Below are 57,671 nucleotides of genomic sequence, written 5' to 3' on the forward strand. Positions count from 1 at the left end.
GAGGGCAAGTCACTTGGCATGGTCCTGGTCAAATGGTGATTTATTTTATGTTTGACTTGAATCGCTTGAAATGGAATGTCCGCACACTCGTGACTTATGCAGAAAATCTCATGATAGATTTACTCAAGAAATATCAAGTTGAAGCATATGCCAAACCTGATGCGCCAGGGGTATATGTCAATGAACGTAAAATTGGTTCTTTAGGTTTTAAAATCCGTAGAGGTCGTAGCTATCACGGTTTAGCTTTAAATATTGACTGTAATTTAGAGGGTTTCCACACCATCAACCCTTGTGGATATTCAGGTTTAGAAATGGTACGGGTTTGTGATTTAGTCCAAAATTATCCAGATTACAACCAATTGTCTCAAGATGTGGTTGAGTATTTTCAACAAAGCAATTACTTTAGTGAGATTGAGGTCATTGACAAAAACTCAAATGACGATCAAGTCACATGCAAATAAATCACTTTCTTTTTCTCTAAAAACAAATTAGAGTAATTACTCTAAAACAAAATACAACTGCATAAAGGGACAAGCGAGTGATTTCAAGTAAATCTATCAAACCCGCTTTAGAACAAGCCTACGTCAAACTCATGATGGATGTGATTGGCAGAGGTTTAGTGATGGCGAGTCAAGTTGATGATGAAATTAAACATGAAGTATCTGTACTCCCTGTTGGTTTTACATTATCGATGAAAGTTTTTCCAAATGGCGCTTCATTTATTGCCAAGGTGAATCAAAAGCAACAGCTTGAATTGGTCAAGTCATTAGACCATAAACCTGATCTTTCAATTATTTTTAAGCATGTTCATCACGCATTCTTGGTCTTTTCATTCCAAGAAAGTACTGCACAAGCTTTTGCCAATGATCGCATGATTGCAGATGGTGACGTGTCTTATGCGATTCGTTTAGTGCGTTGCCTAAACAAAATGGAAGCATTGATCTTACCAAAACTCGTCGCGGAACTTGCAGTAAAGGAATACCCTTCAGAGTTAACCTTAAAAGAAAAATTAGCTGGTGCTGCGAATATTTATCTCAAAGTTGCCCAATCATATTTAAAAGGGAGTGCTTAACCCATGGCTAAACCATATTACGAATTTTTCTGTCCTGTAAAAGTGATTGCTGGTCATGCTGCACTCGAACATATTCCATTTGAACTGGCAACATTAGGCGCTAAACGCCCGATGATCATTACTGACAAAGGTGTTCGCGCCAATCAGCTTTTAGCACCAATTGAAGCCGCATTTGAATCCACTGACATTGAAATTGGCGTAATCTTTGATGACGTTCCGCCAGACTCTAGCCTAGAAACTGTGCGTGCAGCGGCTCAAGCTTATCGCGAAAATAATTGTGATGCGATCATTGCAGTTGGTGGTGGTTCAGTCATTGACACGTCTAAGACAGCCAATATTCTGGTATCTGAAGGCGGTGATGATTTACTAAAATACTCAGGTGCGCATAACCTGCCTCGCCCACTTAAACCTTTTTTTGTGATTCCGACGACATCTGGTACGGGTTCAGAGGTAACATTGGCAGCTGTTGTCTCAGATAACCAAAAAAATGTAAAACTGGCTTTTGCCTCAAACTACTTAATGCCGCATGCTGCCATTCTTGATCCGAGAATGACACAAACTTTACCACCGCATTTGACAGCAATGACGGCAATGGATGCAATGACACATGCGATTGAAGCATATACATGTATTGCCGCCAATCCGATTTCTGATGCTTATGCCACTGCAGCAATCAAAAAAATCAGCAAGAGCTTATTTGATGTGCTCGACAATCCAAGTGATGCCAATGGACGCCTAGAACTTGCACAAGCATCTACGATGGCTGGAATCGCATTTTCGAATTCTATGGTCGGGATTGTTCACTCATTGGGTCATGCTCTAGGTGCAGTCGCACACTTACCACATGGTTTATGTATGAACTTGTTCCTTCCTTATGTATTGGAATACAACAAGGACGTAAATGGCAATAAAATTGCAGATTTATTATTGCCACTTGCTGGTGCAGATATTTATGCACAAACACCTGCCAATCAACGTGCTGATAAAGCAATTGAAATGTTAATGACTATGCGTGATCACATTAACAGTCTGACTAAATTGCCACGTACGCTCAGTGAAACAGGTAAAGTCACGCAAGCTCAGTTCGATGAAATCGCTGAAAAAGCTTTAAATGACGGATCAATTATTTTCAATCCGAAAGAAGCAACATTTAAAGATTTAAAATCTATCTTAGAAAAAGCTTGGTAATTGTTTAAAATTAAGACAATATACGCTTATGAACTGGCCTGATGTTTTTCTAAACATCGGGCTTTTATCTTGTAGAATGGTCAGTCAGCTATTTTTTAATCAAGATGGCATGTTTTCTGCTAAAAAAGCAAACAAAGTTACTGACAAAGGCGACCTTTTTAGAGTAGATTGGCGCACTTTTGTTTTATTCTTAGGGGGGATCGTTCGTCTCAAACGATCCTTATTCAATATGACTGATCCTTGATCAACGATTAAGAGGATAACGCCGTTGACAGATATCACTGGGACCCAATCCACAGCCAAATTGAAAAAAAATCTTGTGTTGTGGCATATTATCATTATTGGTCTAGCGTATATTCAGCCACTTACCTTATTTGATACCTTTGGTTTAGTATCAGACGGAAGTCACGGACATGTTCCAACTTCATATATTTTTGCGCTTGTTGCCATTCTTTTAACCTCTATCAGCTATGGTCATATGATTAAGCGTTATCCTTCATCAGGTTCTGCTTATACTTATGCGCAAAAATCAATCCATCCCAACGTCGGTTTTATGGTCGGCTGGTCATCTTGGTTAGATTATTTATTATCACCACTAGTCAATATTATTCTGGCGGATATCTACCTAAGGGCTTTATTCCCAGACGTCAATAACTGGATATGGGTTATTGCGTTGACTGCTATTATGACAGTGATTAACTTATTTGGTTCACGTTTTGTTGCACGATTTAATAGCACCATCGTCGTTGTTCAACTGGGTATCATCTTCTATTTTGTCTATGAGGTTTATATTTTACTGACTCAAGGCGTTTATGCAGATGGCACATTAAATCCTGACAAAGCAGAATTATGGTCACTTGCTCCTTTTTGGAGTGAAATGACAACCATTGGTGCATTAATTGGTGGTGCAACGATTCTGTGTTTCTCATTCACTGGTTTTGATGCACTTTCATCACTAGCTGAAGAAACTAAAGATGCTGAAAAAACATTGCCAAAAGCAATTTTTTCAACTGCTTTAATTGCAGGGATCATCTTTATTGTAAGCACTTACTTTATTCAGTTATTTTTCCCAAGTAATGCAACGCTTTATTTCAATCCACTGGATGAGTCTCAGCCTGTAATGTTGGAAGCGCTTGGTAATGCAACGCTTCTCACCGCGATTACGGGAATTGCGTTTAAAAAGCTGGTGCTTTATTTTGCGGTGATTGCGGTACTTGCATCAGGGATTTCAGCGCATGCGGGTGTATCACGTTTGATGTATGTCATGGGACGTGATGGCGTGATCAACAAAAAAGTATTTGGTCATATCAGCCCGAAACTACATACACCGACTTATAATATTTTGATTGTTGGTGTTGTTGCACTCTCTGCTGGTTTCCTAGACCTTGAGCATATCGTTAACTTAATTAGTTTTGGTGCTTTGACTGCATTTAGCTTTGTGAATTTTTCCGTGATTTCACGCTACGCACTACGTGATGGCAGAACGAAATCTCTAAAAGAAATCATCAACTATGTGGTTATTCCTTCACTTGGTTTTGCCAGCGTATTTTTAATGTGGCTAGAAATTGATGAAATGGCATTAAAGCTTGGTTTAGCATGGGCTGTACTCGGTGTTGCTTATTTAGCCTATAAAACACGCGGTTTCCGCTATCCAGCTCCACAACATAATGAACATGAATAATCTATGATTTGAAAAGTTCTAAAACAACAAAGGCGCTGAATGCGCCTTTGTTGTTTTCATAGATTCAAGCAATGCTTTTAAAGCATGGATCATGAATTATGCAATAAATTTGTCAGTGATGGCTTGAATACGTTTTGCATAGGCTTTTGCTGTTTCCAAATCGCCACTTGGAATTTCCTCAACACTGGCATCAGATGGCGATTGAACCAATAAGCCCACAGAACCACCTAAATTATTCACATCCTGACGTGTTGCATCTTTGGTATTTGCTGGCAACAAACCTAAGCTCACCCATATACCGCCATGTTGAGATGCAAGTGTTTGCAATGAAATCAAGGTCACTTGCTTATCACCATTTAAACTTGCGCTGTTGGTAAAGCCACCGAAGATCTTGTCAGTCCAAGCACGTGTAAACCAACGCTTTGAAGATGCATCAGCAAACTTTTTAAATTGCCACGGCGCATTTGCCATATAAGTGGGTGCACCAAATACAATTGCATCAGCAGCATCTAAAGTGTCCCAATCTTGATCTTGGATGTTTCCTTCTTGATCAATTTCAATCAATGTTGCATCAATTTCAGCCGCGAAAGTTTCTGCAATCACTTTAGTATGACCATAACCTGAATAATAAACGACAGCAATTTTTGACATGTTAAGTCCTCGTATATACGTCACTTTTGAATTAAAAATCTAATATTTGATATAACTGGGTAATGTTGCGGTTAAACCTTTTTTGAGTGCTTGCGTGGATGCTCCCACCAACACTTCAAATGCATTGTTTTCAATTCCCTCAAATACCTGTTGTGCAACAGTTGATGGAGAAATTTTAGGAATATCGAGTGTTTGGGTTAAGTCTGTATCAATGAATCCCACATGTACGCCCATCACATGCACATTAAACTTAGATAACCATTGACGTGTTGAATTGGTAAATGACCAAGCTGCAGCTTTAGAAATTGCATAACTAGCCAAAAGTGTGCTTGGCTCCCAAGACACATCAGAAAGAATATTGACGATATAACTTTCAGATTTGTTTTCTAAAATGGGAGAAAAATACTGCGTTGTATTGACCACACCATATAAATTGGTCTCTAAAATAGTTTGAGTTGTTGCCACTATATTGGCTTCAACAGGGCTTTGATTAAGACGAGCAATACCTGCATTATTCACCAAAATATTCACGTCACCACATTGCGCTACTGCATTTTGAATAGAAATAGGATCTGTTACATCCACAACAACTGGAATAATGCCCTGTTCATTAAAATCAGCAATATTACGTATTCCTGCATATACCTTTTGAGCACCACGTCGTACCGCTTCTTGTGCCAATGCCAAACCTAAACCACGATTTGCACCTGTTATAAAAATGACTGCATCTGAAATTTTCATTGCAACAATATCCATTCATACCCTATGGTCAGTCAAAAACAACTGCCTTAGTCATCCGTTGTTTCAACTCGATAAATTTATGATATACTTTTGAAATCTAGTATCAATTAGTTACTACTTGGTAACTGGTCAATTTTTTGTTCTAAAATGCCTATAGAGAGGTTAATTTTATGACTAATGCATTCAATTTTAATATTTTTCATCCTGATTGCCCGGCACGATCTTTTTTTGAAAAATTTGCAGATAAATGGATTTTATTAATCATTTATCAACTCGATCAGCACTCACAGCACTTCAATGAACTCAAAAAAAACTTGATGGGCATCTCTCCCAAAGTGCTTTCTCAGAAATTAAAAATTCTTGAAAGAGATGGCTTTATTTCTCGTACTATTCATGAAAATAATGTTATTCGAGTTGAATATGCTTTAACAACACTGGGACATGAATTTGCCCAAACCGCACTATCATTTAAAATCTGGGCTGAAGGAAATATGCAACATGTGATACGTGCGCAGAGGCAATTTGATTTAGTTCAAGCAAAAACTGAGCCAGCGATAATATAAGTCACTTGTATTGCAAAAACAGACATGATGCACTTAAATATCACCAATATATCCCTAAGCTGCATCATCGCGGGAACATAGGACCTAAATATAATTCCAAAATTACAGACTGAAAGGAATAACAACAATGAAGATTATATTTTTCTCTATCTTGATCACGATGAGCAATCTCACTTTTGCATCTTATGAAAACTCATGTGATCTTATTGTTAAACTTTTAGAAAATACTTCAACGCGTACACTTTACATCAATAGAGATGGACTTGGTGAAATAGAGGAAACATCAATGCATATCAAAGGTGTTGTCAAAAAAGCGCAAGCAGCTGGGCGTGCGGATCAAGGCTGCCAACACTATATTGGTCAAGTTATAGAAGAGAATTTAACAAATTATCCAAATCGCTCAGAACTTAAAAAGGGAGAGAAAATTAAACTGAATATCTTAATCACAGATTACAAAGGAATGTCTAAATCTGAAACTATCACTTATTTAGAGCCTAAAAAGTAGCTGAAATTAGCCTCGTGTTAAAGCCTTAATCAAGAAACTTAATGGATTACGCATACGAAAAAGAGCAATCAAGACTAGAGTCAAAACCGCCTAATTTTCATACAAGTGATTTGGATGATTCATTTATTTTGTACTTTTGAATCATAGATGGTCTTGCGATCGTGAGGCGACATGGATGTCGCCATGTTGAGCGGGGGTATGAGGATGTACCCCTCGCTCAACGAAAGATTTTTGTCACTTTTCATCTCTGAAAAGTGAGACATCGCCTACGCAAAACAATTTAAACTTTAGAAGTAAAGCGTGGCAGTGCAAGCTTTAGATCATCAAACAATCTATTGATCGCTTTCATTTTATTGATCAAGAGAAATGAAACGCTATTGATGGTTGCGCTTGCGGAGCTCCGCTCCTCATCCTAAAATTTGATGAAAACGCAGCCAGCCCCATAAAAATTTATTATTTTTCAATGAGTTGAAGATTTAAATACATCAAGCTCAGGTTAAATATTCGAATTAGGGACTAAAAAGGCAAATCCCAATCGGATGAAATCGTTTATTCAAGTCAGATTTCCTTGATCTGACCAAAAAAGCAATCATAAATGAATATGAATAAAAACCCATCGGCTCGATGGGTAAAATATTTATTTCAGCTCTTTAAAATCTTGCTGACGCCATGCTTCATAAAGAATCACCGCAGTTGCATTAGATAAATTTAAACTGCGTGAATTCGGTGCCATAGGTAAACGAATCCAATGTTGCTGAGGAAACATCAATCTGACATCTTCAGGTAAACCACGTGTTTCTGGTCCCATTAGCAAAGCAACAGGACGATTTAAATCCGAGGTATGTGGTGTCTCAGTGCCTTTGGTCGTCAAAGGATAAATCGCATCAAGGTCAATCCCTTGATCCTTTAAATGTACCAAACATTCTGCAAAGTTTTCCCAAACTTTCATATGTGCCCATTCATGATAATCCAAACCAGCACGACGCAACTTCTTATCATCTAGCTCAAAACCCAAAGGTTTGACAAGATGTAATTGTGCACCAGTATTGGCACATAAACGAATGATATTCCCTGTATTTGCAGGAATTTCAGGTTCGTATAAAACAACATGAATCACGGGAGATCTCTACTTTTCAAAATCCAACCTAAATACTTAAAAAAGAGAATAACTCTTTCATCAACAAAAGATTAGAAAGATTTTATTGCCACTGTAACTGTTCACGCAAACTCACCACCTCACCAATAATGGTTAAGGTAGGTGCTTGTATATGATTTTCTTCAACTTTTGATGCAATGTCGGCCAAAGTTCCCACCACGACTTTTTGATCAGGTGTCGTACCTTTAGAAATTAAAGCCACTGGCATATTTGGACGTTGACCATGTGCAATCAAATTTTCACAAATTTTTTCCAATCCAACCAAGCCCATATATAAAACCAGTGTTTGATTTTCATAGACCAACTCACGCCATGGTAACTCAGGTGAACCTTCTTTGAGATGCCCTGTCAAAAACCGCACACTCTGTGCATAATCTCGGTGTGTCAGTGGAATTCCTGCATAAGCAGAACACCCCGATGCTGCTGTTACACCAGGTACGACCTGAAAGGCTATATTTGCAGCGAAAAGCTCTTGGATTTCTTCACCACCACGCCCAAAAATAAATGGATCACCACCTTTCAAACGGCATACACGCTTACCTTCAGCAGCATATTTGACCAGCAAAGCGTTGATTCCATCTTGAGGTACTGAATGATTTGATCGTGCTTTACCGACATATATCTTTTCAGCATCACGGCGACATAACTCTAATATGGGCGGTGAAACCAAGCGGTCGTAAATAATCACATCTGCTTGTTGCATGAGTCTCAATGCTTTTAATGTTAAAAGCTCAGGATCACCTGGTCCTGCTCCGACCAAATACACTTCACCTTTTGGCTTTTGCCATTTACCCAAGGCTTGCTCAATCAGGCGATCTGCCTCGATCAAGTTGTCATTAAACACCTGCTCTTTTAAAGGGCTGGCATATAAGTCTTCCCAAAAAATACGACGCTCATCTGGATTGATGATCTGTTCTTTCACTGCTTTACGCCATTTTCCAGAAAAATCAGCAAGCTTCCCCATCCCATGTGGAATAGCAGCTTCAAGTTGAGTGCGAATTTGTCTAGAAAGAACCGGAGAAGCACCATTGGTCGCAATTGAAATAACCAACGGTGAACGATCAATAATGGCAGGCACCATAAAACGACAATGCGGAGGATCATCTACACTATTGACCAATATATTGAGATCTTCACAATGCTCAAAAACAGCTTGGTTTACAGCTTTATCATTGGTTGCCGCAATCACCAAGCGATAATGACTTAGGCTGAGTTGTACATTAAATTTTTCTGGATGATATTGCCCATGCGTCGAATGTACGAGCGCTAAAAGCTCTGCTTCTATGTCAGGGGCAATCACATAAATAACTGCACCCGATTTAGCCAATAATACCGCTTTGCGGTAGGCAATATGCCCACCACCAACAATCAGACAAGGTTGCCCTTGCAATTTTAATGAAATTGGGAAAATTTCCACACTGTTCCTCAAAAGTTCAAATCTGATTGTACTAAGCAATATTTATGCACATAACTCACACATTGATCAGCAAATCATTGCTTAATCGATGAATGTTGCACCAGCCATGTACGGACGTAATACTTCTGGTACTTCGATAGAGCCATCCGCACGTTGATAATTTTCCATCACCGCCAACAAGGTACGACCCACAGCCAAACCAGAACCATTCAAGGTATGCACCAGTTCAGTTTTCTTTTGGTCTGCACGATAACGAGCCATCATACGACGTGCTTGGAAGTCCCACATATTTGAACAAGAAGAGATCTCACGGTAAGTGTTTTGACTTGGTACCCAAACTTCTAAGTCATAAGTTTTACATGCCCCAAAGCCCATATCTCCGCCACATAAAACGATTTTACGATACGGTAAGCCCAATGCTTGTAAAATACCTTCGGCATGTCCAGTCAACGCTTCCAAAGCATCCATTGAGTCTTCAGGCTTAACGATTTGAACCATTTCAACTTTGTCAAATTGGTGCTGACGAATCAAACCACGAGTATCACGACCATATGAACCTGCTTCACTACGGAAACATGGTGTATGTGCTGCATACTTCAGAGGTAAACGATCAGCATCAATAATTTCATTACGAACAAAGTTGGTTACAGGAACCTCAGCCGTCGGAATCAAATAGTATTCTTTCTCACCTTGTAATTTGAATAAGTCTTCTTCAAATTTAGGTAATTGCCCTGTTCCACGCAATGAATCAGCATTAACAAGATAAGGGACATAAGCTTCTGTATAACCATTTTTAAGCGTATGAGTATCCAACATGAATTGGGTTAACGCACGTTGTAAACGCGCCAAAGGACCTTTGAGCACACTAAAACGTGTACCTGTCAGTTTTGTCGCAGTTTCAAACTCTAAGCCGCCCATCATTTCGCCAAGATCAGTATGATCTTTAATCTCGAAATCAAATTGACGTGGCGTTCCCCATTTCAGGATTTCGACATTATCACTTTCATCTTTACCTTCTGGTACAGACTCATGTGGTAAATTTGGAATAGACATCAATTTTGCTTCAAGCTCAGCCTGAAGTTCATTTAATTCTACTTCAGCTGCTTTGATTTCATCACCAATCGCACCCATACGTGCCATGATTTCAGAAGCATCCCCGCCGGATTTTTTGATTTGACCAACTTGTTTCGCACCCGAATTACGTTCCGCTTGTAAGTTTTCAGTTCTAGACTGAATTTCTTTACGGCGAGCTTCTAGTGATGCCCATTCTTCAACATTCAGTTGCACACCACGTTTTGCCAAGGCTAAATTAACTGCCTCGATATTATTTCGGATTAATTTTGGGTCGATCATAGTCAATCTAAAGTTAAGAAAAAAACTGGCTATAGTGTAAGCTCTTCACTGCAAAAAATACAGTGACAGAGCGTGTTAGCATTGTGAATTGTATGATTTTACAACATATTTATGATGTTGCTGGTTTATCTGTCTCTGCTTCAACCTGAGGTAAACTTGGTAAGTATTCGGGTTTAATCAAATCTTTCGCCGTTTGATATGGTAGTTTTAACTCTGGCATGCCTTCTGCATAAGAGGTTAATTCATACAATGGATAAACAAAGACAATTCCATTTACACCGTAATAATAATTATCGCTCAATTGCAACTTATCACGCGTAATATCTTTTTGAATCAACCAATTAGAGTTAGCATCATAAAGTTGCTCTGCAACTTTGGCTTCGACATTCGGTTTTAAAATATCGGTAAGTGCCAAGCGCTTTTGTGTGCTTAAATCAAAGGTCACATATTCATTATGATACATTCCATGCGCAGCTCCTGCTGCATAGGTATAGGTTTGAATCACAAAAGTGGCTAAATTATTTTGTTGAGAGATAAAACGAACATAAATTGAATTTTGATTGAGCCCTTTTGGAGATGTCTGCGCTTCGCTTTCGGCTGAAGCATGACCTTGGTCTTTCTCAAACGCGCCAGGTACATCTTTTTTAATTCGATTTAGAAAATACTCATCAATCCAAGGTACATTGCTTTTTACAGTCTGCAAATCGTATTGAGTACAGCCCTCTTCATCACAGAACTGCTTTTTAATACCATCAACACGTTGAACTTTTGCTTGGATCAATGGAATTTGCGTCGATTTTGCAGTGCTTGTCCCAGTTTGCTCTGCCTGAGGTGCAGGCTTTTCTTGACAACCTGTAGCGATCAGTACGACTGAAAATAGTGCTGATACAACCAATCCTGTTTTTAAATTCACTTGCGTTACCATGTCATAAAGCATAATTAGAGATTTCTTTTATCATAAAACTAGAAATTTCAAATTAATATTCATAATTGTTAATGACCCATATTTTACTCGAAAAATCGCTTTATTTTTTTGATCTCAATCCAACTTAGATAAAAGTCATATATTTCTAAGGTCTCACTTTACAAGGGGCATCACAGCTTATTTAACGTGAATTCTATGCAATTAAATCTTCAACTCATTGAAATATAATAAATCTATGTGGTTTTTTCTGGATTTTCATCCGATTTTGGATCAGCCTGCGGTTCGCCATACTTGTTTTGGCATGAGGAGCGAAGCTCCGTAAGCGCAACCATCAATATAGTTTCATTGCTCTGATCAATAAAATGAAGGCGATCAATAGATTGTTTGATGATCTAAAGCTTGCACTGCCACGCTTTAGTACTAAAGTTTAAATTCTTTTGCGTAGGCGATGCCTAACTTTTCAGAGATGAAAAGTGACAAAAATCTTTCGTTGAGCGAGGGGTACATCCTTTACCCCCGCTCAACATGGCGACATCCATGTCGCCTCACGATAGCAAGACCATCAATGATTCAAAAAGTACAAAATAAATGAATCATCCAAGTCACTTGTATGAATAATCAGGCGGTTTGACTGTATCATCTTTCATCAAGGATTTTTATCGTACTCAGCTTATTTATTTTGACTTTGTTCACGCATGAATAAATAAAAAAGCAACCCAGAGGTTGCTTTTTATTGCAAAAAAAATTGCTTATTGATCAATAATATCTGTACCCTTAGGAGGCACAAAATTAAAAGTTGAAGCAGGAATTGCAGCATTCACATTGACGTTGTTAAAACGTACAGTAGTGGTTTGCCCCAATGAATCTTGTAAGATCATCAGTGTCGGTGCATTTTTAGCCCCAAAACTAATCGTTAAGCTTTGGAAAGCCCCATCTTTTTGCTTCGGATAAAGCGTGTAATAGGTTTTACCTGCATCTGGCTGAGTGATTCGATACGCTTTTTGAATCTGCTGGGTATTTCCACTTAATAACAATGCAGGCGTATTTGCCACTTGCTCATCTAAGCTCTGTCTAACGGCTTGTTGTAGATCAGGATCATAAATCCATACAGTACGTCCAGCAGTCACGATCGTCTGTTTTGCAGGCGTTGTTGTTTCCCAATAGAACTTTCCTGGGCGCTCGACTTTCATCACCCCTTTAAAGGTCTGGTTCATATGCTGGGCAGTTAAGCCTTTTTTCTGTACAGCTTTACCCGCTTGTGTTGCTTTGGTGGTTTGTTCAAAATTAGCAGTAAAGCTTTTTACGCCACTGAGCTGTTTGACAAGGTTTGCTGTCGCTTGTTGCTCCGACGCAGCAGTCGCTGCAAAAACTGTTGTGCTCATGACTGGCGCAAGCAGAGCTGCACCTACGGCTACTGCACCCATCGTTTTACGAAGCATATTCATATGTTCACCTTTACTATGTCTGCATATAAAACTGCATGCAGGATGTTATTTAGATGACCTATCTTAAACTAAATCATGTCAGTAATAATTGAGAAAATAAGAAGTTTTGTATTGTTATTAGTGCAATATGTAGAAAACCATTCATCATGATGAAGAATAAATTTAATTTTAAGCAACAATTGAACATAAAAAAGCCCGCAATTAAGCGGGCTTTTTCGAACCATTAAAGCTTACACTTCAACAGATACATAGCGACGGCCAAATTGACCTTTCACTTCAAATTTGATTACGCCGTCAGCAGTAGCAAATAAAGTATGGTCACGACCCATACCTACGTTTGCACCAGCGTGGAATTCTGTACCACGTTGACGAACGATAATGTTACCAGCAGTCACAGCTTGACCACCGTACATTTTAACACCTAACATTTTAGGGTTCGAATCACGACCGTTTTTAGTCGAACCACCGGCTTTTTTAGTTGCCATGTCTCTATACTCCTAGTGATTAACCTGCGATCGCAGTAATTTTCAACTCGGTAAACCATTGACGGTGACCTTGTTGCTTACGGTAGTGCTTACGACGACGCATTTTAATAATACGGATTTTGTCATGACGACCGTGACCAACCACTTCTGCAGTTACTTTTGCGCCAGCTACAACTGGAGCACCGATTTGAATGCTTTCGCCATTCACAACCATTAATACATCATCAAATGTAATCGTTGCGCCTGTTTCAGCTTTCAACAATTCAACTTTAAGGGTTTCACCCTCAACAACACGGTGCTGTTTACCACCGCTTTGGATTACTGCGTACATAACGTACTCCAACTTGCCCGTGTCGTCGTGCCGATAAAGGAATATATCGATCTTAAAACGAACGCCACTGGGGGTTATACAAGGGCAAAGATTTTAAGTGATAATGAATTAAACAACAAGTCATTTTCATGAAATATTAACATTGCCTACAAATTAATCGCAATAATCACTTTTTTTTAAGGTTTAACCCTTGAATATGTGAATTTTTTTATTAAATTGAAATAGATTTTTAAAACAAATCCGCTACTATGTAGCTCAAAACAACAACGTGCAGAATATTTAATGTTTTATGTTTTTTTGGACAATTAAAGAACAAATCATTAAGATTCAGGCACGATGTCTGCTTCCAAAAGCAACATTCAGACATATTCATTGTTACACTAACGACTTATAACGCATTTGCATGAGGCTCCCACCCGATGACCATCGACTTTAAGCAAGATATTCTCGCTCCTGTTGCAACAGACTTTGCTGCGATGGACAAGTTTATTAATGAAGGGATTACCTCAAAAGTTGCTTTGGTGATGGCGGTCAGTAAGCATGTGGTTGAAGCTGGCGGAAAACGTATGCGCCCCATTATGTGTTTACTTGCAGCAAAAGCTTGCGGTGCAACAGACACGCAAATGGAGCCCTACCGTAAACTGGCTGCCATTATTGAAATGTTGCACACGGCAACATTGGTTCACGATGATGTCGTTGATGAGTCAGGTTTGCGTCGTGGTCGTCCAACTGCAAACGCAACATGGAATAACCAAACGGCAGTTTTAGTAGGTGACTTCCTGATTTCACGTGCATTTGACTTGCTGGTTGATCTGGACAATATGGTGTTGTTAAAAGATTTTTCGACAGGAACCTGTGAAATTGCTGAAGGTGAAGTTTTACAACTTCAGGCACAACATCAACCTGAAACCACAGAACAAACATATTTAGATATTATTCACGGTAAAACTTCACGTTTATTTGAATTAGCAACAGAAGGCGCTGCTATTCTTGCTGGTCAACCTCAATATCGTGAGCCACTCCGTCTTTTTGCTGGACATTTTGGCAATGCCTTCCAAATCATCGATGATATTTTAGACTATACCTCTGACGCTGAAACATTAGGTAAAAATATTGGTGATGATTTGATGGAAGGAAAACCAACTTTACCTTTAATCTCTGCTTTAGCGAATACACAAGGCGAAGAACACGAAATTATTCGTAAGAGTATTGCAACTGGCGGGACAGCAGATTTAGAACGTGTGATTCAAATCGTTCAAACTTCTGGTGCTTTAGATTATTGTAGTCGCCGTGCAAATGAAGAAACACAAGCTGCGATCCAAGCACTGAGTCATTTACCTGAATCTAAATACCGTCAAGCATTGTATAACTTGGCGCAACTTGCCTTACATCGCATTCAATAGAATTTAACAAGGCCTATGCATATACATTTTAATGATCTTTTTCTCCTTATGCAGGAACAACTTGATGATCCCAAAGTTGTTCCAAATCCTGATATTTTAATCGAGCTAGTCAAACGGATCAGGCCCAATGACACACGTAACCTAGAAGAAATTGAAAATAAATACAATTCATTAATTCAATCTCTACTCATTACGCCTAATGCATCTTCTGCATTTCAAGGTTACTTACTCAAGCTAGTCAATCATTACAAACAAGCCGGGCTATATGCAGACAGCGGCATATTATCCTTAGATGGTTTCTGGAATCAGCTTGGACAACGTATTGGTGCTCACTTTCTTCCTTTATTACCTGATGAAACAGAACTAAAAGATTTAGTCGGTAAGGTTTTTTATCAACGCAGTGATAAATATTGGCTTGAAAATATTGATTCAGCGCATTGGAAACAGTTATTTCAACTTCTCAATCAAGGGCATCGTTATAGCAATGATAAACTTGGTATTAAACGCGATATTATTAAAGCGATTACCGTACTCTCCTACCGTATTAGTGGTATTGGTTTATATCCAGAGTTTATCAATGCTTATCCTGAATTACAGGAATATGAATCTCCATTTTTAGTCCAAAACCGTGAAATCGTTGAGTTTATAGAAGCTTATAAAAAACAACACCGCGATCAGGATCAATATGCTGTCACTGTTCCACCAGATGCAGATCAAGCCTTGGTAATGATTGAACAGTGTCGTGATGTGGTGTTCAAGGTTCGTCGAGCAATTAAGCGAATTGGTGTTAGTCTAAGTTTGACCTATTTATTGTCACTGCTTGAACAATGTTTGGATCGTATAGAACTATTATTGAATCTGTTGGTAGAAGATGATCAGATTCGTTATGCATTGTGTGGAGAACTACTGACTGACTTGGTTGATGCGCATTATAGTGAAACGAGTGTTCGTGATTTACTCAAAACCAATAGTGAATTGATTGCTCTACAAGTTACAGAAAATGCCAGCAAAACAGGTGAACATTACGTAAGTACTGATAAAAAAGGCTTCTTGGGTATGTATCAAGCAGCAGCAGGTGCTGGTGTGATCATTGCCACAATGGCAACCCTTAAAATCCTCTCTGCACGTTTAGTGCTCGCACCTTTTATGCATGCTTTTCTGTATAGCATGAATTATTCACTGGGTTTTATTCTGATTCATGTTTTACACTTTACGGTTGCCACCAAACAACCAGCAATGACTGCTGCAGCACTTGCCTCGACAGTACAGCATCAAAAAGGATCAAAAACGGCACAAATTGCAGAACTTGCAGGTCTGATTATTAATATTATTCGCACTCAGTTTATTGCGATTTTAGGCAATATTTCGATTGCAATACCAACAGCTGCACTCATCACCTATTTATGGCAATTGGCAATGGATGAACCTTTGCTCACACATGCCAAAGCCACGACTTTACTGCATAGCTTGAATCCGTTTACCTCACTTGCCATTCCACATGCAGCAATTGCCGGTGTTTGTTTGTTTTTATCAGGATTAATTGCTGGATATTTCGACAATATGTCGGTTTATCGCAAGGTCGGACCACGCCTGAAAGCTCACACCAAATGGAAGAAATTTTTAGGACAGGAACGACTCAATAAATTTGCGAATTATGTTGAACGCAATTTGGGTGCACTGGCAGGTAATTTCCTCTTTGGTATCATGCTTGGAAGCATGGGAACCATTGGTTTTATCTTAGGTTTACCTTTAGATATTCGCCATATTGCTTTTGCATCTGCAAACTTTATTCAAGGTTTAATGACGATTAATGGCTCTCCAGATATCGGTTTGATTATCGTTTCTTTTCTGGGTGTATTATGTATCGGTTTAACCAACTTATTTGTAAGTTTTACTTTAACAATTATCGTTGCACTCCGAGCAAGGCAAGTGCGCTTTTCCCAATGGAAACCTTTGGCAAAACTGATATTTACCCATTTTTCAACGCGCCCAATTGATTTTTTCTGGCCACCAAAACAACCGTTACAGCTTGAAGACGAAGCAACACCACAAAACAAACTAAATCACTAAACTTTTTGTTATTTTTTGTGCAAAATGTCAAATATTTTACAAAAAGAAATTAGTATAAATTACCTAATTTTACTCACTTGAAAAAAAGTGTACTGGCGAGTACACTTCAGTGCATTAAATAAACTTAACGTACATGTTTTTATACTCTAGGTCATTTTATGCCTTATGTATTGCTCCTTATTGGCTGTATAAGTTTACTTATTGGGAGTATTGGTTTAACCATAAACCAAGTGCAACTATTTGATTTATCAAGTGTTGTATGGATGAGTTCACACCGTTTAGATTTTTTAAATGGTATTGCGCTTAGCCTATCCTATCTAGGCGGCTTACCGTCAATGATCGTGATTGCAGGGCTATGTAATGTATATTTCATACGCCTAAAACAGTATGCAAACATACTGATGATCAGTATTGGGTTACTTGGTGCTTCAGCGATTGGTTGGATAATTAAATATCTAGTCAATCGCCCACGACCTGATGAAATCTACCAGATGGTGCAAACCTATGGTGCTTCATTTCCCAGTGCTCACAGTATTTATGCTGCTATTGTATATTGTTCGATTATGTTTATATTTCAAAAGCATCACCACGTTAAATGGATTGGCTTGGGAGGCTTTTTATGGTTTCTAAGCATGGGGGTCTCTAGAATTTATCTGGGAGCACATTTCCCAACTGATGTACTCACTGGATGGGGTATAGGTTTCATATGGGCTGCTATTTTATGGTTCATATTGACACCAGAAACGTTAAGTCAGAACAAATTATTTTTAGATAAGAATCTAAACGAGGTGGAATAATGATGTCGGCAAAGCTTTGGGCTCCTGCCCTTACTGCTTGTGCTCTCGCAACAAGTATTGCACTTGTAGGTTGCAGCAAAGATCCTAAATCAGCACAAGAAGCTGGTGGTGCTGCCCAAAAAATGCCGCCGACTGAAGTTGGTGTCATTGTTGCTCAACCACAAAGCGTTGAACAAACTGTAGAACTTTCTGGTCGTACTTCAGCATATCAAATATCTGAAGTTCGTCCGCAAACAAGTGGTGTAATTTTAAAACGTTTGTTTACAGAAGGTAGTTTTGTTCGTGAAGGTCAACCTCTTTACGAGATTGATTCGAGAGTTAACCGTGCAAACTTAGACAATGCAAAAGCAGCTTTAGTACGTCAGCAAGCGAATTTAAATTCATTACAAGTGAAAGCAAATCGTTATCGCCAACTTGTTGGCATTAACGCAGTGTCTAAACAAGAATATGATGACTTACTTGCTCAAATAAAACTTGCTGAAGCAGATATTGCTGCTTCAAATGCGACTGTTAAAAATGCACAAATTGATCTAGGCTATTCAACTGTTCGTTCGCCTATTTCTGGTCAATCAGGTCGTTCATCTGTTACTGCTGGTGCTTTAGTCACAGCCAATCAGGCGAATGCTTTAGTGACAATTCAACAACTTGATCCAATTTACGTAGACATCAGCCAATCAAGTGCTGAGTTGTTACGTCTACGTCAACAGTTGAGTCAAGGTAGCATTGATCGCAGTAACAACACAAAAGTACGCTTAAAACTTGAAGATGGTAGTTACTACCCTGTCGAAGGAAATCTGGCATTTTCTGACGCAAGTGTAAACCCAGAAACAGGTTCGGTGACCCTACGTGCTGTGTTCTCAAATCCGAATCACTTGTTATTGCCAGGTATGTTTGCCAACGCGCAAATCGTACAGGGTGTGATTCCAAATGCTTACTTGGTTCCGCAAGCTGCGATTACACGTACGCCAACAGGTCAAGCCATTGCAATGATTGTCAATGCAAAAGGTGCTGTTGAAAGTCGTCCAATCACAACTGCAGGTGTTCATGGCAAAGATTGGATCGTCACTCAAGGTTTAAATACAGGTGATAAAGTCATTGTTGATGGTATCGCGAAAGTTAAACCTGAACAGGAAGTGGTTGCTAAACCTTATCAACCACAAGCTGAAGCTCAACCTGGACAAGCTGCGCCTAAACCAGCAACAGCTGCTCAACCTGCGGCTCAGCAAGAAAAAAACAGTGAACAAAAATCTACTTCACATGCTTAAGGGGTAGACTGAATGGCTCAATTCTTTATTCATCGTCCGATTTTTGCATGGGTAATTGCATTAGTCATTATGTTAGCGGGTGTACTCACGCTGACAAAAATGCCCATTGCACAATATCCGACGATTGCACCACCGACTGTCACCATTTCTGCGACATATCCAGGTGCATCTGCTGAAACTGTTGAGAATACAGTTACACAGATTATCGAACAACAAATGAATGGCTTGGATGGCTTACGTTACATCTCATCTAACAGTGCGGGTAACGGTCAGGCGTCAATCCAATTAAACTTTGAACAAGGTGTCGATCCAGATATCGCCCAAGTTCAAGTACAAAACAAATTACAGTCAGCAACTGCGCTTTTGCCTGAAGATGTACAACGTCAAGGTGTGAAAGTGACCAAGTCTGGCGCAAGTTTCTTACAGGTACTTGCATTCTATTCTACACAAGACAGCCTTTCTGCAAATGACATTAAGGACTATGTAAACTCAAACATTTCAGAACCATTAAGCCGTGTGGCGGGTGTGGGTGAAGTGCAAGTGTTTGGTGGTTCATATGCGATGCGTATTTGGCTTGATCCTGCAAAATTAACCAGTTTAGGGCTTACACCGAGTGATGTTGCAGCAGCAATTCGTGCACAAAACTCACAGGTTGCTGTAGGTCAATTAGGTGGTGCGCCATCTGTTGATGGGCAAGTGCTGAACGCAACGGTTAATGCGCAAAGCATGTTGACCACACCTGAACAGTTTAAAAACATCTTCTTGAAAAATACCAGTGACGGTGCTCAAGTACGTTTAGGTGATGTTGCTCGTGTTGAATTAGGTGCGGACAACTATCAGTTTGACTCGAAGTACAATGGTAAACCTGCTGGCGGTGTTGCAATTAAACTTGCGACGGGTGCCAATGCATTAGATACAGCGAAAGCAGTTGAAGCGCGTTTGGTTGATTTACGTAAGAACTACCCTGCTGGCATGAAAGATGAATTGGCATTTGATACAACGCCATTTATTCAACTGTCGATTGAAAGTGTGGTTCATACCTTAATCGAAGCGGTTATTCTTGTATTCTTTGTCATGTTCTTGTTCTTACAGAACTGGCGTGCAACGATTATTCCAACAATGGCTGTTCCAGTGGTTGTGTTGGGTACCTTTGCTATCATCAATCTATTTGGATTCTCAATCAATACACTGACCATGTTTGCGATGGTTCTGGCGATTGGTCTCTTGGTAGATGATGCCATCGTTGTGGTCGAAAACGTTGAACGGGTCATGCAGGAAGATCATCTAGATCCAGTCACTGCCACAGAACTTTCAATGAAACAGATTTCTGGTGCATTGGTAGGTATTACCTCAGTATTGACTGCTGTATTCGTTCCAATGGCATTCTTTGGGGGTACAACAGGTGTAATTTATCGACAATTCTCGATCACGCTCGTGACTGCGATGGTGCTTTCATTAATTGTTGCTTTAACATTTACGCCTGCACTGTGTGCGACTATTTTGAAACAGCATGATCCAAACAAAGAACAAAGCAATAACATCTTTGCACGTTTCTTCCGTTGGTTTAACAATGCTTTTGATCGTACTGCGGAAAAATACCAAAATGGTGTAAACCGCATGACTCACCATAAAATATTCTCAGGAATTATTTATGCTGTTGTCGTTGGTGTATTGGTCACTGTATTTATCAAAATGCCGTCTTCATTCTTACCTGAAGAAGATCAGGGTATTGTAATGACCTTGGTACAATTACCACCAAATGCAACCTTGGATCGTACTGGTAAAACCATTGATACCATGACCAACTATTTCTTAAATAAAGAAAAAGATTCGGTTAAATCTGTATTTAGTGTGGCTGGTTTCTCCTTCACTGGGGTCGGTCAAAATGCGGGGCTTGCTTTCATTCGTTTGAAAGATTGGGAAGAACGTACAACACCTGAACAACAGATTGGTGCAGTCATTCAACGTGGTATGGCACTCAACATGATCATCAAAGATGCATCATATGTTATGCCACTGCAATTGCCTGCAATGCCTGAATTAGGTGTAACTGCTGGTTTTAACTTGCAGTTAAAAGATCCAGGTGGTCAAGGTCATGACAAACTGATTGCTGCTCGTAATGCGATCTTAGGCATGGCGTCACAAGACAAACGTCTTGTCGGTGTACGACCAAATGGTCAAGAAGATACGCCTCAGTATCAAATCACAATCGACCAAGCGCAAGCAGGTGCGATGGGTGTAAGCATTGCTGATATCAACTCAACCATGAGCATGGCTTGGGGTGGTTCTTATATCAATGACTTCGTTGACCGTGGTCGTGTGAAGAAAGTTTATGTCCAAGGTGATGCGAATGCTCGTATGATGCCTGAGGACTTAAACAAATGGTATGTACGTAATAGCAAAGGTGAAATGGTTCCATTCTCTGCCTTTGCAACAGGCAAATGGACTTATGGTTCACCTCGTCTAGAACGTTACAATGGTGTTGCTTCAGTCAACATTCAAGGTACGCCTGCCCCTGGCGTCAGCTCTGGTGATGCGATGGCAGCAATGGAAGAAATCATTGCCAAATTACCATCTATGGGCTTGTCAGGTTATGACTATGAATGGACAGGTTTATCATTAGAAGAACGTGAGTCTGGCGCTCAAGCACCATTCTTGTATGCGCTTTCATTATTGATTGTATTCTTGTGTCTTGCAGCACTCTATGAAAGCTGGTCGATTCCATTCTCAGTATTACTTGTGGTTCCATTAGGTGTATTGGGTGCGGTGTTATTGACATATTTCGGTATGATCATTAAAGGTGATCCAAATCTTTCCAATAACATTTACTTCCAAGTGGCACTCATTGCCGTCATCGGTTTGTCTGCGAAGAATGCGATTTTGATTGTAGAATTTGCGAAAGAGTTGCAAGAAAAAGGCGAAGAGCTGTTTGAAGCTACCTTGCATGCTGCAAAAATGCGTTTACGTCCAATCATTATGACAACTTTGGCGTTTGGTTTCGGTGTACTCCCTCTTGCTCTGTCAACAGGTGCAGGCGCTGGTAGCCAACACTCAGTCGGATATGGTGTATTGGGTGGTGTGATTAGTTCAACACTTTTAGGTATCTTCTTTATTCCTGTATTCTTCGTATGGATTCGTAGTATCTTTAAGTACAAACCTAAAAATCAAAATATTCAGGAGCATAAATCGTGATGCAAAACGTATGGTCTATTTCAGGTCGTAGCATTGCGGTATCTGCACTTGCGCTTGCTTTGACAGCTTGTCAAAGCATGCGTGGCCCAGAACCGGTAGCTCAAGCGAACATACCTACGAGTTATATTGATAATGGCACGGGTACGTCCATTGCTTCACAAGGCTATAAAGAGTTTTTTGCAGATCAACGCTTGCTTCAAGTGCTCGATCTTGCTTTAGCCAACAACCGTGATTTACGTACAGCAACATTGAATATTCAACGTGCACAACAAGCTTATCAAATCACTGAAAACAATCAGTTACCTACGATTGGTGCAAGTGGCGGTGTTTTACGTCAAGACCAAGGCATGGGTGCTCAGACACGTTATAACGTTGGTCTAGGTGTAACCTCTTATGAGTTGGACTTTTGGGGGCGTGTAAAAAGTTTAAAAGACAATGCACTAGATACTTATCTATCGACTGCAAGTGCACGTGATGCAACGCAAATCAGCTTAATAGGTCAAGTCGCACAGGCTTGGTTAAATTATTCTTTTGCGACAGCACAACTTAAACTGGCTGACCAAACACTCAAAGCTCAACTCGATTCTTATAACCTCAACAAAAAACGTTTTGATGTGGGTATTGACAGTGAAGTTCCTGTTCGTCAGGCACAGATCTCCGTTGAAACTGCTCGAAATGATGTTGCGAACTATAAGACACAAATTGCTCAAGCTCAAAACTTGTTGAACTTACTTGTTGGACAAACAGTTCCTGATAATTTGTTGCCTAAACAACGTGTAACACGTATTACCACAAATTCAGCATTTGCTGCTGGCTTGCCAAGTGACTTGTTGAACAACCGTCCTGATGTTAAAGCAGCAGAATATAAACTTTCAGCTGCGGGTGCGAATATTGGTGCTGCTAAAGCACGTTTATTCCCAACCATTAGCTTGACGGGTTCCGCGGGTTATGCGTCGACAGATTTAAGTGATTTGTTTAAATCTGGCTCATTCGTATGGTCTTTAGGTCCTAGCCTTGATATTCCACTATGGGATTGGGGTACTCGTAAAGCGAACATTAAAATTTCAGAAACAGATCAACAAATTGCGTTGTCTGATTATGAAAAATCTGTTCAATCTGCTTTCCGTGAAGTGAATGATGCTTTAGCGACACGTCAAAATATTGGTGATCGTCTATCTGCACAGAAACGTTTAGTTGATGCGACCAATACGACCTATAAACTTTCAAATGCCCGTTTCCGTGCCGGTATTGACAGTTTCTTATCGGTATTAGATGCGCAACGTACTTCATATTCTGCTGAACAAGGTTTGTTACTTTTAGAACAAGCCAATTTAAACAATCAAATTGAAGTGTATAAAACCTTAGGTGGTGGTCTGAAAGCCAATACTTCAGATCAAATTGCACAGCCTGCTTCTTCGTCTGAATTGAAATATCATCCAAACGATAAAAAGTAAGTAAAATCAAATTGATCATAAAAGCTCACTTCGGTGGGCTTTTTTTATTGCATTTTGGAGCAGAATTTTCTATGTTGGAAACAAATCATCATTATTGAATATTGAAAAACAATGAAATTAAGCAATTTGGAAACTGTTCCTGCCCACAATATTAAGCAACAACTTGATGTGGTTTACGGAAGTACTGTTCGAAGCAAGCATGTCGGTCGTGATTTGATGGCTGGTTTAAAGAATATTGTGGGCGGTGAATTGAAAGGCTATACCGAATTATTAGAAGAATCGCGCCAAGAAGCCATGAATCGAATGATTGAAAAAGCACAAGCTTTGGGTGCCAATGCTATTGTGGGGATTCGTTTTTCCACCTCAAATATTGCACAAGGGGCATCAGAACTTTTTGTTTATGGTACAGCAGTAATTGTTGAGCCAAAGCAAACACAACTTCCCGACCCATTTTCAAATTAGGCAACGTAAATGGATGGTTTAATTTTTAAAATCGGATTAACACTGGTTCTATTTTTTATTGGATGGGGCTTCGGGCGATTCATTGAACAAAAGCATCTAAAGGAATTGGCGGAAAAAGAACAACGCCTTGCGCATATTCGTATTGATACCAATAAGTTTCAGACTTCTGAACGCCAAGGGCAATTGATCAGTAGTAATGTGGTCATTTCTCATGATTACTTTAAATACATCATTGCACAAATTCAGAATTTTTTTGGCGGACGTTTAACCACTTATGAAACTGTAGTTGATCGTGCACGGCGCGAAGCAATTGTACGTTTAAAACAACAAGCTGAGAATGTAGGATCAACCCATATTATGGGCTTACGTTTAAGTACAACCGAACTCGGCATGCAAGGCGGCATGGTTGAAGTGTTTGCTTATGGTACGGCAACGAAATAATTGTATGTGTTTAAACATCGATCATTCGTTTTGTTCTGTACAAAAATGAATGATCTTGATTTACTTCAGCCAGCCAGATCATGATAATCTCAGGATTGATTCAACTGTTATATCCTAGATTTGGTCGTAAAAAACTACAACTTTTTAATAATGCACATCGGCTTGGCTTAATGAAAAATTTAGCACTGCAACTTAGCATAGGATTGATCACCATGCTTCCATTGAGCATAAAAGCAGAATTAATTGTACTTGCCTCACCACAAAGCCATGATAAATATTATTCAAAAGTCATCGATGACATTTTTGATTTTCATGTCGATTATGCGAAAAAAATTATTCAACATGGTGACAATGTTGTTATTTTAACCGATCAACAACTTTATCCAGATTATGTCAAAGCTTTGGGAAAACAGCATGTTGCTATAGCGCCAATGCAAGATATTTGGATGCGTGATTTTAGTAGTGCTAATCCCAATCAATCTATTCTTTTTCGTTATACAGCAGCAGGACAAGGTGGAGGCAAAAAAGCTCAAGCCATTTCCGATGATGTTCAAGCAGACTTTAAAGCATATAGTCAAAAAGCAGGACTGCAATTTATCCAAACTCCATTACTGAACGATGGCGGTAATTGGGTTGAAGATGGTTATGGGAATGTGGTGATCAGCACTAAATTTTTATCTGATAATCATTTATCTGAAACTGCTGCACGGCAAAAACTAATTCAACTGACGGGTGCAAAACATATTGCATTTATTGAAGCAGATGAACAAGGTGGCTTAGAACATGCAGATGGAGTAGTCAGCTTTATCGAAAAAGAAACAGTTGTCATCAACTCATATCCAGAAGATCTTGACTATTCGAAACAACTCAAAGCAGATTTGCAACGAGGTATTCCCAATATCAAGATTCATGAGATTGTGACGCCTTATGATGGCAGCCAAATTTACGATGAAAAATTTGGTTCCGCTTGTGGCTTATATACCAATATGCTGGTAACTCCTGAACGGATTTATTTTCCACAATTTGGGATCAAACAGGATGCTGTTGCACTGCAACAGATTCGCCGACTGACCAAACGAACCGTTATTCCTGTTCAATCCGCTCAAGTCTGCAAAATGGGTGGTGGTGTTCGGTGTATGTCATGGCAGTTGAGAGGGAAAAATGCGGAATTGATGTCTAAATTTTTAATCAAAGCACCTTAACGCTTAACCAAGACTACAGACCATAAACCAAGATCTACCTTGTTGTTAATATTGATATTCATCTTTATAACTTTGAGGAATTTGATATTGATTGCCATCAAATTTTAATGTGAAACGTTGTTGGTTGAATTGATGATTCACCTCTTGGCATTCCTCAGCGACTATTTGCATCTGATAACGTTTAATTTTGCTATTGACCAGAATATCGGTATATTTTTTGGTTTGATTTTTCTGCATCACTAGCGTAGAAGTACGCTCTTCTGCATCCGCATTACAATCCATATCTGTTTCTGCACGATCTCGGGTGACAATCAAACTGTCCAAAATTTGCTTTTTATTTTTCAGATCATATAAATTTAAAAGTTGCATGGAAAATGGATTGGGCTGTGAATGCCCTGAATAATTCAATCTCAATCCCAATGCACGATTTGATTCAGTGACTTTATAATTTGCTGTATCCAACTCAATTGAATCCAAACTAATTGCATCAGAAACCATAGGTTCAGTAACACGATAATGATCTATAACCTTTAAGTTTTCAGGCTTAAACTTGATTAAATCCAAATAATATTCACCTTCTTCTGGACGATCTTTAACAGAAATCCACTGAGCATAAGCCATGATCATCGTTGAATCATCAACAGGGTCAGATTTACAGTGAATCAATGACTGTTCAGCCTTCGTAATTTTGGCTTGTTTCAAGACCTTGTTGACCACTTGATGATCATCACACAGACCAGCATAAGCAGCGCCACTTAAAACAAAAGATAAGCCACTTATTTTAAATATAATTTTTATAATTTTTTGCATGCGTATCTCATATAACATAAGTGTATGGACAGATATTTATAGATAGATCAATTGCTACTAGATGTATTTAAATAAAGTAGCTTCAATTACTTCACTTTCATCTTGCGGATCATCTTATACAAAGTTGTAGGAGACAAACGTGATACCCACACCCCCAACTTTTCTTTAGCTCCACCGACTACAATATACTCTTGACCATTTAAAAGCGCTGAAACAGTTTGCTTTGCAAAATCATCAGCTTCCAAGCCATTTTCAATTGCTTCATCTTGATGTGCTTGTGGCTTACCTGCCCCATTTAAAGCATTAAATGAAACGTTGGTTTTCACAAAACCAGGGAAAATCACCGAAACTTTTACCCCATCCTGCGCCACTTCAGCCCGTAGACTGTTTGCCCACATATGAATAGCCGCCTTTGCCGCGGAGTATGTTGCACGATATTGTGTTCCTAACAACCCAGCAACACTTGAGATATAAGCAATTCGTCCTGATTTTTGAGCAATAAATGTAGGTAATACCAGTTTAGTCAAAAAAACTTGTGAAAAATAATCAATTTCCATGATTGCACGTTCGGTCTGCATACTGGTTTCTGCAATCAATGCTCTTTGACTTAAACCGGCATTATTGATCAACAAATCTATACGCCCTTTTTGATCAAGGACCTGTTCATAGGCATGACGAACTTGTGCTTCATCAGTAATATCCATTGCTACGGAAAGATGATGATCAGGGTGAAGCAAACTCACACGAACTTTTTCCAGCTCTTCCAAACGTCTTGCACTTAAGATCACCTGCGCACCCTGCAATGCACATTCCGCAGCTAAAGCTTTACCAATACCTGATGATGCACCCGTAATCCAAACCACCTTTCCATCTAAACTTTCCATGTAAATACGCTCTTGAATAGGACAAATAAATATTAGACCACGAGGCAGGTCAAATCAATCAGACATCTTTATTTAGACTTTAAGCCTCAACTAAAAACTTACTAAAATGTTTCGCATAATGTTGAGCTTTTTCAGGGTGACTTGGATTATATTCCTCACCCACTTTTTCTAAGCGCTTATACCCCGTACTGGTGATCATATTGATTACTCCATTTAAAGTCTTATCAACGACAAAATTAAATTTTAACAATGTCTTAGGATCACGGATAAACTCAGATACGCCCAGATCAATAATTTTAACTAAATTTTTTAAGGTTGCTGGTAAAGCATGCGTGTCACCAGCAATCACTTTCTGGATGTTACTGCTCGCTTCTTCTCCAAGATGGCGATCTAATTGGTAATACATCACCACCTCACTTGCCTCTGAATCCTCAAATTTTTTAAGAATATGATTTGCTACTGGTTTTAAACGATCATTACTAAAAAAGGAAATCGACCAAGGCATATATTTTTTAAAAGCTCCTTCGATTTGAGAAAAAATTTGTTCAGCCTCTTTCAGCTTTTTTTGACCAGTTGCATCTAATGTTGGGTTATTACGCTGTTCTTCGAGTAAAGCTCCAAAAACTTGATCTAATACTTGGCAAGACATCTCCGTAAACACATTGCCCAATTGTTTTGCCAAATCCCGCTTTTCCCCATTATTTAAACTTTGAGTAATACTTTTCAACTCTTGATAAGTGTGTTGTTTGATTAATAAATCAATTTTATATTGCATTGCACTATGCCCTGTTGTTGTTTTATCCGACTAGACTTGATCTTAACAAAACCATATAAATGTTGCATTGTCTTTAAATACTCTCATCAACATCGCAACTCGATAAAATAATGTCAATAAATCAATAATCTAAAAAAACTATTTGTAAATGTGACCAAGTTAAAATCTTTTATTTTCCAACATTTGTCATATTTTTTAGCAAAAAATTCAATCAAAACTAAGATTATTCATATTTAATTTATTCAACGTAAATACTCCACAACAGGATTCAACATTCCTGAAGAATATTTGCTACAATGAATGCAATTTTTTACTTACTTTTGATCTGTTTTTACTATGACTGATTCAGCGCAAAACATTGCTACGACCTACGATCCTACCGAGATCGAGAAAAAATGGTACAAGACTTGGGAAGAGAAAGGTTATTTCCAACCTTCTCGTAAAGGCGACTCATTCTGCATCATGATTCCGCCACCGAACGTCACAGGTAGCTTGCACATGGGTCATGGTTTTAACAATGCCATCATGGATGCTTTGACACGTTATAACCGTATGTCTGGTAAAAATACCCTTTGGCAACCAGGTACCGACCATGCAGGTATTGCGACGCAGATGGTGGTTGAACGTCAATTGGCTGCCCAAGACATCAGCCGTCATGACCTTGGTCGTGAGAAATTCATTGATAAAATCTGGGAATGGAAAGAACAATCTGGCGGAACAATTACCCGTCAAATTCGCCGTCTTGGTTCATCTGTAGACTGGTCACGTGAACGCTTTACCATGGATGATGGTCTTTCAAATGCAGTTAAAGAAGTATTTGTAAAACTGCATGAGCAAGGCTTGATTTATCGCGGAAAACGCCTTGTTAACTGGGATCCAAAACTACAAACTGCGCTTTCTGATTTAGAGGTTGAATCTGATAAGGAAGAACAAGGTTCATTGTGGCACTTCAAATATTTCTTTGAAGATCAATCACTACGAACTCACGATGGTAAAAATTACATCGTCGTTGCAACAACACGTCCAGAAACTTTACTTGGTGATACTGCCGTTGCTGTTGCACCAGATGATGAACGTTATGCGCATCTTGTCGGTAAAAATATCATTTTACCGATCACAGGTCGTGCGGTTGCGATTGTTAAAGATGAATATGTGGACAAAGAATTCGGTACAGGCTGTGTAAAAATCACCCCTGCACACGACTTCAATGACTATGAAGTGGGTAAACGCTGTGAACTCGCAATCATCAATATTTTCAACAAAAATGCCGAAATTTTGGCTGAGTTTGAATATATTGCCAAAGCAGGTGAAGCGATTTCTAAAACGATTCCTGCACCAGCGGACTATGTTGGTTTAGAACGTTTTGCTGCGCGTAAAAAGTTAGTTGAGCAAGCTGAAGCGGAAGGTTGGTTAGAACAAATTCAGCCTTATACATTGAAGCCACCTCGTGGTGATCGTTCTGGCGTAATCATTGAACCTCTCTTAACTGACCAATGGTATGTAAAAATTGCACCTTTGGCAGAACCTGCAATCCAAGCAGTAAAAGATGGTGAAATCAAATTCGTTCCAGAGCAATACAGCAACATGTATATGGCTTGGATGAACAACATTCAGGACTGGTGTATTTCGCGTCAACTCTGGTGGGGTCACCGTATTCCTGCTTGGTATGATGCTGAAGGCAACATCTATGTTGGTCGTTCTGAAGAAGAAGTTCGTACGAAAAACAATATTGCGGCTGATGTTGAATTAAACCAAGATGAAGATGTACTCGACACATGGTTCTCTTCAGGTCTTTGGACATTCTCAACATTGGGCTGGACCGGCGATGAAGCGAAAGATAAAGAAAACTATTTCTTAAATACGTTCCATCCTACAGATGTTTTGGTCACAGGTTTTGACATCATTTTCTTCTGGGTTGCCCGAATGATCATGATGACCATGCACTTCATGAAAAATGAAGATGGTACACCACAAGTTCCATTTAAAACTGTGTATGTTCACGGTTTGGTGCGTGATGGTGAAGGTCAAAAAATGTCTAAATCTAAGGGGAACGTACTTGATCCTTTAGATTTGATTGATGGTGTAGATCTTGAAACTTTAGTACAAAAACGTACAACAGGTTTAATGAATCCTAAACAAGCTGCCAAGATCGAAAAATCAACTCGTAAAGAATTCCCAGAAGGTATCCAAGCTTACGGTACAGATGCGGTTCGTTTCACATTCTGTGCACTTGCCAATACGGGTCGTGATATCAAGTTCGATATGAAACGTGTTGAGGGCTACCGTAACTTTGCCAACAAAATCTGGAACGCAACACGTTTCGTGATGATGAACTGTGAACAACAGCCGATTGGTCAGGAAGTCCGTCAAGATCTTTGGGAACTTCCTGAACAGTGGATTGTCAGCCGTTTACAAAAAGCAGAAGCTGCTGTTCAACAAGCATTTGCGACCTATCGTTTAGATTTGGCTGCACAAGCGATTTATGAGTTCATCTGGAATGAATACTGTGACTGGTATGTAGAACTGACTAAGCCTGTTCTGAATGATGAAAATGTATCGACTGAGCGTAAAGCTGAAGTTCGCCGTGTTCTTCTTTCGGTAATGGAAGCATCTTTGCGTCTTGCGCATCCAATCATGCCATTCTTGACTGAAGAAATCTGGCAAACACTTGCACCAATGATTGGTCTCCAAGGCGAAACCATCATGTTGGCACAATATCCTGTACCAAATCCTGAACTTATCAACGAACAGGCTGAAGCAGACATGCTTGGATTACAAGGTTTGATTGGTGCGGTACGTAATATCCGTGGTGAAATGGGCTTAGGTAATGCCCGTTTATTGCCAGTATTGTTGCAAAACACAACAGATGCCGAAAAAGCGCAGATTGCACGTATTGAACCATTGTTTAAAGCATTGGCTAAAGTTGAAAGTATTACTTTCCTAACAGATGCTGAACAACCGCCATTGTCATCGTCCTCTGTTGTGGGTCGTATTTCTGTATTTGTTCCAATGAAAGGTTTGATTGATCCTAAAGCTGAACTTGGGCGTTTGCAAAAAGACTTGGATAAAGTGCAAAAGCAACATGATCAGATTGCATCTAAACTTGCCAATGAAGGTTTTGTGGCGAAAGCGCCTGCAGCAGTTGTTGAAGGTGAAAAAGCCAAACTCACTGAGTTTGCTGATCAATTGGTGAAAATCAAAGCCAATATGGAACAAATTGCGGCGCTTTAATTTAAACTTGTAATTTTATCTTAGAAGAAGGAAGCTTAATTAAGCTTCCTTCTTTTTTGAGTAGAATAATCATGGTTATTCAAAAATTAAAACAACATTTCATCAATCAAAATTTACGTATCAATCAGCCGGCGACACTGTTAAAAATAATAAAATTCGAACAAAAATACGAGGTTAAACTTCCACAAATTTTTAAAGAATATTTTATTCAATGGTACAGGTGAAGCCAATTTTGGTGATGAGGGCTATTCGTTCTTTTCTTTAACTGAATTTAAACCGACAAAAGACCTAAAAGGTCTTGAAAACTTTCCTCATGCCAATTGTTTTGTATTTTCAGAATTCTTACTCTGGATAACTACTTATGCCGTCAAATTAGATGAATATGGCAATGAATTAGGCATTTATGAAATCTGTAACACGCACAATAAGGTTTGTAATCATTTTGAAGAATTTATTTTACTCATAATGAATAGTGATTTAGCAACACTTGATCAATGATGTTTTTTTAACCAAAATTTAACAATTTCATATCCATTTAACTTAAAGATCAATTCGCAAAATAAAACGAATTGATACACTCTAATTTTTTCAAGAATTACCCTCACCCTAGCCCTGTCCCATAGGGAGAGGGGAACTTTGATTACTAATTGAATAGTTATTTGATACCCAATACTGGCTAAGATCAGGTTTCTCTCACCTCCAAAGAGAGGGCTAAAGAGAAATAACTAAAAAATATCTGCATAAATTCCAACACCTCAATCTTCCCCAAAATGTGAAAAGAACACGCTTTAAGAATTTAATATTTATTTGATACGCAATAGAGTTCCCTCTCCTTTCAGGAGAGGGTTAGGGAGAGGTGTCTTTCAATTCAATACAGATATTCAAAAAATCCTCCAATATCACCTCACTCCGATTCAATACATCATCATTCCAATAACGAATAACTTTAAGTCCCAAAGCCTCTAAAAACTGAGTTCTTCCATTATCACAAGCTACTCCCACATCGGTATTATGCTGACCACCATCCAACTCAACCACTAAGCTCAATTCATGACAATAAAAATCGACGATATAAGGCTCAATCACATGTTGACGACGAAACTTTAAATTCATAAATCGTTGAGCTCGTAAAATTTGCCACATGAGATGTTCAGCATCTGTGGCATCGTGTCGCATAGATTTAGCGTATTCTAATAATTTTGGGTTTAGCTTCAATTTATTTTCCCTCTTCCTAGCCCTCTCCCACAGGGAGAGGATAATTTCATTGCTAATTAGATAATTATTCTATACACAATGGAGATCCCTCTCCTTTTAGGAGAGGGTGGAAGTATGCTCTTTCAATATCATTCCAAGAATGTATCACAGCAAAGTCACTACTCTTTCAGTTGATCCAAAGCTGTCCCCTGCACAGGATTTCTTTTCCAATAATAAGGTTGAAAAAAACGAAGCAACAAACGCCACGGTGTCATCCAGACAATACGTGCATTGCGCTTATTATTTTGGCTTATACGTTTTGCCAAATAACCACACACTTGCTCAGGTGGGTCGATCACAAACATAAATAGCCATTTCATTTTGTGCCAGTTTTTAACTTCGCCTTGCTGCCAAGAAGAAATCAACAAATCTGTTGCCACCATTCCAGGGCTTAAGGTACCAATCAAAATATTGCTTTGTTTGGCTTCTTTATTTAATGCATGATTTAGATAGGCAACTGCCCGCTTACTGGTTGCATAAGGCGTCATTCCTGCGCTCCATTCGCCACGGCTGCCCCAACCTTCCATATTAAAAGTTTGCCCAAAACCTTGTTGAGTCATACCTTTTAACGCCACTTGAGAACCCAGCATCGTACCAAGTATATTGGTTTTAATCACATTTTCTATGTCAGTATGAGTAATGTCTGTAAAGGCTCTTGCTGCATTACACGTACCAGCATTATTGATCCAGACATTGACCTGACCAAATTTTAAAATTGTTTCATCCCATAATTTTTGGAGATCTTCATACTGAGCCACATCACAACAGACGCCACAAATTCGCTGAGCTGAATAACGTCCCCCTAAATCAGCAACTACTTGATTGAGTTGAGTACTATTCCGTGCTGAAATCATGACTGACCAGCCCAGCTTTAAAAAAGCTTCCGCTAAGCCTAAACCAATTCCACGAGTTCCACCGGTAATCACGATAGATAAAATTTGATCAGAATTTGAAACAATCAAAATATTCTCCACTGACCTGTTCAACTAAGCTAAGTAAATGTGAATTAACAACCATACAATCTAAGCTCAATTTAGGACATTTGACCTCACAAAAGCAATTTTTAAGATAGAATATGAGGTATCGAAAATAAATAAATTACTTAAATCACATGAATCATCATTTTTTCTTGGAACTTTACTCTTTTTTCTTGTTGGGTGTCATGAAAAGCCTGCCACGTCAATAGAAGATAAAGCAACTGGTCAATAATATCTTTTCCGCAATAAGGATTTTAATTCCGCTCTATCACTAAAAATTTCTAAAGCACGCTCTGCTCTTTCAAGATTTTTTTTGATGATCAATACATCTTTATCAAATTTTTTATATAAATCTTTTACTTTAATCCTACCTAGTGAATGCATATCGATATGGTCATTCCAATCGAAAGAGTAAATAATATCATCAATTTTAGACTGAAGTTCTTCAGCTTGTTCTTCCAAGTTAATATTGTAAAACTCTAATTGTTCTTTAGCTAAATTATTAACTTTTTCTACACTTGCGGTAAACTCAATTTGATATTTGAGTAAAGCAAATAGATCCTTGTTTTCATAAGCTTGATTAACACGCTGTAATATTTCCGTTTTCTCAATTTTTCTCTCTTCATTCTGCTCGCGATCAGGATGAATCAAAGACGCAATTTTCAAATAAATATTTTTAAATGACTGGTTAGCTTTTTGTTTAGCCAATGCTCTTTTCTCAGCTAATTTCTTTTGCTTATCCTTTTCGTTTTTCAATTTTCTTTCATAATCATCTCTATCCGTTTTATTTAATTGCTTTAAAAACTCTTGCTCACGATCTTTTTCCATTTTTTCATGCAATTTTTCTATAAAATCATCATGATCATATAAATTAAATTCAAAATCAAAGTAATCAGACTCAACACCTAATTTGCTTGCCATCATTTCAATGAAAGCACGTTTATTAATTTCGTCTAGCCGCTCGGCTGTCAATTCTTCTTGGTCTACTATATTCATTTCCTCGAGCTGATGTTCTTTTATATCCGCTTTAAAAAATTCATCTTCAGATATTTCATAGCTAGATAATATCTTTTCAACCAACTCAAATTGCTTTTCAGAAAGTGTATCCACAATCATCAATTGACTAGCAACGGACTCAATCAAATCATCTAATCTCAAAGCTTGGGTTTTAGCCCATTTTGTTTCTAGTTTATGTTTCCACAATATTTCCAATTGTTGGAACATTATTTGGTGTAATTCAGCATATTTAGGGAGAATCTCACCACTGGCACGTTTTTGTATATCATTTTGTGCATGCTCCCATTCACTTAGCAACACTTTAAGCTGTTCGACTTTTTTAATAAGACGATTAAATTTTTTTTGCTTTGGAGAAAGATTCTCAGAATTCTGTTTCAAAAGAACATCTAATTTTAAGCTCATGGGTCAATATAAATAGGAAAATCGACTTGAACTATAATATTTCTTATCTATTAGGGGAAGTTTATTTTAATAAATTAAAATAGAATCAACAACATATCAACCAAAAATTATGATAAGTTTTGACTTTAACCTATCTTTATTCAGAACGTAAGAAAATAAACTGTCTCCGATATAGTTGATACGGTTCAAAGCTTAGGAAATAAACATATTCAAATTATATAGTAGCTTCCTAAACCTTATAGGAAGATAATCCTCTTTATTCTTCATCGGCAAAAATCGCATTTGCACCAATTACTTTAGAAATTTTAAGTTTATTTTGTTCTTGCAAAATATAGATTTTTTGTTTGATTGAATCACTGGTGAAGCTTCCATTTAGGTTTAATACAATAGGGGCTTCACTCAATGAACCTTTGCCACGATACTCTTGATTGATATTATTGGTCGTAGCTTGATTCACAATCACAAAATAACCTGTAATACCTTGTGCTTGACCACATGCCAAGCTCTGTGGTGCCCAATCACCAAATTGAATAACAGAGTTAAAATGATAACCTTTATGTTCTAAGAAGTTTTTCTGTTGTGGCGTGGTGATTGGGAAGTTCAAAACTTTCTGTTGTTCTTTCCAGTTGATCAGCAATTGACTGGATGAACAAGAGTCCCGTATCTGCCCCGCACTTCCTGATTCTGCTCCATCTATTGAATCATCACATTGTGAAATGACTTGAAATGTGGCATCACCACAGTTCAGTACTTTAGAACGATAAGTTTTATATTGGGTAGTTTGAGCAAAAAGTGAATGAGATAAAAAGCTGATTACAAAGCAACAGGTTATGGTTTTAAAATAATAACTACAAAAATGAGAAATCATGCTTTTTATATTGATCATTAACATTCTTTAATTCTATATCAAATATTTACTTACAACTCTGAAAAATATCACTAAACCCTCCTAAGCACATGAAATTATTAATGATAAAAATTAAACTGAGTGTTGAAATTATTTTCAGCCTATCTTAATCCTGTCATTACATAACAAAAGCTTGATTAAAATACATATTTTAAAAATAATGATAACCAAATCACAAAACAATTAGGTAAAACGATGAAAGATATCATAATTTTTATTTCAAGCATGCTGTCCATATTGTTGGCTCAAATGAGTCACGCCACACTTCCCAAAATACCTGAAGAAACCCAAATAGAGATTTTTAAAAGTGCAAAATTTAAAAAAACCAATCTAGGTTGGGAAAGCCGTTGTAGTTTAGGCAATATTTCATATTATGGTGATCTGAATAAAGATGGTCGCCCTGATGCAATTGTGGTAGATGGTGGTATTGGATGCTATGCCGATACAGGGATTGGATTTTATATTGTCACTCAACAAACTGATCGGAAATGGGTTCGAATTTTTAATAGTCGCGGTCAACCTGAATTTCTTTCAACTTTAGGCAGACATGGTTGGCCAGATATTGCCATCAATGATGGATCAAAATGTTTTAACGTGTATAAATGGAACGGACAAAAATTTGAAAAGGATCGTTTGGAATACAAAAACAAAGCATGTTCAAGCCCTACAGTGCAAAAGTAAGACTCTTTTTTGAATTTCATTGATACAACTGATCGGATTGTTTTTAAGTGCGAATTTTATTTTTAACACTCGACATTCAACCATAAAAATTAACTTAATAGATATCAATGCCTTAAAAATTAAGCTATGTTGTGTTATTGCTTCAACTTAGTGCAATAATTCCAATTTAGTGCAGGCTTTTGCTTTATATCGAGTCTTAATAATATTTTGAATTTTTTGATCTATTTTTTCATACAGTCAGATACTTCACGAATAGATTTGCTTGGTTATACTTGAACCAATTTGTGACATATAGCACCAAAAAGAATCGTATATGCAAAACGTTGATCTTCTCTTTCTTTTGCTTGGCGCAGTGCTTGTACTCGCTATGCATGCAGGATTTGCTTTTTTAGAATTGGGAACAGTTCGTCATAAAAATCAAGTCAACGCACTCAGTAAAATCATTACTGACTTTTCAATCTCAGCAATCGCCTATTTTTTTATTGGCTATTATATTGCTTATGGGCAGCATTTTTTCCATACAGGCACCACGCTATCCGCTGAACACGGCTACAATTTGATGCGTTGTTTTTTCTTGCTAACCTTTGCTGCTGCTATTCCTGCAATTGTTTCAGGTGGTATTGCAGAGCGTGCAAAAATGCGCTCTCAAGCCATTGCTACGCTTTTTATTGTCGCTTTGGTTTATCCCTTCTTTGAAGGCATTGCTTGGAATGGCAACCTTGGATTGCAAAAATGGTTAGCAGATACATTTGGTGCAGGATTTCATGATTTTGCTGGTTCAGTGGTTGTTCATGCTATGGGTGGATGGATTGCATTGGCAGCAGTTTTACTCCTCGGTGCACGCAATGGGCGTTATAAAAAAGATGGACGTGTCAGTGCACACCCACCATCTTCAATTCCCTTCCTAGCATTAGGTTCTTGGATCTTAATTGTTGGTTGGTTTGGCTTTAACGTGATGAGTGCTCAACGTGTTGATGCCATTTCAGGTTTAGTTGCGATTAATTCACTGATGGCGATGGTCGGCGGTACACTTTCTGCAAATTTCTTTGGCAAAGAAGATCCTGGCTTTTTACATAATGGTCCATTGGCTGGCTTAGTTGCAATCTGTGCTGGTTCAGATGTCGTTCATCCAATTGGTGCGCTGCTCATTGGTATCTGTGCAGGTTTTATTTTTGTCAAATTGTTCACTTATACACAAAACAAACTTAAAGTTGATGATGTTTTAGGGGTATGGCCTTTGCATGGGGTATGCGGTGCTTTTGGTGGCATTGCTGTTGGGCTATTCGGACAACAATGGTTGGGAGGAATCGGAGGCGTATCCATGATCTCACAAATCATTGGTACACTGCTTGCCATTTTGCTTGCGCTTGCAGGTGGATTTGCTGTCTATGGTATACTCAAAGTCACTATGGGTATTCGCCTATCACAAGAAGATGAATTTCGTGGAGCAGATTTATCCATACATAAAATTTCAGCAAACTCTGAGGATGCGATGTTTTAATATTTAACATTTTATTCTATTTTTCATTTTTAGCGGCTTTCACAGCCGCTTTTTTATATTTTATTTAAATGACAATAAATTAATCTCCATGCCCATTATTTATCATCAATATTTCATTATGATGGATTGCTATTTTATGAGACTTTTTACTGAAATAATAAGTAGAATGATAATCACTTAAAGTTGAATCATTTTTATTATGAACAGACATCAAACTCGTCAGTTCTTTTAATGAGTTGGTTAATTAAGTCTGATTTAAGTTTATTTTTTTCTAATAGCAAACGATTAAAATGATTCAACTGAGTGATCCTTTTCATGCCTTTTTTAGAGTCGCATAAATTCTTTTTAAAAAACAGTTTATTATTGGGAATACTATTTTTAATATTATTATTCATGTTCCCAGTTGGTGGTGCAATTGATATGCAGTTAATCCACCCTTGGATAGATTCTGCTGGAAATTTTCCATTAAAAAATAACTGGTTTTTAGTAGAAATCAATCACAAATTGATTAAACATTTGGTCATTGGTTTTTTTGTCATTATCCTACTCTCATGGATTGCTTCTTTTAAGTTTGATCAACTCAAAGCCTTTAAATGGCAACTTGGTTATTTATTTTGGGTCAGTGTTTTATCTACTGTTTTGATTGGATTATTAAAATCACACTCAGCACATGCATGTCCATGGTCGATGACTGAATCTACTGCATTTGGTTATGTTTGGGATTTTTCTGCAACCCAAGGTCATTGTTTTCCAGGTGGTCATGCAAGTACAGGTTTTTCACTACTCACAGGATTTTTTGTTTTTAGAAAATCGAATCCTAAAATCGCCTATTTTTTCTTATGTTTAGGGCTTGTTCTTGGCTTTATTACAGGTTGGGGACAAATGATGCGTGGAGCACATTTCCTTAGCCATAATCTTTGGACAGGTTGGATTATTTATACGTTTAATTTATTGGTCTATCGTATTTTCTATAATAAATTTATAGCTAGTTAAATAAACTATGCTACATTTGATTAAACCCAATATCTAAAGCCTCAAGAATAGTTTTCTGTTGTTGGCTAACAATATGTCTGACTTTTCTTTTTAGTATAGACCAAGCTTTTTCAATTGGATTGAGGTCTGGACTATAAGCAGGCAAATACATCAGCCTAGCATTGTACTGGCGAGCCAATTCCTCAATTTTTCGACCTTTGTGAATAGAAGCATTATCTAAAATTAGTAAATATTTTTGAGGCTGACCATTTTTATCTCTTGTTAGATCTTTGAGTAAATATTCAAGCCAGCCAGTAAAAGTATTGCGATCACATGAGCCCTTAAAAATTAGGGGAGCAATGAATTTAAACGTTGCACTTGATCGAACAGCACTGATTATATTTAGTCTACTTCCATGCCCACCTGTTCTTAATGCACGACAACGTTTTCCTTTCTCAGACCAACCATATTCAGCAACCTCATTGGTATTTATACCTGATTCATCAATGTATAAAATATACTCTTCACCATATTGCTGTTTCCATTGTGGCAGGAACCATTGGAATACTGCTCGTCCTATTTTGCAGGCTTGTCTGTAGAGAAAACTCTTTTTTTATAACTCCATCCCAGCTTTTTTAAAGCAAATAAGATATTGGCATAGCTGACGGAATAACCAAATCTTTGCTCAAATAATGGCACCAGATCTTTAGCCTGTGAAAATGATGTTGTTTCAACAAAGATTTTGAAAGCCTTTAGGTCTTTAATTTTATAGGGTCGACCTGCTTTTTCGGGATGTGGTCTATTCGCATTTCCTTGGAGATGTTCGAGCTGAATCCAGAGATCTAAAGTCGTTCTTGCAATCTTAAAAACAGTACATGTTTTAGACTTATTCTGGCATTCTTTGTAGTAGTCTAGAGCTTTGTATCGAAGATCATTGGAGTATGGCTTAGGCATAACAGCAGTCAGTAAGGTTTTTTATAGTGTAGCAAACTTTATATATTTAGCTATAGAACCGCTATCCAATAACAACTTTTCGTTATAGGTTTAAGGTCGCAGGATGACTCTTTGGCTGTTCTAAATCATCATAAATTTGAGTCTTTATACATTATAGTCAATCTGTTAAAACGCATTGAGTAAAATATAATTTTTCTTAATCAATAAAATCAATGTGATAAAAATATTATTGAAAGATTTTAAACTTTCATTTTCACACTTTACAGCTAAAGTTTAAATAAATTTGCGTAGGTGATGCTTCACTTTTCTCAACCATTTTTTGTTCAACGGCATTCTTGCGCTGCAAACAAAACAGTACTTTGTTTTGTTCACGCTCCTTATTCAACATAGCAACATCTATATCACCATTATAGAAAGACCGTCTATAACTCAACAATATAAAATAGAGACTCCCTAAGGTTTCTAGTAATTTGTATAAAAACCATAAAGTTCATTAGATACGATCATTTTAATTAATGAACGAGATCAAATGAATAATTCAAAAGGCTGAGATTTTACAAAATTTAAATATTAAATTATTAAACTAATCTTAATTTTTACAATTTAATATATTTTGATTATACTCAAAACAATTTAGTAATGTTATGCGTGTAAATATGAGTAATTTTTCTAAATTTCTCCGTAATACCCTTAAAGCTCAAGACTCAAATATCCAACCTTATCAATTGGATAACAGCAAAGTGTGGCTTAAAAAAGCTTCAGAACGACACTCTGCATGGATTTATATGCCATTAAAATGGGTTGCACACATTCTTAATATTGAAGCTTTAACTCCAATTCCTAACTATGGTGGAAGTAAGTCAATTTATTGTGAAGTTCATCGTCTCACTGAGTTACAGTCATTAGGTATTCCCACACCTCAGATTTTAGCGAATTGCTCTCAAGGTCTATTGATTGAAGACGCTGGTGATCAGGTCATGCAACTTGACCAAGCATTGATTAGAATGGAGGGCAATACAGCGAAAAAATTAGAATTCTTTCGTGAAGCAATTTCAGCAATTCAAGCAGTTCACCAGAAAGGAAGTTATCTCAGCGAAGCTTTTGCGCGCAATATTTTAGTCAATCACCACAAAGAATTTACTTTTATCGACTTTGAAACAGACCCAGGCGAAATGCTAGATCTAGAAACTTGCCAAATTCGTGATTGGTTATGTTTTATTTTTTCAACAGCATTCCGTTTCAATGATGATGAAATTGCACAAGCGTGTGATATTTTTATTGCTGAAATCTACCCATGCAAATCGAAATATAATGAAATCTGTCGAATTGGGAACAAACTCAATTGGGTTGCAAATTTTAGTTTAGAAAAATTAGGGAGTGATGGGCGAAGAATGCATAAATGCCTGACATTTTTCCAGTATATGAAAAAGAATGAACCACTTCCTTTGATTTAAAAGGACATGGTTCATTTATTGAGGAATTTGAGATTATTCGATAGGTTTAATATTGAGTTGAACAGGTACTTTAACCAAAACACTTAAACCGCCTAATTCCTCGCTGCGAGAAAGTAATAGCTCGCCACCCAAATGCTGTATGGCTTTATCTACGATCGACAAACCTAAACCACTTCCCACCTCTAAGTGATGATGCACACGATAAAAACGTTTTAACACTTTATCATACATCTCTGTATCTATGCCTGGACCACTGTCTTCAATTAAAACATAAGCAAAATCATGGATATCAGCAAAGACTGAAATATTAATCATTCCTGAGACAGGTGTATATTTAATTGCATTATCAATTAAATTAAAAATAATTGAATGAAGGCTATGTTCGACACTTTTTAACACAACAGTTTCATTACGTATAAAACCCAAATCAATATCTTTTTCCATCGCTAGATTCATCAATTGCTCGACGCAATTGAGTGCAACATCATTCAGTTTAAATTGTGTGACCTGCACTTCATGATTCAGCGAAGCGTCTTGTTTCGCCAAAGCAAGTAACTGCGTCACTAAATGCTGCATACGTGCTAAACCTTTACTGAGGTTTTTTAGATTTTCCTCTTCAGGAAATTGGCTCATTAAAATTTTAGTTTGTAAATTCAATGCTGTTATGGGAGTTCGCAGTTCATGCGCAGCATCTGCTACAAATTGCCGCTGCTCTTGTTGTGCTTCAGAAATCCGCTCAAATAAATGATTCATTTCCTGAATGGTAGGCAATAATTCTTCTGGATAATGTGCATTTTGAATCGCCACCAACGAGTTAGAATCACGCTTTGCCAATTCAGATTTAAAGTCCTCTAAAGGCTTTAAGCTGCGGCGAATAATATAGACCAAGCCCAATAAAGCAAATGGAATAATCAACAAATAAGGCAAAAACATGCTTCCTGCAAGTTCTAAAGCCAAATGCTCTCTGACTTTTTCCTGTTGACTAATTTGAATCTGAAAGTTCGCTGTCGGTAAAATATAGGTAATCCATGTCCCATTTGCGGTCTCTTGACTATAAAACCCAGCTTTCTGCTTAGGCTCAATAATCACATGATGAGGGGTGTTTGGAACCTGTTGAGGGTTTGCATAAGACCACACATCTATAAATAGATCCTCCTCATGATAGCGCTTATGCTCATCAAAATGGCTTTGAATAGGTCGAGGGTTAAGTTCAACCCGCTCCGCCAAATAAACCATTTGTGCATCAAGAATTTCATTAATTTCTTCTAAAGAAATTTTATAAGCTGAAAAAATTAATACGCAGCCCAATAAAATACTAAAGATAGAGGTATAACGAATTAAACGCTTTCTTAGAGAAAATGCAGTTCCCATATTATTCTGCTTTATGTGCTTGCCCCAAACGATAGCCTAAACCACGAATTGTACGAATAATATCTTTACCTAATTTTGAACGGATGTGATGAACATAAACTTCAATCGTATTGCTGTTGATTTCACTATCAAAAGCATACAATTTATCTTCTAAATTTGCTTTAGAAAATATTTTATTGGGATGCGTCATCAGTGGAATCAAAATTGCCCATTCTCGATTAGACAGCTCAACTGGTTCACCTTTCAATGTTGCGATATGTTGTTCAACATCTAAAACAATCTCACCATTCTTTAACAGATTCGATGACTGCCCCATCACCTCTTTTGTAGCATCTCCAGAACGGCGTAATAATGCATGAATACGCGCTACCAGCTCATCAAATTCATAAGGTTTAATCAAGTAATCATCTGCACCTTGGTTTAAACCATCAACACGATTTTGTAATTGATCACGTGCTGAAATAATCAGTACAGGTAAACCTGAACGTTGACGAATTTGCTTTAAAACTTGCATTCCGTCCATCATTGGTAAGCCTAAATCGAGTAAAACCAAATCAAATTGTTTTTCTGAGATGAGTTTTAAACCATCTAAGCCATTATTGACCCATTCAACATCAAAGCCTTGGTATTTCAACAATGTTTTCGATGATTCTGCGATCATAAAATCATCTTCTATCATTAAAATTTTGGTCATGCTCTATGTCCTTTCAATCAACTGTTCACTGCACATTGGTGCAACATATTGTTCTTTTGATCAATCACCTGAGTTTGAATATTCAATAAACTCAAAAGACTTGGAAATAAATTATCTTGACTCAATTTTGCTGCTTTTTGTTGAGTTAAACAATTAATTTGTTTTGCAGATGCAGCTTTCCAGTTCTCTGAAAACCACATGAACATCGGGACATGAGTCTGTTGAGTAGGCGCAATTGCATAAGGTGCGCCATGCAAATACATGCCACGCTCACCTGTAGACTCACCATGATCAGACAAATACCAGAAACCAGTTCGATAGTTGTCTTGCTGCTTTAAGCTTTCAATCACTTGATTCAAAATATGGTCAGTATAGACAATCGAATTATCATAAGTGTTGATTAATTCAGTTGAAGAGCACCCTTGAATCGCATTGCTTTCACAGGTTGGTTTAAATTTCTTAAATTCATTCGGCGCACGCTTGTAATAAGCTGGTCCATGACTGCCCATTTGGTGTAAAACAATCAAATGAGGCTGTTTGTCATCTTTAGGTAATTGCTTGAGATATACATTTAAACTATCAACCAAAATACCATCTAGACACTCACCACCTTGACACCATTTCTTTTCTAATTCTTGAGGAATAACAAACTTCTCAACACGATCACAGGTACCTTTACAGCCTGAATTATTATCAATCCAAGTCACCTTATACCCTGCACGTTGTGCAATATCCAATAATCCTTCTCGGTGACTCGCAAGTTGCTCATCATAATTTACACGTGGCATACCTGAAAACATACAAGGTACTGATACAGCTGTTGCAGTACCACATGAACTAACTTGAGAAAAATTAATAATATTCGCCTGCTTAGATAGTTCGGGATTGGTATTTTTAGCATAACCGTTTAACGCGAAACTTTCTGCGCGTGCTGTTTCACCCACCACCAAAACCATCAATTTGGGTTTATGCTGTAAAGCAATATCCTCAACGATATGTGCATCTTCACCATAACGAATCAAAGGCAAATTCTTTTTAGGTGCTTTTTTATGGAAATATGAAAGCGTTGAAGCCACTGTATTTTGAGGTGAAATCATACCTTTTAGATCACGATGCTCACGAAAAATAGCTGCATAATCGACATAGAATACAAATAATAATCCACCAATAACAGCTAAAGAACCCACAATATTAAGCCCTTTAAAAAGCACAATCTTGCTTATTTTTTCTGGTTTAATACGGATCCATAAAATCAAAAGAATAGGTAAAATAACAAAGCTAACGGTCCATGCAAAAAATTGAAAAGAGAGCAAGTCTGCAACTTCACCAGAATCAGTTTGTGCCATGTTCTGAATTTGATCAGGTGAAATTATCACACCCAATGAATTGACAAAATAGGCACTAAAACCACCAATAAATACCAGAATGATTGCAAAGAATTTTGCGGTCCATTTCCAATCTAAGAGCTGTAGTAATAGATTGTATAAAGCAATCAATACTAAAGCTGTAGCAATCAAAAAGAGCTGGGCTTTTATACCTTGATAAGGAGTAAGCGCTTGAACTTTGCCCAGAAAACCAAAGTTCAGGCATAGCCCTAACCAGACTGCAACAATAAAATTAAAGGCCGTGAGGGAAATGGAGACTTCTCGTTGTTTGATACGTTGTATTAAATTAGACATTACTGTAGCAATACTCTCTTCAATGACCTTAAGTTAAAAAATGAAGCTTAAATTGAACTTAAAAGCATTCTTTGAGTACCTAACAGCATTAATCTCAAATTTTAATCCCTTAAAATTTCTCATTATTTGAGAAATTCAAACTAGAATAAATATTTATAATGGTTGTTACATATTATTTTATAACCTAATAGATAATCAATTCTGCCCATTCAATTTGGATTGGCTCATTCTTCGGTGTCAAAAGAATGAGCCAATAAAAAAATCATACAGGAATTAATTTCTATACTTTTAAAATTGACAAAAAAGTAATTTTTGTCTTATCTAAATGTAATGTAAAATAATGACCTCTAAATCATAAATAAAATGCTATTGTTTAAGTTGATATTTAAATTCATTTTAAAATAAGAAAATTTAAAACAATAATCAATATCTTAATCGAGAATAATACTGTTTATCTAAATAATATTACTTTTCATACATATTTCTCATCCAATATATAATTGGAATTAAACAAAACATACCTACAAGTAAAATTAAACTTAAGAATTTTAAATACCCCAGTTGATCTCCAATCATTCCACTTACTGTATATAGGACTCCACTGATGCTTGCCATGATTGAAACTTGAAAAGTAAAATCAGTTCCAGCATATTCGCTTCGGCTATACTGCATCACCAAGGTTAAAATCACCACCAATAACATTGCAGCAAACATGTCTTCTAAAGCATTAATCAGATAAATTATCCACGGCGCAACAGGAACGGCTTGTTCATATAAAACTGCCAACCAAACGAAACCTGCTAAACTGATTAATTTCAAGACAGAAAATAACAATAAGGCTTGATGACGTTTTATTTTCTTTAAAAACAATCCTGCCAACCCAGCGCCGCATAGTGCAGAAAATGCGCCCAGCATTGTAATGTAAATACCAATTTGAGAAAGGCTCAATTTCAAATCAACCAATAACGGTTTAGTGATTGGACCTGCAAATCCATCTGTAACTTTGATTGTGCAAAGTACAAAAAACCATGCTGTTAATTCTTTATTTTCAAAGAAATACCTTAAATAATCTCTAAACCATTCAAAGCGATCTATATTTGTTTGATGTGATGTCTTTTTGCTGGCAATACGTAGATGTTCAGGTTCTTGATAAAACCAAATTGGCAGTGTATTGCAAGCAACGATAGCGGCCAAAATAAGAAAAGTCATCTGCCAACTGAGCCAATCCATTGCCCATAAAATTGCTCCACCACCTACAATAAACCCTAGGCGAGAACCAATAACCTGAAACATATTACCAAAATGTTGCTGTTCTTCTTTTAATATTCTTACTGCCAAACCGTCAGTAGCAATATCTTGAGTTGCACCGATGCTATTCATACACAGCAATGCAATAAAAAACAGAAATAAAAACCGTGGTTCATTTAAAGATTGAATCGGTAAGAAAGATAAAATAACCAGAATGACAATGGTTAAAATCTGGGTGGGAATAATCCAACTACGATAATGCCCTGCTTGGTGATGTCCATAACGATCCACCAAAGGTGCCCATAAAATTTTAATTGCCCATGGTGCCATTAACAGTCCAAAACCACCAATATGAGCCAATGACACGCCTTGAGCACGTAAGATCACTGGCAACGCATGAGTCATAAATCCCACAGGTAAACCTTGAGCCCAGTATAAAGAGAATAACAATAAATAATGATATGGCATGCTAACTCGACTCAAGAATCATCAACATTGACTCACCTGCAATGATTGAACACTTTAAATTTGATATATTGCTTTAATTTGCAAATTTTGTAATATTTACATTTTGCGGATATCCAATGGATGGATGTCTATGTTGTATTAAGCAAAAAATGAATACCAATACAAGAGCAGTCACATAAAAATACGATGTCACAGAATTTTCCCAATATACCCGATCAAGTGCCCCAGCGTGGCAATGCCACCAGTCGCAATATATTTAAAAACCTTTACTTGGTTCAAGGCTGGGGTTTTGAGGGTGAGTTTCCGAACTTACCTAAAGCCGTGGTGTTTATTGCTCCCCATACATCAAACTATGATGGTTTATATGCCTTTCTTGCGATGTTAGGGATTGGTGTTAAAGTCACCATTTTTGGCAAAGACAGCCTGTTTAAAACACCATTGAAATCTCTTTTTGAGTGGATTGGTGTTATTCCCGTTCATCGCGACTCTCCACATGGGCTGACACAGCAAATTATCAAAGTGATTCAACAACAGGAAAAAATCTGGATTGCAATTGCGCCTGAGGGCACCCGAAAAAGAGCAGAAAAGATTAAAAGCGGTTTTTATCATATCGCCATGGGTGCGGATATTCCAATTGCTGTCTTTTCATTAGATTATGAGAAAAAACGTATTCATTGCTTAGGCACACTACAACCTACAGGTGACTATGACAAAGATTTAGATGATATTTTAGCGCGTTTTAAAGGAAACTTTTCACCTAAACGTCCGCATTTATTATCACTTCCTTTACAAAAACTATGGAAAAATGGCTAGAAAAAAAAGATGCAATCTGTTCAGATGTGCAGCATATATTTTTGACAAAAGTAATTCCCATGCGTGTTAAACAACTTGGTTTTATAGGCTTATTGGGTCTAGCCCTCGTTGGCTGTGACAAGACAGCAAAAACTCCAACCCAAACCACAGCAATTAAGGCTCGTGAACCTGTTATTGCCATTGCACTTGGCGGCGGCGGTGCAAAAGGTTTTGCTCATATTGGTGTACTTAAGGTTTTAGAATCTCATGGGATAAAGCCAAAAATTGTAACAGGCACCAGTGCAGGGAGCTTTGTTGGTAGCATCTATGCCAGTGGTAAAACCCCTTATCAAATGCAACAAATTGCCCAACAATTAAAAGAATCTGACTTACGTGATTTAACTTTAAATAGCCAAGGCATCGTGCTTGGTCAAAAACTACAAGATTATGTTAATCGCAATGTCGCCAATAAACCGATCGAACAGTTTCCGATTCGTTTTGCAGCTGTCGCAACTCGTTTAGACAACGGCAAGAAAGCAGAGTTTATTAAGGGCAATGCAGGTCAGGCTGTCCGTGCTTCTTGTAGTATTCCCAATGTATTTGTGCCAGCGACAATTGGAAACACCAAATATGTTGATGGGGGCTTAGTAAGTCCAATTCCAGTACAAACTGCGCGTGATATGGGCGCGGATATTGTCATCGCTGTTGATATTTCTGCTCGACCGAGTGGTAGTCAGCCAATGAATATGTGGGGATTATTAGATCAAACCATTAATATCATGGGGCAACAAAGTATCAACAATGAATTGGCTCAAGCCAATATTGTGATACAACCTAAAGTTGGGCATTTAGGAACACTTGACCTTAAATCAAGTAATCAGGCAATTTTAGAAGGTGAAAAAGCCGCACAGGGTAAAATTATTGCAATTCAGAATGCGATCTCAAACTTTAAAAAATCCCCTGCTGCTTTAAAACCTGCGCCACGAGCAAAGTTTTAACTGGATCATGAAATACTTCGCTTCATCCTAATTGAATATAAGAATAAATACGTTTTTATATGCAGTATTAAAATGATCTGCTACATTGGTAGAGATGATTCGTCATCTATACCAATGATAATCACCAGGGTAGATTATGGACTTTATTTTTGAACCGTGGCATTGGTTTGTACTTGGCATATTGCTGATCTTATCTGAACTTATTCTACCTGCATTTGCTGCCTTGTGGTTTGGTATCGCTGCAGTTGTGGTCAGTATTTTGTTTTGGCTGTTTCCAAGTATGAGCTTTGCCTTACAAGTCGTGTGTTGGATTATCTTATCCATCATCTGTACTGTCGCTTGGTTTAAATTCGTCAAACCACTTTCTATAGATAAAACCAAAGCTGGGCTTCCGCGTGAAGCAACGATTGGACAAACCGGTATGGTCATTCAAACTGGACTCAGTCATGATCAGATTCGCGTGCGCTTTCCGATGCCTGTTTTAGGTTCTGATGAATGGAACTGCCGTACCCTATCACCTGTACAAGTGGGTGACCGTGTACGTGTGACAGATATTTTAGGTAATGATTTAGTTGTACAGCTACATTCATCATCTCAATAATGAAGAATAAAGAGGAAAATTAAATGGGTTTTGGTTCTATTGTTGTTTTAGTCTTATTTGTATTCGTTGCTGTAACCATTTTTAAGGGGGTTCGTATTGTCCCTCAAGGTTACAAATGGATTGTACAACGTTTAGGTAAATATCATTCTACTTTAAGCCCTGGCTTAAACTTCGTCATCCCTTATGTCGATGAAGTTGCTTATAAAGTCACAACCAAAGATATCGTTTTAGATATCCCATCACAAGAAGTTATTACTCGTGATAATGCTGTTTTGGTGATGAATGCTGTTGCATATATCAACCTGACGACACCTGAGAAAGCAGTCTATGGTATTGAAAACTATACATGGGCAATTCAAAATCTTGTACAAACTTCACTCCGTTCAATCGTTGGTGAAATGGATTTAGATGATGCTTTGTCTTCGCGTGATCACATCAAAGCAAAATTAAAAGCAGCGATTTCAGATGATATTTCAGATTGGGGAATTACCCTCAAAACTGTAGAAATTCAGGATATTCAACCCTCTCATACCATGCAAGCTGCCATGGAGGCTCAAGCTGCTGCTGAACGTCAACGTCGAGCAACAGTGACTAAAGCAGATGGTGAAAAACAAGCTGCTATTTTAGAAGCAGATGGTCGTTTAGAAGCATCTCGTCGTGATGCAGAAGCACAAGTTGTTCTTGCTGAATCATCTCAACGTGCGATTGAAATGGTCACCTCTGCCGTTGGTGACAAAGAAGTTCCTGTTGCCTATCTACTTGGTGAGCAATATGTAAAAGCGATGCAAGATATGGCGAAATCTAATAATGCTAAAACAGTTGTGTTGCCAGCCGACATCATGAATACCATTCGTGGTGTTATGGGCAGAAACAATTAACCCCCCTCATCCCCCAAAGTCAAAATAGGTAATCTTAAGGTTACCTATTTTTTTGCCTTCGAAATTTAGCACTCTGTTTTAACGTATAAGAAATGATCAGCATTTTTTTGTAATTTGTGGTTAAATTTCACGTTATTTTAGATTCCACCTTGAATCTGAATCTTTCCACGTATATGGATATCGTATGAGCTCCCTTAACCCCACGTTAATTACCTTTCTATTTTATATAGTTGCAATGGTCATCATTGGCTTAGTCGCTTATCGCGCCACAACCAGTTTTGATGATTATATTTTAGGTGGACGTCGTTTAGGCAGTTTTGTTACTGCATTGTCTGCAGGTGCATCTGATATGAGCGGTTGGTTGCTAATGGGTTTACCTGGTGCAATTTATTTATCAGGTCTATCTGAAATCTGGATCGCCATTGGTTTAATCATGGGCGCTTGGCTGAACTGGTTACTGGTTGCAGGTCGTTTGCGTGTCCACACTGAGATTCAAAATAACTCACTTACACTTCCCGATTATTTTTCAAATCGCTTTAATGATCATAAAAAGATTTTAAGGGTTGTGTCTGCTGTTGTGATTCTTATTTTCTTTGCCATCTATTGTGCTTCTGGCATGGTGGCAGGTGCGCGTTTATTCGAAAGCATGTTCAACATGTCTTACAGTACGGCACTTTGGATCAGTGCCATTGCGACAATCAGTTACGTATTTATTGGCGGATTTCTTGCTGTCAGTTGGACAGATACCATTCAAGCAGGATTGATGATTTTTGCATTATTACTGACCCCGATTGTCGCCATACTCAGTTTAGGTGACATGACTACAGTAAATGCAGCATTAGATGCAGCACGCCCTCAAGCCTATAGTTTATTTGCAGATTTGAGTGGTATTGCTGTCATCTCACTTTTGGCATGGGGCTTAGGCTATTTTGGGCAACCTCATATTTTGGTTCGCTTTATGGCAGCAGATTCGGTGAAATCAATCCCAAATGCACGTCGTATTGGTATGACTTGGATGACACTTTGTCTAGGCGGTGCAGTTGCTGCCGGTTTCTTTGGGATTGCCTACTTCCAAATGCATCCTGAATTAGCGGCAACGGTCAATGCCAATCCTGAAACGGTATTTATGGAATTAACTAAAATTCTATTTAACCCATGGATTGCAGGTATCGTTTTAGCGGCTATTCTTGCTGCTGTCATGAGTACCCTGAGTTGCCAGTTATTGGTGTGTTCAAGCACTTTGACAGAAGATTTTTACAAAGCATTTATTCGTAAGACTGCATCTCAAAAAGAACTGGTCTGGGTAGGTCGTTTAATGGTTTTACTGATTGCTGTTCTTGCTATTGTTCTTGCCAGTAATCCTGAGGCGAAGGTTTTAGGATTAGTCGCTTATGCTTGGGCTGGTTTTGGTGCTGCATTTGGTCCATTGATTATTCTTTCTGTTTTCTGGAAACGGATGACTTTATCTGGCGCTCTTACAGGTATGATTGTGGGTGCGCTTGTAGTGATCCTTTGGAAAAATATTCCAGTATTTGCAACAACTGGTATTTATGAAATTATTCCAGGCTTTATTTGTTCTTTTATCACCATTATTTTATTTAGCTTGATCAGCAAAGCACCTTCAACAGATATGATTGAACGTTTTGAAAAAGCGGATGCAATTTACAAAGAATCTGTTTAAGCCTATTGCCCCCCCTTTTCATAAAGGGGGAATTTTAATGCTTTATATGCGCTGAATTATCACGACTATAGTATTGATGGATCTTGTTCTTTAAATATTTCCGTTAGCTTTTTCGAGCCAGCAGGAATTGTGAAATTTGGTTGAGCTCTTTGGCATCTTCTCCAAAATAAGCGAGTGCTTTAAATGCTTGATCATGTAATTGTTGCGCATAAATTTGAGCATTTTCCAAACCCATTAACGCAGGATAAGTTGATTTATCCACTTGCTCATCTTTGCCTGCCGTTTTTCCTAAAGATTCAGTATCCGAAATAACGTCTAAGATATCGTCTTGTACTTGAAAGGCTAAACCGATCGCTTGACCATACTGACGCAGTTGCGGAATCGCCTGATCCGTTCCTGAAAAAATGGTCACAGCAGCCATCATAATTGCTGCTTGAATGAGTGCACCTGTCTTATTACGATGAATATTTTCCAGATGTTTCTGATCAACATGTTTGCCTTCAGCCTGTAAATCTAAAACCTGCCCACACACCATTTTTGAACTGGCTGTTGCCAAAATCTGCATTTGCTTGAGAATAATGGCTTGATCTACTGTTTGTCCTTGATCGAAAAGCCGACTTCCTAAAACCTCGAATGCCATGGATTGCAATATATCACCTGCCAATAATGCAGTGTCCTCACCGAAAGCGACGTGACATGTCGGTTGTCCACGACGTAATAAATCATTGTCCATGCAAGGTAAGTCATCATGTGCCAATGAATAGCAATGTATAAATTCAATTGCCACTGCTGCTCGTCGCACTGCTGCAAAGTTTGGATTATCAGCTTTTAATTGAAATGTTGCATAACTTAAAGCAGGTCTAACCCGTTTTCCCCCTAACATCACAGTATGATGCACAGCTGATTTTAATGGTTCAGGCAAAGAAAAAGCATCTAAAGCTGTTTGTAAATCTTGCTGAATTTGCACTTGTGCCTGTTGTAAAATTTCTGCATTTACATGGGGAATTGAAGTCACATCTGCCTCGTTTTGCACAATTTTTTAAAACTAGAAATCAAGTTTCAAAAAAATGGATATATTGGATGAGTCAGAGACATTCTACTATGAGTGATTATAATTCTCACCCATTTATTGGCATACATATATGCGAAATACAGAACTAAAGCTTTATTTAATCCAAACCTAAATTTTTAAATAAAAATAAGGAGTTTTTGCCTTTTTTCTTTGCGTAACGAACAGCGAAATCGAGTTCTTTTTTAACATCAACTTCTACATTTTGATGTTCTGGATCTAAATGCACAATCCCAATAGATGCCGTTAGATATTCATCGTTTTTTCCAAAAAATATTTTTTCTTCGGTAATGGCAAATCTAAATCTTTCAGCAAGTGTCATGACTGCCCACTCAGTCAACTGCGCTATCGCAACGACAAAACTTGCTGAATTTAAACGAAAAATCTGTGCTTCAGTTTGACTGATGGCTTCGCTAAGTACAGCGCCCAACCGAATTAAAATATCGTCTCCAGCAGTATAACTGTTGAGTTGGTTAAAACGCTTAAAGTCATCTAAATCAATTTTAATGAACGAAATTGTTGTTTGCTGATTCTTTTTCCATTTTTCACTTAGGTAATGATCAAAAGCAAAAGCATTTTGTAAGCCTGTCACCAAATCCAAATAAAGGTGATTATGTAACTTTCGATTATTATTTAATAAAACATTTTCACGTCGTTTTAATCGCGTGATATCAGAGCAAACCACCACAACCCTTTCAATTTCATTATCTTGATTACGAATTGCTTTAAAATAAGAGAGATAGAATTTTCCTTTGACATAAAATTCCTGCTCAAAATCATTTTGATTTTTTGCAAAATGGCGCATTGCTTCATTAAAATGGGCAAAAACCACTGTAGAAAATGTATTTAGCAACTTATCAAACAAATACAGTGCATCACTTTCATAAATATCCGCAAACTTTTGATTCACACCTAAAAAGCGTGCCTCTTGATCAAGCAAAGCGATCGGTAAAGGAATCTGCGAAATAAACGAAACCAAATGCAATTTATCTATATCTTGTAAATATTCAAAAACTTTCAAACTTTCAAGGCTAGCTTGTAGTTTTATAAGCTCTTGTTCCATACACCACCTCAAAGCTGATTTATTTTTGAATAAAGTGAAATCAGCGTTGAATTCACCTCTAAATACAAGATTGAATACGTCGAAAAAGCATTCAATAAAATAAGTTTCTATATAATATAATTAATATTATGCAATACACCACTCAAAAATAATGCAATTGACGACAAACGTCACAAAATAACAAAACCTTGCATAAGCAAGGTTTTTTGTCGAAATGAATTAGACCAATCGATAAAGCTTTAAATCTGAAAAGAGATTAGAAACTATCCGCAGGAATACGTACCCAACCTTCCATAAGCACTCGTGCACTACGACTCATGATGGCTTTTTTTACAACCCATTGACCATTTTCATTTAAAGCTTGTGCACCCACTCGAAGCGTTCCTGACGGATGACCAAAGCGTACTGCCTCGCGCTCACCACCTCCAGCAGCCAAATTCACCAAGGTTTGTGGAATAGCTGCCGCCGTACCAATTGCCACCGCTGCTGTTCCCATCATTGCGTGATGAAGTTTACCCATTGACAGTGCACGAACCAGTAAATCTGTATCTGATTGTGTCACTTGTTTACCACTTGAAGAAGTATAACTTTTAGGCTTAGACACAAATGCCACTTTCGGAGTATGTTGACGATTTGCAGCTTCACTAATGTCCTGAATTAAGCCCATTTTCAATGCACCATAAGCACGAATTTTTTCAAAACGCGCTAAAGCGGCACTATCAGCATTAATATCATCTTGTAATTCTGTGCCTGTATAACCAATCTCTTCTGCATTTAAGAAAATTGTTGGAATTCCTGCATTGATTAAAGTGGCTTGGAATGTACCAATTTCTGGCACATCTAAAGTATCAACCACATTGCCTGTTGGAAACATTGCTCCGCCATCTTCGCCATCGTCCGCAGGATCTAAAAATTCAATTTGTACCTCTGCCGCAGGAAAGGTTACACCATCTAGCTCAAAGTCTCCGGTTTCTTGAACTTGACCATGACTTACAGGAACATGTGCAATAATCGTTTTTTGAATATTCGCCTGCCATATACGAACAGTACAAATACCATTTTCAGGAATTCGACCTGCTGCGACCAAACCATTACTTATTGCAAAGGAACCTACCGCAGCAGTGAGATTTCCGCAGTTACCGCTCCAATCCACAAATGCTTTATCAATTGAAACTTGTCCAAAAAGATAATCTACATCATGCTCAGGTTGTGAACTCTTTGACAAAATCACCGTTTTACTGGTACTTGATGTTGCACCCCCCATGCCATCAATTTGCTTTCCATAAGGATCTGGACTACCGATCACTCGAAGTAACAATTGATCACGTGCTTGTCCAGCTGTTTGCGCGCGTTCCGGAAAGTCCTCCAACCTAAAGAACACGCCTTTACTGGTCCCCCCACGCATATAGGTTGCAGGGATTTTGATTTGCGGTGCAAAACTCATTTTATCGCATTCCTTTCAATTATCTTTGTTGTCTAAAATAATGAATCATTATTCAGTTTTATATTACCCTTTTTTTTTGAAAAAACACGGATTGATTGACTTAAGTATGAAATAAAAAAATGAAAATTGAATAAATATCCACCAGTTTAAATATAAATTTAAAAAGCTAAAATAAAACTTATTGCATTGAAAATTAAACAAAAACTTGGAGATACTGTTTTTTGACTTTGCAGTTCTCCTTTATAAATCAATCCGATACTAGGCTAAAAGTAACCAATCTATTACAATATTTAAATTCGTATAAATAGAGCTATATACATTGAGCAACGAGTCTACACAGTTACAACGTGGACTTAAAAATCGTCATATTCAATTGATTGCCATGGGTGGCGCTATTGGAACAGGACTGTTTTTGGGTTCAGCACATGTCATCGAAAAAGCTGGGCCATCCATTATTTTGGGTTATGCAATTGGCGGTTTGATCGTTTTTTTAATTATGCGTCAACTGGGGGAAATGATTGTTCATGAACCTGTTGCGGGTTCTTTTAGTCATTTTGCCAATAAATACTGGGGGAAATTTCCAGGATTTTTGACGGGCTGGAATTACTGGATGCTTTATGTTCTGGTCGCAATGACAGAACTCACGGCTGTAGGTAAATATATCAACTATTGGTGGCCTGAAATCCCCAATTGGATTTCGGTACTGTTTTTCTTTGTGCTGATTACACTCATCAACTTAGGAAATGTTAAATTCTACGGTGAATCAGAGTTTTGGTTATCTATTGTTAAAGTCACTGCAATTATTGCCATGATTGTTTTCGGTATTTATCTGATACTTACCGCAGATGTTACATCCGGTATCGCTTTTTCAAATCTATGGTCGCATGGTGGTTTCTTCCCCAATGGATTTGAAGGGTTATTCTTCATGCTGGCTTTCCTTATGTTTGGATTTGGCGGAATCGAATTAGTTGGTATGGCTGCGGCTGAAGCAAAAGATCCTGAAAAAACCATTCCAAAAGCAATCAATCAAGTTGTGCCTCGTATTTTGATTTTTTATTTGGGTTCAATGATTATTCTTTTATCATTGGTGCCTTGGAATCAGTTAAATTTTGGTGGTTTAGACAAAAGTCCATTCGTCATGGTTTTCAGTATGATTGGGATCGCATGGGCAGCCCACTTGGTGAATTTCATTATCTTGACCGCAGCACTTTCTGTATATAACAGTGGTATGTATGCCAATAGCCGTATGCTTTATGGCTTAGCCAAGCAAGGAAATGCACCTAAAATCTTTACCAAAACCAATAAACACGGCGTACCTATTCCATCAGTCCTACTTTCTGCGTTCTTGATTTTAGGTTGTGTGCCGTTAAATTACTATTTGCCAGAAGACGCATTAAGTCATTTGATGTATGTGGTTGTAGGCGCCTTAGTACTCAACTGGTTAATGATCACTTTGACCCACTTAAAATTTAAACGTGCATTACGCTTGACCAATCAAACCAGTAAATACCCTGCTCTATGGGCTCCAATGAGTAACTTTGTGGTGATTATCTTTATTGGTGTGGTTTTATATATCATGTGGGATCAAGGTTTTAAAGAATCGGTATTGATGATTCCGGTATGGATCACATTGATGTTAATTTTATTTGATATTTTGAATCCGAATGAAATAAAACCAGAAGAAAAATAGAACGAACATAAAGCTATTATCTCGATAATAGCTTTTTTTTCATAGGCATATACGGTAAATTATTGACTTATCGCGCCCTTAGCTTAACTGGATAGAGCAGTTGCCTCCTAAGCGACCGACGTGGGTTCGAGTCCCGCAGGGCGCACCAAATCATTAACCCCAAACACTCCCACATGTCACTGATACAATAATTAATTAAACACAATAAATTCGGTAAACACATTTGTGATGCCATAGGTAGACTTTGACATTACGTAGATACAAGAAGTAAAGCGAAAAGCCTCAAGTTTTATTCTCGGTGGTGAGCACCAGTAACCAGGCTGCAATCGTCTTATTTTGCCCATCTAATTGAGCTTTATAACGATAACAGGTCTGAT

51 protein-coding genes, 1 tRNA gene and 1 pseudogene (2 of these 53 only partly in view) are annotated in these 57,671 nt (G+C 37.9%); 27 read left to right on the forward strand and 26 right to left on the reverse strand.

All coding sequences use genetic code 11. The features are described from left to right. The 4 genes from lipB to TOL5_RS16440 all read left to right on the forward strand — a co-directional run. Positions 1–461 carry the 3' portion of a lipoyl(octanoyl) transferase LipB gene (gene lipB, locus TOL5_RS16425; RefSeq protein ID WP_009585580.1) on the forward strand. Its footprint begins 229 nt before the window's first position, so the window shows 461 of its 690 coding nt (coding positions 230–690); its start codon lies off the left edge, out of view; the stop codon is at positions 459–461. A 77-nt stretch (positions 462–538) separates the two neighbouring features. Continuing rightward, entirely contained in the window at positions 539–1,072 is a 534-nt protein-coding gene (locus TOL5_RS16430; protein ID WP_004828241.1) for a hypothetical protein, read from the forward strand. Positions 1,073–1,075: 3 nt separating this feature from the next. Further along, positions 1,076–2,260, forward strand: a complete 1,185-nt coding sequence (locus tag TOL5_RS16435) for an iron-containing alcohol dehydrogenase (protein WP_221260513.1) — start codon at positions 1,076–1,078, stop codon at positions 2,258–2,260. A 268-nt stretch (positions 2,261–2,528) separates the two neighbouring features. Further along, positions 2,529–3,941, forward strand: a complete 1,413-nt coding sequence (locus TOL5_RS16440; RefSeq protein WP_005030758.1) for an APC family permease — start codon at positions 2,529–2,531, stop codon at positions 3,939–3,941. 96 nt (positions 3,942–4,037) lie between these two features. On the opposite strand, the gene TOL5_RS16445 is transcribed toward TOL5_RS16440, so the two are convergent. Further along, a complete protein-coding gene (locus tag TOL5_RS16445) occupies positions 4,038–4,592 on the reverse strand; it encodes a flavodoxin family protein (RefSeq protein ID WP_042089325.1) in 555 nt (184 codons plus the stop codon). A 39-nt stretch (positions 4,593–4,631) separates the two neighbouring features. Continuing rightward, complete coding sequence (locus TOL5_RS16450) at positions 4,632–5,348, reverse strand: SDR family NAD(P)-dependent oxidoreductase (protein ID WP_100884649.1); 717 nt, start codon at positions 5,346–5,348, stop codon at positions 4,632–4,634. Positions 5,349–5,503: 155 nt separating this feature from the next. Here TOL5_RS16450 and TOL5_RS16455 point away from each other — a divergent pair, with 155 nt between their 5' ends. Further along, on the forward strand, positions 5,504–5,896 hold the full coding sequence (locus TOL5_RS16455) for a winged helix-turn-helix transcriptional regulator (RefSeq protein WP_004828230.1): 393 nt from the start codon (positions 5,504–5,506) through the stop codon (positions 5,894–5,896). 127 nt (positions 5,897–6,023) lie between these two features. Beyond that, positions 6,024–6,401 carry a hypothetical protein gene (locus tag TOL5_RS16460; protein ID WP_151780883.1) on the forward strand — a complete coding sequence of 126 codons (378 nt, stop codon included), beginning with the start codon at positions 6,024–6,026 and terminating at the stop codon, positions 6,399–6,401. Positions 6,402–7,038: 637 nt separating this feature from the next. Here TOL5_RS16460 and TOL5_RS16465 read toward each other — a convergent pair. The 7 genes from TOL5_RS16465 to rplU form a co-directional block, all read right to left on the reverse strand. Next, entirely contained in the window at positions 7,039–7,518 is a 480-nt protein-coding gene (locus tag TOL5_RS16465) for a tRNA (cytidine(34)-2'-O)-methyltransferase (RefSeq protein ID WP_046760232.1), read from the reverse strand. 82 nt (positions 7,519–7,600) lie between these two features. Beyond that, positions 7,601–8,974: a siroheme synthase CysG gene (gene cysG, locus TOL5_RS16470; RefSeq protein ID WP_005030766.1), complete on the reverse strand. Its 1,374-nt coding sequence runs from the start codon at positions 8,972–8,974 to the stop codon at positions 7,601–7,603. An 81-nt stretch (positions 8,975–9,055) separates the two neighbouring features. Next, positions 9,056–10,327: a serine--tRNA ligase gene (gene serS / locus TOL5_RS16475; protein WP_004828219.1), complete on the reverse strand. Its 1,272-nt coding sequence runs from the start codon at positions 10,325–10,327 to the stop codon at positions 9,056–9,058. A 109-nt stretch (positions 10,328–10,436) separates the two neighbouring features. After that, positions 10,437–11,264 (reverse strand): RsiV family protein, encoded by an 828-nt coding sequence (locus TOL5_RS16480; protein WP_121774110.1) that lies wholly within the window; start codon positions 11,262–11,264, stop codon positions 10,437–10,439. 737 nt (positions 11,265–12,001) lie between these two features. Next, positions 12,002–12,697: an outer membrane lipoprotein chaperone LolA gene (gene lolA, locus TOL5_RS16485; protein WP_121774111.1), complete on the reverse strand. Its 696-nt coding sequence runs from the start codon at positions 12,695–12,697 to the stop codon at positions 12,002–12,004. A 230-nt stretch (positions 12,698–12,927) separates the two neighbouring features. Continuing rightward, positions 12,928–13,182, reverse strand: coding sequence for a 50S ribosomal protein L27 (gene rpmA / locus TOL5_RS16490; protein ID WP_004828213.1), 255 nt, complete (start codon positions 13,180–13,182; stop codon positions 12,928–12,930). 19 nt (positions 13,183–13,201) lie between these two features. Next, positions 13,202–13,513 (reverse strand): 50S ribosomal protein L21, encoded by a 312-nt coding sequence (gene rplU / locus TOL5_RS16495; RefSeq protein ID WP_004828211.1) that lies wholly within the window; start codon positions 13,511–13,513, stop codon positions 13,202–13,204. Between the two features lie 419 nt (positions 13,514–13,932). Between rplU and sdsA the strand changes: the two genes are divergently transcribed. From sdsA to TOL5_RS16540, 9 genes are all read left to right on the forward strand, one after another. After that, positions 13,933–14,916 (forward strand): All-trans-nonaprenyl-diphosphate synthase, encoded by a 984-nt coding sequence (gene sdsA / locus TOL5_RS16500; RefSeq protein ID WP_004828209.1) that lies wholly within the window; start codon positions 13,933–13,935, stop codon positions 14,914–14,916. 15 nt (positions 14,917–14,931) lie between these two features. After that, positions 14,932–16,986, forward strand: coding sequence for a site-specific recombinase (locus TOL5_RS16505; protein ID WP_221260514.1), 2,055 nt, complete (start codon positions 14,932–14,934; stop codon positions 16,984–16,986). 158 nt (positions 16,987–17,144) lie between these two features. Continuing rightward, positions 17,145–17,783, forward strand: coding sequence for a phosphatase PAP2 family protein (locus TOL5_RS16510; RefSeq protein ID WP_100884644.1), 639 nt, complete (start codon positions 17,145–17,147; stop codon positions 17,781–17,783). Next, positions 17,783–19,048, forward strand: a complete 1,266-nt coding sequence (locus TOL5_RS16515) for an efflux RND transporter periplasmic adaptor subunit (RefSeq protein WP_004828204.1) — start codon at positions 17,783–17,785, stop codon at positions 19,046–19,048. The genes TOL5_RS16510 and TOL5_RS16515 overlap by 1 nt, the downstream gene beginning before the upstream one ends. A 12-nt stretch (positions 19,049–19,060) precedes the next feature. After that, positions 19,061–22,240, forward strand: coding sequence for a multidrug efflux RND transporter permease subunit AdeJ (gene adeJ, locus TOL5_RS16520; RefSeq protein WP_009585584.1), 3,180 nt, complete (start codon positions 19,061–19,063; stop codon positions 22,238–22,240). Then, positions 22,240–23,694: a multidrug efflux RND transporter AdeIJK outer membrane channel subunit AdeK gene (gene adeK, locus TOL5_RS16525; RefSeq protein WP_004828201.1), complete on the forward strand. Its 1,455-nt coding sequence runs from the start codon at positions 22,240–22,242 to the stop codon at positions 23,692–23,694. The genes adeJ and adeK overlap by 1 nt, the downstream gene beginning before the upstream one ends. 111 nt (positions 23,695–23,805) lie before the next feature. Continuing rightward, entirely contained in the window at positions 23,806–24,156 is a 351-nt protein-coding gene (locus TOL5_RS16530) for a YbjQ family protein (protein WP_004828198.1), read from the forward strand. Positions 24,157–24,165: 9 nt separating this feature from the next. Continuing rightward, entirely contained in the window at positions 24,166–24,597 is a 432-nt protein-coding gene (locus TOL5_RS16535) for a YbjQ family protein (RefSeq protein ID WP_121774113.1), read from the forward strand. A 170-nt stretch (positions 24,598–24,767) separates the two neighbouring features. Continuing rightward, entirely contained in the window at positions 24,768–25,799 is a 1,032-nt protein-coding gene (locus TOL5_RS16540) for an agmatine deiminase family protein (RefSeq protein ID WP_121774121.1), read from the forward strand. A 45-nt stretch (positions 25,800–25,844) separates the two neighbouring features. Here the strand turns inward: TOL5_RS16540 and TOL5_RS16545 are convergent, their stop codons facing one another. The 3 genes from TOL5_RS16545 to TOL5_RS16555 all read right to left on the reverse strand — a co-directional run bounded on the left by TOL5_RS16545 (position 25,845) and on the right by TOL5_RS16555 (position 28,268). Then, the gene (locus TOL5_RS16545; protein WP_171428632.1) at positions 25,845–26,609 is read right to left on the reverse strand and encodes a hypothetical protein; all 765 of its coding nucleotides are present in this window, start codon (positions 26,607–26,609) and stop codon (positions 25,845–25,847) included. Between the two features lie 86 nt (positions 26,610–26,695). Beyond that, positions 26,696–27,493: an SDR family NAD(P)-dependent oxidoreductase gene (locus TOL5_RS16550; RefSeq protein WP_121774114.1), complete on the reverse strand. Its 798-nt coding sequence runs from the start codon at positions 27,491–27,493 to the stop codon at positions 26,696–26,698. A 79-nt stretch (positions 27,494–27,572) separates the two neighbouring features. After that, positions 27,573–28,268 (reverse strand): hypothetical protein, encoded by a 696-nt coding sequence (locus TOL5_RS16555; RefSeq protein WP_121774115.1) that lies wholly within the window; start codon positions 28,266–28,268, stop codon positions 27,573–27,575. Between the two features lie 336 nt (positions 28,269–28,604). On the opposite strand from TOL5_RS16555, the gene TOL5_RS16560 reads away from it, so the two are divergent. Beyond that, positions 28,605–31,499, forward strand: coding sequence for a valine--tRNA ligase (locus TOL5_RS16560; protein WP_121774116.1), 2,895 nt, complete (start codon positions 28,605–28,607; stop codon positions 31,497–31,499). Between the two features lie 846 nt (positions 31,500–32,345). Here TOL5_RS16560 and TOL5_RS16565 read toward each other — a convergent pair. The 4 genes from TOL5_RS16565 to TOL5_RS16580 form a co-directional block, all read right to left on the reverse strand. Further along, entirely contained in the window at positions 32,346–32,714 is a 369-nt protein-coding gene (locus tag TOL5_RS16565; protein ID WP_121774117.1) for an endonuclease domain-containing protein, read from the reverse strand. A gap of 158 nt (positions 32,715–32,872) precedes the next feature. Then, positions 32,873–33,715: an SDR family NAD(P)-dependent oxidoreductase gene (locus TOL5_RS16570; protein ID WP_171428633.1), complete on the reverse strand. Its 843-nt coding sequence runs from the start codon at positions 33,713–33,715 to the stop codon at positions 32,873–32,875. Between the two features lie 240 nt (positions 33,716–33,955). Beyond that, complete coding sequence (locus TOL5_RS16575) at positions 33,956–35,125, reverse strand: hypothetical protein (RefSeq protein WP_228740293.1); 1,170 nt, start codon at positions 35,123–35,125, stop codon at positions 33,956–33,958. 280 nt (positions 35,126–35,405) lie between these two features. After that, positions 35,406–36,017 (reverse strand): hypothetical protein, encoded by a 612-nt coding sequence (locus TOL5_RS16580; protein WP_121774123.1) that lies wholly within the window; start codon positions 36,015–36,017, stop codon positions 35,406–35,408. Between the two features lie 234 nt (positions 36,018–36,251). On the opposite strand from TOL5_RS16580, the gene TOL5_RS16585 reads away from it, so the two are divergent. The 3 genes from TOL5_RS16585 (at position 36,252) to TOL5_RS16595 (ending at position 39,231) form a co-directional block, all read left to right on the forward strand. Beyond that, positions 36,252–36,737, forward strand: a complete 486-nt coding sequence (locus TOL5_RS16585; RefSeq protein ID WP_004828176.1) for a hypothetical protein — start codon at positions 36,252–36,254, stop codon at positions 36,735–36,737. A 313-nt stretch (positions 36,738–37,050) separates the two neighbouring features. Next, the gene (locus TOL5_RS16590; RefSeq protein ID WP_005030789.1) at positions 37,051–38,238 is read left to right on the forward strand and encodes an ammonium transporter; all 1,188 of its coding nucleotides are present in this window, start codon (positions 37,051–37,053) and stop codon (positions 38,236–38,238) included. 315 nt (positions 38,239–38,553) lie between these two features. Continuing rightward, entirely contained in the window at positions 38,554–39,231 is a 678-nt protein-coding gene (locus TOL5_RS16595; RefSeq protein WP_121774120.1) for a phosphatase PAP2 family protein, read from the forward strand. Positions 39,232–39,241: 10 nt separating this feature from the next. Here TOL5_RS16595 and TOL5_RS16600 read toward each other — a convergent pair whose 3' ends face one another. Both TOL5_RS16600 and TOL5_RS16605 read right to left on the reverse strand, forming a co-directional pair. Next, positions 39,242–39,790, reverse strand: a complete 549-nt coding sequence (locus TOL5_RS16600) for an IS630 family transposase (protein WP_082179805.1) — start codon at positions 39,788–39,790, stop codon at positions 39,242–39,244. Beyond that, the gene (locus TOL5_RS16605) at positions 39,787–40,164 is read right to left on the reverse strand and encodes an IS630 transposase-related protein (protein WP_005029849.1); all 378 of its coding nucleotides are present in this window, start codon (positions 40,162–40,164) and stop codon (positions 39,787–39,789) included. The genes TOL5_RS16600 and TOL5_RS16605 overlap by 4 nt, the downstream gene beginning before the upstream one ends. Before the next feature lie 656 nt (positions 40,165–40,820). On the opposite strand from TOL5_RS16605, the gene TOL5_RS16610 reads away from it, so the two are divergent. Continuing rightward, the gene (locus tag TOL5_RS16610; protein ID WP_009585595.1) at positions 40,821–41,618 is read left to right on the forward strand and encodes a hypothetical protein; all 798 of its coding nucleotides are present in this window, start codon (positions 40,821–40,823) and stop codon (positions 41,616–41,618) included. A 33-nt stretch (positions 41,619–41,651) separates the two neighbouring features. Here TOL5_RS16610 and TOL5_RS16615 read toward each other — a convergent pair whose 3' ends face one another. From TOL5_RS16615 to TOL5_RS16630, 4 genes are all read right to left on the reverse strand, one after another. Next, positions 41,652–42,989 (reverse strand): ATP-binding protein, encoded by a 1,338-nt coding sequence (locus TOL5_RS16615; protein ID WP_009585607.1) that lies wholly within the window; start codon positions 42,987–42,989, stop codon positions 41,652–41,654. Position 42,990: 1 nt separating this feature from the next. Next, complete coding sequence (locus tag TOL5_RS16620; protein ID WP_009585623.1) at positions 42,991–43,683, reverse strand: DNA-binding response regulator PmrA; 693 nt, start codon at positions 43,681–43,683, stop codon at positions 42,991–42,993. Positions 43,684–43,700: 17 nt separating this feature from the next. After that, complete coding sequence (locus TOL5_RS16625) at positions 43,701–45,362, reverse strand: phosphoethanolamine transferase (protein WP_009585616.1); 1,662 nt, start codon at positions 45,360–45,362, stop codon at positions 43,701–43,703. A gap of 465 nt (positions 45,363–45,827) precedes the next feature. After that, the gene (locus tag TOL5_RS16630) at positions 45,828–47,078 is read right to left on the reverse strand and encodes an MFS transporter (protein ID WP_009585644.1); all 1,251 of its coding nucleotides are present in this window, start codon (positions 47,076–47,078) and stop codon (positions 45,828–45,830) included. Positions 47,079–47,264: 186 nt separating this feature from the next. Here TOL5_RS16630 and TOL5_RS16635 point away from each other — a divergent pair, with 186 nt between their 5' ends. From TOL5_RS16635 to putP, 5 genes are all read left to right on the forward strand, one after another. Next, positions 47,265–47,891 (forward strand): 1-acyl-sn-glycerol-3-phosphate acyltransferase, encoded by a 627-nt coding sequence (locus TOL5_RS16635; protein WP_199995791.1) that lies wholly within the window; start codon positions 47,265–47,267, stop codon positions 47,889–47,891. A gap of 59 nt (positions 47,892–47,950) precedes the next feature. Beyond that, complete coding sequence (locus tag TOL5_RS16640) at positions 47,951–48,868, forward strand: patatin-like phospholipase family protein (RefSeq protein ID WP_010591294.1); 918 nt, start codon at positions 47,951–47,953, stop codon at positions 48,866–48,868. 136 nt (positions 48,869–49,004) lie between these two features. Continuing rightward, a complete protein-coding gene (locus TOL5_RS16645; RefSeq protein ID WP_004828157.1) occupies positions 49,005–49,469 on the forward strand; it encodes an NfeD family protein in 465 nt (154 codons plus the stop codon). A 23-nt stretch (positions 49,470–49,492) separates the two neighbouring features. Next, entirely contained in the window at positions 49,493–50,347 is an 855-nt protein-coding gene (locus TOL5_RS16650) for an SPFH domain-containing protein (RefSeq protein ID WP_004828156.1), read from the forward strand. A 184-nt stretch (positions 50,348–50,531) separates the two neighbouring features. After that, positions 50,532–52,028 (forward strand): sodium/proline symporter PutP, encoded by a 1,497-nt coding sequence (putP, locus tag TOL5_RS16655; protein WP_151712802.1) that lies wholly within the window; start codon positions 50,532–50,534, stop codon positions 52,026–52,028. Positions 52,029–52,131: 103 nt separating this feature from the next. Here putP and TOL5_RS16660 read toward each other — a convergent pair whose 3' ends face one another. From TOL5_RS16660 to prpF, 3 genes are all read right to left on the reverse strand, one after another. Further along, entirely contained in the window at positions 52,132–53,043 is a 912-nt protein-coding gene (locus TOL5_RS16660; RefSeq protein WP_199995792.1) for a polyprenyl synthetase family protein, read from the reverse strand. Positions 53,044–53,197: 154 nt separating this feature from the next. Continuing rightward, positions 53,198–54,160, reverse strand: a complete 963-nt coding sequence (locus TOL5_RS16665) for a diguanylate cyclase domain-containing protein (protein WP_004828151.1) — start codon at positions 54,158–54,160, stop codon at positions 53,198–53,200. A 256-nt stretch (positions 54,161–54,416) separates the two neighbouring features. Next, the gene (gene prpF, locus TOL5_RS16670; RefSeq protein ID WP_199935104.1) at positions 54,417–55,604 is read right to left on the reverse strand and encodes a 2-methylaconitate cis-trans isomerase PrpF; all 1,188 of its coding nucleotides are present in this window, start codon (positions 55,602–55,604) and stop codon (positions 54,417–54,419) included. A gap of 319 nt (positions 55,605–55,923) precedes the next feature. On the opposite strand from prpF, the gene TOL5_RS16675 reads away from it, so the two are divergent. Then, positions 55,924–57,294, forward strand: a complete 1,371-nt coding sequence (locus tag TOL5_RS16675; RefSeq protein WP_221260515.1) for an amino acid permease — start codon at positions 55,924–55,926, stop codon at positions 57,292–57,294. Between the two features lie 72 nt (positions 57,295–57,366). Further along, positions 57,367–57,442 (forward strand) — tRNA-Arg (locus TOL5_RS16680). A 56-nt stretch (positions 57,443–57,498) separates the two neighbouring features. Here TOL5_RS16680 and TOL5_RS22535 read toward each other — a convergent pair. Next, positions 57,499–57,671: pseudogene (locus TOL5_RS22535) on the reverse strand (IS3 family transposase) (its annotated part continues 19 nt past the right edge of the window); the annotation flags it as partial.

This window comes from Acinetobacter sp. Tol 5 (genome assembly GCF_019702905.1).
GTDB lineage: Bacteria > Pseudomonadota > Gammaproteobacteria > Pseudomonadales > Moraxellaceae > Acinetobacter > Acinetobacter bereziniae.

What these genes read in the sequence shown, in the direction of transcription:
- TOL5_RS16435 (WP_221260513.1), top strand. Translation starts at nt 1,076, where the DNA reads ATGGCTAAACCATATTACGAATTTTTCTGTCCTGTAAAAGTGATTGCT.
- TOL5_RS16445 (WP_042089325.1), bottom strand. Translation starts at nt 4,592, where the DNA reads ATGTCAAAAATTGCTGTCGTTTATTATTCAGGTTATGGTCATACTAAA.
- TOL5_RS16450 (WP_100884649.1), bottom strand. Translation starts at nt 5,348, where the DNA reads ATGGATATTGTTGCAATGAAAATTTCAGATGCAGTCATTTTTATAACA.
- TOL5_RS16455 (WP_004828230.1), top strand. Translation starts at nt 5,504, where the DNA reads ATGACTAATGCATTCAATTTTAATATTTTTCATCCTGATTGCCCGGCA.
- TOL5_RS16460 (WP_151780883.1), top strand. Translation starts at nt 6,024, where the DNA reads ATGAAGATTATATTTTTCTCTATCTTGATCACGATGAGCAATCTCACT.
- serS (WP_004828219.1), bottom strand. Translation starts at nt 10,327, where the DNA reads ATGATCGACCCAAAATTAATCCGAAATAATATCGAGGCAGTTAATTTA.
- TOL5_RS16480 (WP_121774110.1), bottom strand. Translation starts at nt 11,264, where the DNA reads ATGCTTTATGACATGGTAACGCAAGTGAATTTAAAAACAGGATTGGTT.
- lolA (WP_121774111.1), bottom strand. Translation starts at nt 12,697, where the DNA reads ATGAATATGCTTCGTAAAACGATGGGTGCAGTAGCCGTAGGTGCAGCT.
- rpmA (WP_004828213.1), bottom strand. Translation starts at nt 13,182, where the DNA reads ATGGCAACTAAAAAAGCCGGTGGTTCGACTAAAAACGGTCGTGATTCG.
- rplU (WP_004828211.1), bottom strand. Translation starts at nt 13,513, where the DNA reads ATGTACGCAGTAATCCAAAGCGGTGGTAAACAGCACCGTGTTGTTGAG.
- sdsA (WP_004828209.1), top strand. Translation starts at nt 13,933, where the DNA reads ATGACCATCGACTTTAAGCAAGATATTCTCGCTCCTGTTGCAACAGAC.
- TOL5_RS16505 (WP_221260514.1), top strand. Translation starts at nt 14,932, where the DNA reads ATGCATATACATTTTAATGATCTTTTTCTCCTTATGCAGGAACAACTT.
- TOL5_RS16510 (WP_100884644.1), top strand. Translation starts at nt 17,145, where the DNA reads ATGCCTTATGTATTGCTCCTTATTGGCTGTATAAGTTTACTTATTGGG.
- TOL5_RS16515 (WP_004828204.1), top strand. Translation starts at nt 17,783, where the DNA reads ATGATGTCGGCAAAGCTTTGGGCTCCTGCCCTTACTGCTTGTGCTCTC.
- adeJ (WP_009585584.1), top strand. Translation starts at nt 19,061, where the DNA reads ATGGCTCAATTCTTTATTCATCGTCCGATTTTTGCATGGGTAATTGCA.
- adeK (WP_004828201.1), top strand. Translation starts at nt 22,240, where the DNA reads ATGCAAAACGTATGGTCTATTTCAGGTCGTAGCATTGCGGTATCTGCA.
- TOL5_RS16530 (WP_004828198.1), top strand. Translation starts at nt 23,806, where the DNA reads ATGAAATTAAGCAATTTGGAAACTGTTCCTGCCCACAATATTAAGCAA.
- TOL5_RS16535 (WP_121774113.1), top strand. Translation starts at nt 24,166, where the DNA reads ATGGATGGTTTAATTTTTAAAATCGGATTAACACTGGTTCTATTTTTT.
- TOL5_RS16540 (WP_121774121.1), top strand. Translation starts at nt 24,768, where the DNA reads ATGAAAAATTTAGCACTGCAACTTAGCATAGGATTGATCACCATGCTT.
- TOL5_RS16545 (WP_171428632.1), bottom strand. Translation starts at nt 26,609, where the DNA reads ATGCAAAAAATTATAAAAATTATATTTAAAATAAGTGGCTTATCTTTT.
- TOL5_RS16550 (WP_121774114.1), bottom strand. Translation starts at nt 27,493, where the DNA reads ATGGAAAGTTTAGATGGAAAGGTGGTTTGGATTACGGGTGCATCATCA.
- TOL5_RS16555 (WP_121774115.1), bottom strand. Translation starts at nt 28,268, where the DNA reads ATGCAATATAAAATTGATTTATTAATCAAACAACACACTTATCAAGAG.
- TOL5_RS16560 (WP_121774116.1), top strand. Translation starts at nt 28,605, where the DNA reads ATGACTGATTCAGCGCAAAACATTGCTACGACCTACGATCCTACCGAG.
- TOL5_RS16580 (WP_121774123.1), bottom strand. Translation starts at nt 36,017, where the DNA reads ATGATTTCTCATTTTTGTAGTTATTATTTTAAAACCATAACCTGTTGC.
- TOL5_RS16585 (WP_004828176.1), top strand. Translation starts at nt 36,252, where the DNA reads ATGAAAGATATCATAATTTTTATTTCAAGCATGCTGTCCATATTGTTG.
- TOL5_RS16590 (WP_005030789.1), top strand. Translation starts at nt 37,051, where the DNA reads ATGCAAAACGTTGATCTTCTCTTTCTTTTGCTTGGCGCAGTGCTTGTA.
- TOL5_RS16595 (WP_121774120.1), top strand. Translation starts at nt 38,554, where the DNA reads ATGCCTTTTTTAGAGTCGCATAAATTCTTTTTAAAAAACAGTTTATTA.
- TOL5_RS16605 (WP_005029849.1), bottom strand. Translation starts at nt 40,164, where the DNA reads ATGCCTAAGCCATACTCCAATGATCTTCGATACAAAGCTCTAGACTAC.
- TOL5_RS16610 (WP_009585595.1), top strand. Translation starts at nt 40,821, where the DNA reads ATGAGTAATTTTTCTAAATTTCTCCGTAATACCCTTAAAGCTCAAGAC.
- TOL5_RS16615 (WP_009585607.1), bottom strand. Translation starts at nt 42,989, where the DNA reads ATGGGAACTGCATTTTCTCTAAGAAAGCGTTTAATTCGTTATACCTCT.
- TOL5_RS16620 (WP_009585623.1), bottom strand. Translation starts at nt 43,683, where the DNA reads ATGACCAAAATTTTAATGATAGAAGATGATTTTATGATCGCAGAATCA.
- TOL5_RS16625 (WP_009585616.1), bottom strand. Translation starts at nt 45,362, where the DNA reads ATGTCTAATTTAATACAACGTATCAAACAACGAGAAGTCTCCATTTCC.
- TOL5_RS16630 (WP_009585644.1), bottom strand. Translation starts at nt 47,078, where the DNA reads ATGCCATATCATTATTTATTGTTATTCTCTTTATACTGGGCTCAAGGT.
- TOL5_RS16635 (WP_199995791.1), top strand. Translation starts at nt 47,265, where the DNA reads ATGTCACAGAATTTTCCCAATATACCCGATCAAGTGCCCCAGCGTGGC.
- TOL5_RS16640 (WP_010591294.1), top strand. Translation starts at nt 47,951, where the DNA reads ATGCGTGTTAAACAACTTGGTTTTATAGGCTTATTGGGTCTAGCCCTC.
- TOL5_RS16645 (WP_004828157.1), top strand. Translation starts at nt 49,005, where the DNA reads ATGGACTTTATTTTTGAACCGTGGCATTGGTTTGTACTTGGCATATTG.
- TOL5_RS16650 (WP_004828156.1), top strand. Translation starts at nt 49,493, where the DNA reads ATGGGTTTTGGTTCTATTGTTGTTTTAGTCTTATTTGTATTCGTTGCT.
- putP (WP_151712802.1), top strand. Translation starts at nt 50,532, where the DNA reads ATGAGCTCCCTTAACCCCACGTTAATTACCTTTCTATTTTATATAGTT.
- TOL5_RS16665 (WP_004828151.1), bottom strand. Translation starts at nt 54,160, where the DNA reads ATGGAACAAGAGCTTATAAAACTACAAGCTAGCCTTGAAAGTTTGAAA.
- prpF (WP_199935104.1), bottom strand. Translation starts at nt 55,604, where the DNA reads ATGAGTTTTGCACCGCAAATCAAAATCCCTGCAACCTATATGCGTGGG.